Origin of the sequence: Candidatus Pristimantibacillus lignocellulolyticus, assembly GCA_023639215.1 — a bacterium.
Taxonomy (GTDB): domain Bacteria; phylum Bacillota; class Bacilli; order Paenibacillales; family Paenibacillaceae; genus Pristimantibacillus; species Pristimantibacillus lignocellulolyticus.
Genome location: CP097899.1, coordinates 1,583,872 through 1,641,542 on the forward strand (window position 1 = coordinate 1,583,872; position 57,671 = coordinate 1,641,542).

Below are 57,671 nucleotides of genomic sequence, written 5' to 3' on the forward strand. Positions count from 1 at the left end.
GAATTCCTGTAAGTTCAGCAACACGATTAACATAAGCTAACGTATTAGCTGGAAGATCTTCAAGACGTTTTACGTTAGTAATATCTTCAGACCAACCTGGTAACTCTTCATATACCGCTTCACATTCACTTACAGCTTTCAAGCTTGCAGGGTAGTGATGAATGATTTCTCCGCGATATTTGTAACCCGTACAGATCTTAACAGTATCAAGACCAGAGAGTACGTCTAAAGAGTTTAGAGAAAGACCTGTAATACCACTTACACGACGAGCATGACGAATAACAACCGTATCGAACCAACCTACACGACGAGGACGGCCAGTAACTGTTCCGTACTCATGACCTCTATCACGGATCAATTGACCAATTTCATTATCTTGCTCCGTAGGGAACGGACCGTCACCAACACGAGTTGTGTATGCTTTTGCAACACCGATAACTTGTTGAATGCGAGATGGACCTACGCCAGAACCGATACACACACCACCAGCAGATGGGTTTGAAGAAGTAACATACGGATAAGTTCCTTGATCGATGTCAAGCATAACGCCTTGCGCACCTTCAAATAGTACTTTTTTATCTGCATCAATAGCATCATTTAAGATAACAGACGTATCAGTCACGTAAGGACGAAGTACTTCTGCATATTCAAGATACTCTTTAATAATTTGTTCTGCATCAACTTTTGTTGAACCATATACTTGCTCAATCACTTGATTTTTCTCAATGACGATCGCACGTACACGAGCAGAGAATTCTTCTGCATCCATAAGGTCAGCAATACGAATACCGCTACGAGAAGCTTTATCCATATAACAAGGGCCGATTCCTTTACGAGTCGTACCGATTTTATTATCACCTTTACGATCTTCTTCAAGACCATCAAGAATAAGATGGTAAGGCATAATAACGTGTGCACGATCACTAATAACAAGATTCTCTGTAGAGAAGCCATTGTCGTGAATATAATTAATTTCAGTAATTAATGCTTCAGGATTAATTACCATACCATTTCCGATTACACATGTTTTATTGGCATTAAAGATACCAGAAGGTATCATTGTCAGCTTATATTTTTTATTATCAATAAGGATCGTGTGGCCAGCATTGTTACCACCTTGGTAACGCGCTACTACGTCCGCACCTTCCGCAAGAAAATCGGTAATTTTACCTTTCCCTTCATCTCCCCATTGCGTACCAACAACAACTACTGTTGACATAGCCATACCTCCACTCGATGTATCCACATCGATAATTTTTGTCACTTTAAAAGATACCGTCAAAGGACAGCATTAATATTTTACCAATCCAACTAGCAAAAGTCAAACAAAAAACGAACGATTATATGGTTGTACATATAATCGTTCGGATATTATGAAGCTTGTGATGGATCCTGATGATTTCTATCTAAGTTCACGAATTTATTGAAGTTTTTGAGGAATACGAGTTCAACTGTCCCAACGGGTCCGTTACGTTGTTTGGCGATGATAATCTCGATAATATTTTTCTTCTCAGACTCTTTATCGTAGTAATCATCACGATATAAGAAAGAGACGATATCCGCATCTTGCTCAATAGAACCCGATTCACGAAGATCCGACATCATTGGACGTTTGTCTTGACGTTGCTCAACACCACGACTAAGCTGCGATAGTGCAATAACAGGTACTTCAAGTTCACGTGCGATTTGTTTCAACGTACGAGAAATTTCAGATACTTCCTGTTGACGGTTTTCTCCAGCTTTTCCGCGACCTGATATTAGTTGCAAGTAGTCAATCAGAATCATACCAAGTCCCTTTTCCTTCTTCAAACGACGGCATTTTGCGCGTATATCTGCAACTGTAATACCAGGAGTATCATCGATAAAAATTTCTGCTTCGGATAATGCTCCAATAGCCATAGTAAGCTTCTCCCAATCATCGGGTTCCAAATTACCTGTACGCATACGAGTTGCATCGACATTAGCTTCCGCACAGATCATACGTTGGACAAGCTGTGCAGCTGACATCTCCAGACTGAATATAGCGACGGTCTCTTTGGCACGCACGCCAACATTTTGCGCAATATTTAAGGCAAATGCTGTTTTACCAACGGAAGGACGTGCTGCTACGATAATTAAGTCACTACGCTGGAATCCTGCTGTCATCCGATCAAGATCAACGAAACCAGATGGAATACCTGAAGTTCCCCCGCGGTTAGCGTAAAGGAATTCTACCTTCTCGAAAACTTCCATCAACACATCGCGTATAGAAATAAATCCGCTACTTGAGCGACGATTCGAAATCTCAAGAATCTTTTTCTCTGCATCACTAAGCATACTTGTTATATCTTCAGCATTGGCATAGCCATCAGAAACGATGTTCGTTGCAGTACGAATTAAGCGACGTAACATCGACTTTTCTTCAACGATTTGTGCATAATATTCTACGTTTGCCGCTGTAGGTACCGAATTGGCAAGTTTGGCAAGATAACTTACGCCGCCCACTTCTTCTAACATACCTTTGTCCTGCAATTGTGCTGTTAACGTCACGAGGTCAATCGGCTGATTGTTCTCGCCAAGCTCAATCATAGCTTCAAAGATCAGTTGATGGGCGCTACTATAGAAATCTTCACTCTTTACGCGTTCCAGCGCTGTAATTAAAGCTTCTGCTTGTAATAATGCCGCTCCAATAACAGCCTGTTCTGCCTCCATATTTTGCGGAGGTACGCGGTCAAATAATGGTTCTGAATTCATCTGCCCATTTCCTTTCTTCTTAGAGGTAGTTCAAAAAGCGGACTTTGATAACGTTGACTATGCTACGTAGTTTATTCGGCATCGAATATGGAGCGAACTTGGAAGGTCTAGCATAAGCTTACGAGGTATGTTTCTTGCAGAAACATTGCAGGTACGCGTGTACCAATTACGTACACTTGCGTTTCCTCCTTCCTCAAGTAGCGCCTCATCTTCTTGGTTCTGAAATCCCACTTTTTGAACCTTCATTTTAAGAGGTAGTTCAAAAAGCGGACTTTATGAGTATCCTATTTCAATATAAGCTCAAAATGTTCGCTTGTCTCCCGCCAAGAAAATGACATGAAGTTAGGAAACGAAGCGCGGAATGTACGGTATTGGTACATGAGCACTGTAGGCTTCCGATGAATGCCATTTTCGCCGCCGAATATGCTACGTTAGCTTATCCGCGTGATCACAATCGGACATTTTGAGCATCCTTATTATTCTTCTACGATTTGTACTTTCATCGTTGCTTTAACATCTGCATGTAACTTAACAGGTACTTGAGTTACGCCAAGAGAACGAATCGGCTCATCTAATTCCATTTTACGTTTATCCAATTTAATGCCAAGTGCTGCGATTGCATCAGCAATTTGTTTTGTTGTAATTGCGCCGAACAATTTGCCACCTTCACCAGCTTTAGCTTTTACTTGAATCGTTAATTCTTCAATTTTTTTACCTAAAGCGATCGCATCTTGTTTCTCTTGCTCTTTACGCTTTAGTTCAGATGCATGTTGCATATCTAATGTTTTCACATTACCTGCTGAAGCAATTTTAACTAAATTTTTAGGCAATAGAAAATTACGTACATATCCTTCAGAAACATCTTTAACTTCACCTTTTTTACCTTGACCTTTAACATCTTGTAGAAAAATTACTTTCATTCGAATAACCCCTCTTCATCCTCAATTTGTTTGAGTACTGTTTTTAACTTAGCTGCCACTTCATCAACAGTACCTTCTAGCTGTGCAGCGGCATTAGTTAGATGTCCACCGCCACCCATACGCTCCATAACAACCTGTACATTGATTTGTCCAAATGAACGGGCACTTACTGCTATTAAACCATCAGGTCGTTCAGAAACGACGAATGAAGCATAAATATTAGACATATTCAGCAAAGTATCTGCTGATTGAGCAATTAATAATTGCGATTTTACATGACCTTTTTCTACAACAGCTAGCGCAATATGTTCGTAAATGATCGTAGCATGCTTAATAATATCAGATTTATTAATATATCCATTCAAATCTTCTTGTAGCATTCGCTGGATCATCGATGAATCTGCGCCATTTCGACGTAGAAACGATGCCGCTTCAAATGTTCTGGCACCCGTTCTTAACGAAAAGCTTTTCGTATCAATCGTAATACCAGCTAATAACGAAGTTGCTTCGCGCACATCAAGCGAAATTCGATCGTGAATATATTGTAGCAGTTCAGTAACCAATTCACATGTTGACGATGCGTATGGCTCTAAGTACATCAATGTAGCATGACTGAGAAACTCCTCACTACGTCGATGATGATCGATAACTGCTAACCGCTCTGTCATCGTTAGAAGCTTCGGTTCAGCGACCATCGATGCTTTATGCGTATCTACGACAATAGCTAACGTTGCCGGTGTCATTAAAGCGATCGCCTGCTCAGGTGTAATGAAGCGCTTTGCGATTTTCTCATCCTCACGCAAAAGCTCCATCATACGATCGATAGATGGATTATTACCTTCTAATACAATGTATGATTCTTTGCCAAGCATACGGGCAGCTTTCAATATTCCAACCGCTGCACCGATCGCATCCATATCAGGTATACGATGTCCCATAATGACAACATTGTAACTTTCCTTAATAAGATCGCGCAATGTATGTGCCACAACACGTGCTCTTACTCTTGTACGTTTTTCTACTGCATTGGTTTTACCACCATAGAACGTTTGTCGTGTGCCAAACTTAACAGTTACTTGGTCGCCACCACGACCTAATGCAATATCCAGACTTCGATGTGCCCATTGACCTAGCTCGAGAATATGATCAGCACCCGCTGCAAACCCAATACTAAGGGTCATTGGTATTTTCTGATCACTTGTCATTTCACGTACATCATCAAGAATATCAAACCGTGTTTGTTCAAGTATGCGTAGTGTCTTTTGATCGGTAATAAGAAGAAATCGATCTGAAGTTAATCGTTTTAAATACACTTCAAATTTTTGTGCCCAATCCGTTATTACGCCAGTCACTTTAGAAAGTAATACTGAACGCTGATTATCATCAAGCCCTTGGGTTACCTCTTCCAAATTATCAATCATGACAACACCTAGAGATAATCGTTCCTCATCATACTTTTTATGTAGTGCCCATGTTTCCGTAATGTCTACGACGTAGACAATCCGATCCTTCTCACGGAAGGTGAGCCGGTACATATGTTGATGCAACATAATCTCAATTTTCCCTTCACGCTCTTTCAGTTGAGAAAGAGATTGTGAAAGAGAAGGGAATAACTTCGTTAACGATTCACCAACTAATGATTGTTCTTGCATAATTTGATTAATATAAGGATTATTCCACTCTACGATGTTGTCTTCATTATAAATAATAATACCAAAAGGTAACTCTTGAATAACATCCGTTCCGCCCTTCTTCAGGCGATAGGATAGCGTCTGAATATACGCTTTAAATTCGTGGCGAAATGCACGCTCAGCAATATACATATAGACAGCTACACCTATAGATAACAGTAGTCCAATTGCTCCTGCTATCCACGAAAAGAAAGTTAGCATGACTGATAATAACAGCATAATAACGATGGAAATAATACTATGAAGACCGTGCCAACGTCTCGTTAAAAAATTCGGCATATACATAATCGCTCCCGTGCCTATGTTTGCTTAGAAAAGTACTTTCTAAGTGGAAAAGCCGCGTCCAATATCCCGATAATACTGAAAAAAGGTAATACGAGGATAGGAATTGCTATTAAAATCGGAATGATTTTTGGCCAATTTCGATTATGTGCGAGATAGTAGAAAAAACCAACCGCTTGAATAGAGAATAAGAAACTTAACGCTGGCACAAGATTTGCAAGTGCTACCGCTAGAAACGAAGTATCCAACGGATCTACCATCATCTGAATAATATAGACAAGTAGGTAGATAAATAATATGGAACGTGGTAAGCGCCAATCTTTAGCTGCTGGGAATGGCTGTACAACAACACCTTCCATTGCTGCTAATTTACGCGCAACAAAATGGGAGCAGACTACAATACCCAGTGCGATAAGCAGAAGTATGAACGGAATCATGTCTAGAAACAATTTCACAAAATTCTCTGCGATTTCATTGTTCCAAGTAATCAGTAACGTTGCTCTTGAAGCCGCGTCATTCATCGATTCGATTAATGTTTTACGAAGATCACTTAACAAGGAAATTCCTAGTACATTTTCAATGATCAATAGTTCCAACATGAGAAGTACTAACATTATACCTGTCATTTTTGGGACAATCTTTGTTGAAGGTGTACCCTTCTTATATAAATGCCCCATATAAATACTTGGAATTAAAGCTAATAAACTTGTACTTAGAAATACAAATGGATCTATAATTACACATCCAACTACCATAATTACGATAACATGTACAGCAAAGGACTTTCTGTCCACTTGTGTATAAAGAAGTGTATATGGAACCAAGCTAAACAAAAGTGCTAGTACATTTAGACCCGGTACTACGATGAACAATGCCATTGCGAGAGCTAATAAGCTCCATAGTAACGGTTTTATACCTGTTTTCAAACTTTTCACCTCAAGACGTAGAATCAGTGTTTGTAAGTTGCTCTAAACATCATTATATCATAAATTATATGTAGTAGTATTGATCTACATCTCCGTCTTCATTCGGCAAATTACGCATCTCTTACAAAAATTGAACTTAAATAATTCTCATAATAATATTTATGCTAGAATTTTATTGCATTTTCTTCAGTAGATGGACTATGATTCATCTTAGTTCTAATAAATAGGAAGTGATATGTTTATGAAAAAACAATTTCTTATCGTAGGTCTAGGCCGTTTCGGTAGTAGTCTAACCCGTACGTTGGTTGCTAATGGACACGAGGTATTAGCCGTAGATAGAGACGCTGAGTTAGTACAAGATGTGGCTCCACATGCGACACATGCTATTCAAGCTGACTGTACAGATGAAGCGGTGTTGAAAGAATTAGGAGCGAGTAATTTTACTCATGCGGTAGTTGCTATCGGTGATGATCTACAATCAAGTATCCTTACTACTTTATTACTTAAAGAGATGAAAATACCTATTGTTATCGCAAAGGCTCGTGATGAGATGCATGGTAATGTATTGCGTAAAATTGGTGCCGACAAAATCATCTATCCAGAACGAGATATGGCAATGAGGCTCGCTAATCAACTTAGCTCGAGCAGCATCATTGATTATATTGAGCTTTCTGATGAATATAATATTGTCGAAATGTTAGCTCCATCTGCTATGTCTGGTTTATCATTACAAAAACTTAATATTCGTGCTCGTTTTGGCTGTACTATTCTTGCGATAAAAACAGATAAAAAAATGAATGTTGCTCCAAGTGCAGAAGATACCATTGAAACTGGTAATGCGTTGCTACTTATTGGTTCTTTGGAGCAAATTAGACAGTTGGAGACGCACTATGATCGAAAACGCTAATCCTAAATCTCAAAATAAACAGAGTAAACTTGCCAGTAAAATAAGAAAACTTCGGTATCAACTTAGTCCACCTCAATTTATCGTAGTTATTTTCTTAATATTGATAACTATCGGTACTTTATTATTGATGATGCCTGTTGCATCGCATAATGGACATTCTATTGGTTTCGTTAATGCCTTCTTTACCGCTGTTTCCGCCGTTTGCGTGAATGGTCTTAGCGTACTTGATGCTGGCAATGACTTTTCTATCGCTGGACAAAGCATCATTATGTTGTTGATTCAAATCGGGGGACTTGGATTCATGACGATCAGCGTTATTATTGCGATCATTATGGGTAAACGTATTGGTTTGAAAGAACGTCTCCTCATTCAACATACAACGCAAGCATCAACTTCACAAGGACTAGTTCGATTAAGTATTTACATATTTATTATCGTGTTTGCTTTTGAGTCGATTGCAACGCTTATCCTGACGTTTCATTGGGAATCTTCTATGGGTTGGAAAACTGCGTTTTTCTACGCTTTATTCCACTCAGTATCTGCTTTCAACAATGCAGGATTTGCGCTTTGGCCAGAAGGATTAGTAGCCTATGTTGGTGATCCCGTCGTCAACTTCGTCATTATTACGTTATTTGTAGCTGGAGGATTAGGTTATATCGTTATTGTTGAACTATTCCAAAAGCGTAAATGGCGTAAGTTCTCTTTGCATACTAAAATCGTTCTCTCGTCTTCGCTCATTATTACCGTCATTGGCTTTTCGATTCTTTTTCTACTTGAATCGATGAATGCCGATACATATGGTACGTTGAACTTGGGAGAACGAATTCAAGCGTCATTATTTCAAAGTCTAATTCCGCGAAGTGTAGGTTTTAATACGCTTGAAATCACTCATATGCTTACGGCATCACAATTTCTAATCATTATCTATATGTTCATTGGTGCTGCTTCAGGTGGTACAGGTGGTGGTGTGAAAATTAATACCGTTGTCGTACTCATACTAGCTACCATTACAACATTTAGAGGTGGCGGACAAGTTCATGCCTTTAAACGCAGAATCCCGCAAGAAACGGTGATGCGTGCGCTAGCGGTAGTAATGAGTTCACTAGCATGTGTACTATTTATCGCACTAGTGTTGACCATTACTGAAGACATGCTTTCAGATCATTTCTTAGAAGTATTATTCGAAGCCACATCTGCATTCAGTACGACTGGCTTATCAATGGGTCTAACGAAAGATCTTTCGACACCTGGTAAAATTATTATTTGCTTCACGATGTTCATTGGTCGACTTGGACCATTAACACTAGCATACGCACTTGCGAGACGTAAACAACAATCTCGTCTTGGCTATCCAGAGGATAATATTTTAATCGGTTAACAAATAAGGCTTATGTCATCATCATCTCTTTCCCCGAGATCATAATGGCATAAGCCTTTTATATTATGCGCCTAATGTTTCAGTCATGCCTGATTTTTTGACGAGCAGTGAACTATCTTTATCAAAAAGGATGAGCTCAACCTCATTTCCACTTTCTCGTAAACGATTGACCACTTTAGCTAGCGACAAAATAGCTGATTGATCCCATACTTTAGACTGACTTCCATCAATAACAACCCGATCATATCCCTCAACAGCTTCAATGGACTGATCAAACATCGTAGATGTTGCAAAGAACAACGGACCGTTTATATAATAAGTAATTATTTTACGATGATCATCTTTTTCTGTAATAATATGAAGCCTGCTCGATTGAATTGCAAAAATAACAGCACTGAGCAATACCCCTACTAAAACCCCTTGAGCAAGGTTATGAGTAATTAATATAACAACAACTGTTACAATCATCGTCATCGTATCAGCGATTGGTGCTTTCGGGATATTTTTTATTGATTGCCATTCAAATGTGCTAATCGCAACCATAATCATCACCCCTGCTAGCGCGGGCATAGGAATTTTCACTACCACATCGCGTAACACAACGATTAATAAAAGTAATACTCCACCTGCAACCATCGTAGATAGTCTACCTCTTCCACCTGAACGAACATTAATTAATGATTGTCCAATCATTGCACAACCAGCCATACCGCCAAACATACCTGTAATCGTATTCGCAATGCCTTGACCACGAACTTCCTTATTCTTATCACTTTTCGTCTTCGTCTGCTCATCGAGAACCGTTGCTGTTATCAGTGATTCAAGTAATCCGACAATAGCCATTGTTACAGCTACAGGAGCAATAATTTTTAACGTTTCCCATGAAATAGGGACATTAGGCCAGTGGAATAACGGCAAGCTACTATTAATAATTCCCATATCTCCAACCGTTTTCACATCAAGACCTATCACAATCGTCACGATCGTCATCACAACAATCGCCACTAAAGTAGACGGTATTGCTTTCGTAATATAAGGCAGTCCATATACAATTAACAATGTAACTGCTCCAATCGTATAGACAACCCATGTTGCATCTACAAAATGTTGTAGTTGGCTCATAAATACCATAATACCTAACGAATTAAGAAATCCAGATAATACAGACTGCGGAACGAACGAAATCCACTTGCCTAATTTTAACGCACCAATTGCGTATTGAATTAATCCTGTAAGAATTGTTGTAGCATATAAATATTCAATCCCATACTGCGCTACGAGTGTCACCATGAGGATAGACATCGCACCTGTTGCAGCAGAAATCATCCCCGGTCGTCCACCAAAAATTGAAATGAGTACCGCAATACAAAATGAAGCATGTATTCCAACCATAGGATCGACACCTGCAATGATTGAGAATGCGATAGCTTCAGGAATTAACGCCAATGCGACCGTTACCCCTGCAAGCACATCTCCTCTAACATTGAAAAACCATGTTGATCTTAACGTATTAAGCAATTTCATTCTCTCCCTTTGTTGCCTAGCTTAAACTTGTCCATATTCAATCGTCACGACAGCAACCTACTCACTATAAATCCGCAAGATTAAGCTGTCAATAAAAGTTTAAAGCTAGTAGTGCTACAAGCGATGTGTACATTTATGTACACCAGTGATGTATTTCATAAAGATAGCAACTCACCCAGCGGTGTGTACGATATAGTACACCAGCGATGTATAACAACTACGAAGCAAGACACCATAATAGTAAGACTTCTAGAAATATCTTAATCGCTTGTCAGCACCAAGAAGATGACATGAAGCTAGTGAAGCGATGCGCGGAGCGTACGTTTTGTGTACGTGAGCACAGGAGTAAGCGATGAATGGCATCTTCGCCGCCGAATACGCTGCGTCAGCATAATCATCGTGATCACAAGCGATTAAAACCTAAAAAGGACTTCCCTTGTCGGGAAGCCCTTTATCCGTAACCTACTATTCAGTAGTGTATGGTAGTAATGCGATTTGACGAGAACGCTTAATAGCGATTGTCAATAGACGTTGATACTTCGCGCTTGTACCAGTTACACGACGAGGAAGAATTTTTCCACGCTCGCTGATGAACTTTTTAAGCAAATCAGTATCTTTATAGTCGATGTGCGTAACTTTGTTTACAGTGAAGAAACAAACTTTACGACGTTTATTGCGGCCGCCTTTACGAGCGAATTTACGCTCGCCACGATCTTCTCCGCCTTCTTTTCTGAAGCTCATTCGAACCCTTCCCTTCTGTTACAAATTTTAATGGCAATTCAGATCACTGACATAGTCCGAACTGACTCGGTTTTAATTTTGAATTTTATCTCTATTTTTCGATAGGTACATCTGGGTACCCTGTTAAAGTCACTTACAATAGAATAACTCATAAAACTTTAAAAATCAAATATTTTTCAGCGTTGTTTTCACAAAAATAATGGTATTTATATTATAAATGATCCATTTATCGTGAATGATTGAGTTTCAATCTCTCTAGCGCTAGATGCTCGATATATTCCTTGTTAACTTCAAATCCAATTCCCGCTCCTGAAGGTAGTAATACTCCCCCGTGCTCAATCTTTACTTCTGGTAGTATGACATCTTTATGCCAGTAACGTGCCGATGCCGAAATATCTCCTGGTATTGTGAAATGACTCAACGAGGCGAGCGCCATATTATGAGCGCGCCCGATGCCTGACTCCAGCATTCCCCCACACCAAATCGCAATGTCATGCTCCTTGCACAGATCATGTATTCTTATTGCCTCTGTCATTCCGCCTACACGACCTAATTTCACATTAATAACTTGGCAGCTACCAAGCTCAATCGCTTTTCGAGCATCATCATATGTAATAATGCTTTCATCGAGACAAATAGGTGTGTTCATCTTTGCCTGTAACTTAGCATGGTCAACAATATCATCAGCAGCGAGCGGTTGCTCAATCATCATCAGATTATAGTCATCGAGTTGCTGTAAATGTGCAATATCATTCAGATCATAAGCAGAATTGGCGTCTACCATTAATGGCAGTTTCGGATAACGAGACCGCAAAGCTTCAACGAGCGTAATATCGTTTCCTGGCTTAATTTTAATCTTCATTCGTTCATAACCGTCAGCGCTATAGTGATCAATTAGACGGTAATACTCGTCCATAGAAGATTGTAACCCGATAGCTACACCAACTTTTAGCTCTTCTTTTACTCCACCTATCAGTTGATGTAACGGTTGACCGATCAACTGACTATACAAATCCCAGATCGCCATCTCTAGTCCTGCTTTTGCCATCTGATTGCGTTTTACGTTAGAGAAGATGTTTGGAATTTCATTCGGATGCTTTAATGTAACTCCAAGCAATGTGGGAATGAGGAAACTTTGTAATATATGCCACGATCCTTGTACCGTTTCCTCGGTATACCAAGGCGTAGCAAAAGCTACGCATTCTCCCCAGCCACAATTCCCTTCACGATCAGTTACTTCAATAAGTATTGTCTCTCGATCAACATAAGCACCGTTAGCTGTAACGAATGGAGCTTTCAATTCCATACTTATCCGGTACAACTCGATAGATTGAATCGTTATCATAAGCAACCTCATTTCACCCTTATATAACAAACACCTTTAGAGCAATACAAGTTCACAACTTGCGCTTTGCCTTAAAGGTGTTCGTGTTAATCATTGCGTTAAATTAATTACATCCATTGTTATATTCCTTATTAGGAAGGTAGCAATTGTAATAACTCACGACGAAGTAATTTATTTGAAGCATTACGCGGTAATTGTTTAACTACATGTATTTCCTTAGGTAACTTATACTTAGCCAATCGTTCTGAGCAATACTGAAGTAAAACTTCCTCGGTACAATTCGTACCGTGATGGAGTACGACAAATGCGATAGGCACTTGCCCCCATACCTCATGAGACATACTAGTTACACCAGATTCGATTACAGCTTGATGGCTAATAAGTGTTGCTTCGATCTCAGCTGGGTAGACATTCTCCCCACCTGATACAAACATATCCTTGCGACGATCGAGCACATAGAGAAAACCATCTTCATCCACGTAGCCAACATCTCCAGTAGAGAGCCAACCATCTACAAAGCTATCGCCACCAACACCATTCAAATAGCCTGATGTCACATTCGGACCACGAACAATGATTTCTCCAGCTTCCTTAGCTTGTGCCTCATGACCATCAATCATTATTTTTAACTCTGCTTGGAAAAGTGGCTTTCCTGCTGAACCGAGCTTAGTCAACATATACTCAGGCTGTAGCGTCACGATCTGTGAACATGTTTCTGTCATCCCGTACGTTTGAAAGACCGGAATTTCCTTTGTCACACATTGCTCTAAGAGTGAAAGCGGCGCTGGGCCCCCGCCCAGTAACATACATCTAAAATGTTCAGGATAACGAACAACACCTAATTGTTCAATCATCCGAGTCAGCATATTACTAACAACGGACATTAACGTTACACCTTGATCGATAATAGCTGCATTTGCAGCTTCGGGATCGAACTTTTCGTGAATGACCATGGGAATACCGTAGATTACGCTACGAATAACGATTGATAAACCACTAATATGAAATAAAGGAACACATACTAGCCATTTATCTTTTTCAGAAAGCCCCAGATTGAGCATCGAGCCTACAGCTGAGTTCCAATGATTACTGTAACTTTGCAGGACCCCTTTCGGAAACCCCGTTGTACCAGACGTGTACATTATCGTATGTATATCTTCTTGATCGATATAAGTGACCATAGTTGAATCTGTCACCATATCCATCTGTTGCAAGTCCGTTGTCGATATACAAAGTATACTGCTATACTCATTAATTATCACATCAATAAGATGCTGGAATTGCGGATCATAAATGAGTACGTTACATCTGGAATCTTGAAGTTGATAGAGTAGTTCATGAGCCGTAAGCCGAATGTTAAGCGGCATCAGAATACTACCAACATAATGAACCGCATGGATAAGCTCGACGGTATAGCTATCATTATAACAAAGCAAGGCTATAGGATAGCCTTGCTTTGTTGGTAATGAACTTATTCTACTGGCTGTATGAAGAGACTTTTCGCGCAATTGCGCAAACGTAATCTGCTCGTTGCCATATTCAATCGCTATCCGATCAGGCGTTAGAGAGGCTCGCTTATCAAGCCAATGAGGCATATGCATCGCTTTGCCCTCCTTTTATACGACTTATGGGAAACGTGGGAACTGTTTGAAGTCTGGCTCTCTTTTTTCTTTGAAAGAGTCACGGCCTTCTTTTGCTTCTTCTGTTGTATAGTAAAGTAGCGTTGCATCACCTGCAAGCTGTTGAATTCCTGCTAATCCATCTGTGTCTGCATTAAACGCAGCTTTTAAGAAACGTAAAGCCATTGGAGATTTAGATAAAATCTCTTGGCACCATTTTACCGTTTCCGCTTCAAGATCAGCAAGAGGTACAACGGTATTAACTAGACCCATATCCAATGCTTCTTGAGCATCGTATTGACGACATAGATACCAGATTTCTCTCGCTTTCTTCTGACCAACGATGCGAGCAAGATAACCTGCACCATAACCACCGTCGAAGCTACCAACGATTGGACCTGTTTGACCAAAGCGTGCGTTATCTGCAGCAATTGTTAAGTCACATACAATATGTAGAACATGTCCACCGCCAATAGCATATCCCGCTACCATCGCAATTACTGGCTTAGGAATAGTACGGATCAAACGTTGAAGATCAAGTACATTCAGACGAGGAATTTGATCATCGCCAACATAACCACCATGACCACGAACCTTTTGGTCACCGCCTGAGCAGAATGCTAAGTCGCCAGCGCCTGTTAGAACGATAACCCCAATGTTTGCATCATCACGTGCGATAGCAAATGCATTGATAAGTTCCATTACCGTCTTTGGACGGAATGCATTACGTACTTCTGGACGATTAATTGTAATTTTAGCTATACCGTCATATGTTTCATACAAAATATCTTCAAAATTACCGTGATTTTCCCAAGGTACTACTGACATCTGTTACACCATCCCTTTTCTCATAGATAAATATCTCTTTACTATTGTATCAAATTTATGAGGTTGTTCCATATGCACATTGTGACCAGCTTCAGAAACAATCTCTAATTGCTTATATGAGTGACTCATACGTAACATCATCAATTCGGCAATCTTTCTAAACTTCATATCTGATTCACCGACAATAAGTAATGTTGGCTTCGTAATATGCACCATATGATCCCACCATGAGGGCTGAGCTCCTGTACCAATGCCCCGTAAGCTATTTGCTAAACCTTGCGGCGTATTACTTCTTCGCTGCTGGTCAATAGCTACTTGCTCTTGTAGTGGTAACAATTTCAGACTAGCGAATAAAGGAATTTCTGACCAATACTGAGCAAACCAATTAATGCCATGTTGTTCGATATTGGAAGCCAATGCCTCATCACTAGTTATTCTAGTTCCTCTTTCTTCAAGTGTGGCAAGTCCAGGAGAAGTGCTTTCTAGAATTAAGCCACTTACTTTAGATGGAGCAATCTGCGCCATAGATAAGGCAATCCTGCCTCCCATAGAATATCCGAGCACGATTGCTGATTCAATATGTAATTGATCAAGCAACTCCACTAAGTCATTAACCGTATGCTCTGTATTGTAGCGATTATGATCTGCCGGAACATCACTCTTACCATGACCTAATAGATCAACGATAATGACCTGATATTCTGCGCTCCAACTTTCAATGAAAGGCGTCCATTGCTCGTGATTTCCTGAGAAACCATGTAGCAACAATAATGCTTGTCCTTCTCCATGAAGCTCTACATAGTATGTTGCCCCATTAATCACATATTTCATCCCATTAAGCGCTCCATCTTCTCGATTCTTAAAGCCCACTTTTTGAACACGCACTTACGATAACAGCTTCGCTAACTTGGCTGACATTCTCGGCCAGATTTGACGATGAAGTTCAACATTAAGTTCTCGATTCGTTGGAACTTCTATTACTTGTAACCCACCATGTTGCTTAGCCTGCTGGAAAGCTTCACGGAATTGTTGCCAACTTTGGATCCGCTGGAATTGACCACCGTACATCTTAATCGCATGCTCATAATCTAGCCCAGTTGGTGTACCGAACAATACTTCAAAATGATTAGCAAGCTTCGCTTGTGGTAGGAAAGAGAAAATACCTCCACCATCATTATTCACGATGATAATCGTTATATTGAGTTGATGAAGCTTAGCAGCTAACAATCCATTCATATCGTGGTAGAAGGACAAATCTCCAATTAACAATACCGTCTGCTCATTTACTGCACTAATGCCGATCGCAGTAGATACCAGTCCATCGATTCCATTCGCTCCCCGATTAGCCATAATGCGAATCATTCCTTCTTTGTTACAGAAGAAACTATCTACATCACGAATTGGCATTGAATTGCCTACAAACAACGTGCCACCCTTACTCATTAATGCTTGTAGCTCCGTAACTACTGTACCTTCGAATAGTTGACCAGCATGATCTCGGATAGTTTCTTGTTGTAATAGCTCTCTTGTTACTTCATTTACATTAAGCCACTGCGCTGTCCACTTGCTATGCTGACGTTCTACAGACAGTTCCAACTGTATTGTAGCTTTGCTGAGTTGCTCGCAGAATAAGACAGGATGCACAGTGAAGCGATCTGATACTAACAGTGTTGGATCACGCCAACCCGCTTCATCGACCACAATCATTCTGCTACTTTGATGACGATTTATATATTGTAGTAACGGTTTTGAGACTGGCATTGCTCCAAGACGAATGATCACTGAAGGTTCAAGCGTTGTTGCCACCATTTCATCTCTCAAAAATGAATCATAACTATCTAATACGTAGCTTTGATCATGAGATCCACTTCTTAGCTGAGATAGCGGATCAGCCAGAATAGGGTAACCAAGCAGCGTAGCTAACGCCGTCACTGCTTCTAACAGCTCTGGCTCATCATGAGGACCACATACAATAATCCCTTTGTTTTCCTCGCTTAATTGCTTGGCTAGCATCTGCATTTGTTCTACAGAAGCTACCATCGTCCCTACTACATTTGCAGTATAAGGTCGATCATCATCTCTGCCTCCGCCAAATAACTGTGGATGCTCTAGATCAGGAAGCAATGGCTCACGCAATGGGAAGTTCAAGTGGACGGGGCCACTGGGCATACTACTTGCTGTCATCACCGCACGTGCAGCAGAAATACGAGCATGCTTTAACATGAGCTCACTTTGTTCAGGTATCGGCATCTCCGAGAACCATTTCACATGATCACCGTACAGCCCAATTTGATTAATCGTCTGCGGGGCTCCTACGTCACGTAGCTCATGCGGGCGATCTGCTGTAAGCACCACTAATGGCACGCGCGACAAATTAGCTTCCGTTATCGCAGGGAAGTAATTAGCCGCAGCCGTACCTGATGTGCATAATAGTGCTACAGCTTCTTGTTTCGCCTTTGCAATGCCTAGTGCGAAAAATGCCGCTGAACGTTCATCTATATTCATCCATAGTTGAAGCTCTGGATGTTCTGCTGCTAATACCGCTAAAGGTGTTGAGCGCGAGCCAGGACTGACAACGATATGCTTCAAGCCCGATCTTACCAATTCATCAATAAATGCGCTTAGATATAATGTTGCTCCGTCTGAACTCATCACTTTCCCTCCTACAACTTTTCATGGCCTCTTGAATATCTACAATGCGAATGAAAAGTCACTTCGAAAGCATTAACAAACTTTTCATAATTTCTTGAAAACTCATTTATATTACTAATTCAGCTTTCTACTGGGTAGAAAGCTGAATTAGTAATTTTTTTCACTACGTTGTCTAATTTTCAACCTCAATAGCTTGCAATGCTGCTAACATCGGTCTGAATTTCAATGCTGTTTCATTATATTCACTAAGCGGATCTGAATCACCGACAATACCACATCCAGCAAATAAATATGCTGTACTATCCTTCAGTAACGCTGAACGGATCGCTGCAGCAAATTCGCCTTCCAATCGAGTATTCAACCATCCGATTGGGGCAGCGTACCAACCTCGATCCATATGTTCTAAAGTACGAATGGACTCCAATGCAGCTTGTCTTGGCATACCACCAAGCGCTGGTGTAGGATGTAATGCTTCCACAGCTTGAAGTAATGTAACATTTGGCTTAGCTTGACCAGAAATAGGCGTAGCTAGATGCTGGATATCTTTCAGCTTGCGAATAATGGGTGCATCCGGTGCTGAAACATCTTCACAAAGCTCTAACATTGCATCCTTTATCATATGGACTGCTAACTCATGTTCATGTAGGTTTTTTACATCTTGGCTCAAGAAGCTACCGAGATGTTCGTCTTCGGAAACCGTTGCACCACGAGCAATAGATCCTGCTAACGATAACGTCTGGAATTGATCTCCTTGACGCTTAATTAATCGTTCAGGAGTTGCACCAACAAAACAGCTACACTGCTTATCAATAGCAAAAACGTAAGTATCAATTTGTTCAGTTAATAAACTTCTAACTACTTCTACCGCATGGAACGGTTCTTGCGCTTCTAACGTAATCGCTCTGGCTAGTACCACTTTCTCTAACTCTCCATTACGTATAGATGATGCAGCATTACCTACCGCACTCATCCAATCAGAAGGTGCTATTTCTTCCTTCATAATAGATTGTAACACTTCTCTATCTGCCGCTTCATATGCGTATTTCGCAAGATCAATACTTAATGTCTCTTGCTCAACTTCATCATCATCCGGTGAAATCCATGCGTTAATCGTAAGCCATGTCTTACCTTCATATTCCGTAACCATAAATTGAGGCACAGCAAAGCTAGTATGAGCGAAATCGCTCCACTTCTCTGTCCGTTCAATAATAGGATCAAATGAAAAACCGCCAAATAATATAGGTCCTACATAACCTGAAATATTATGATCAATAATTGCTTCCGTAGCAATTGCTGTCCAAGCGTCATTAATCTCTTCATAGCGTGTCGTAGCATTGCTCGCAGTTAATGTAAGAACACTACCTAAGCCAACGAATGATAACGTTCTGCCTGGTTCAGACCATAAAAATCGATTTCCCTTATATTTGTGTTCATCGTATGAAAAAAAGGCTGGTAAATCCATCTTGTTGATCTCGGATACGGAGCTTACCAACACATTATTTCCCGAAAGACGGGCTTGTCGTTTGCCTTCTTTCATTAATATGTACATTTTATTATTAGAAATCACGTTATTCACCCTTGTCATTACCTTACCGAATTATCTGTTTCAAGAATACACTCCTACTAGAATATCGTCAACTTTCTACCAAGTTTCTAGCGTTGACACTTTAACCTAGTTATCCTACACTTAGAATTGAACTTTATTATGTTACTTATATTATAATAGTAAGGATGCGGTATGATGCAAACAGAATTACACACAACCACCGAAAATGTTTGGTGGCGGCTTATGCGTCCTCATACATTGACAGCGTCATTTGTCCCTGTATTCACTGGTACTGCAATGGCACTTTTTGATAATCAGATGAATTTGTTATTGTTTATGTTGATGCTTGTTGCTTCGCTTCTTATTCAAGCTGCAACGAATATGTTCAATGAATATTACGATTTTGTTCGCGGACTAGACACAAAAGACTCTGTTGGTATTGGTGGAACCATTGTACGTGATGGTGTAGCACCGAAATTCGTACGAAATCTTGCCTTTTTATTCTACTTTATCTCCATCCTTCTCGGAATATATATTTGTATGGCTAGCTCATGGTGGATAGCAGTAATTGGCTTAGTATGTATGCTTGTTGGGTATTTCTATACAGCTGGTCCGCTACCTATTTCTTCTACTCCATTTGGTGAACTATTTGCAGGCTTATTAATGGGTCCAGTTATTATTATGATTACGTATTACATTCAAACGGGCATTTTTTCATGGTCTCATTTCTATGTATCTATAAGTGTTGGTTTCTTGATTGGTGCGATCAATTTATCGAACAATATTCGCGATCTTGATGGTGACAAAGAATTTGGACGTAAAACTATTGCTATTTTGTTAGGACGTCCCAATGCGATTAAGTTACTTGCTGCTTCTTTCATTATTGCTTTCGCTTGGATTGTCGTCCTTGTCTTTACAGGACATGTTACACCTTGGGCTATACTTGTATTCGCTAGTGCACCTAAAGCGATTCAAGCGATTAAACAATTCCAAGGTAAAACGGTTGCTTTTGAAATGATGCCTGCTATGAAATCAACTGCTCAGTTCAATACATTTTTCGGCTTATTATTAACGTTCAGTATATTGCTTGGCTATGTTGTGAAACAATTCTAATGAATGATCATCTACATGTCTTGTACGGAGGAATACCCATATGATGGATATTAAAGGAACAATTATTGAAACGTTAGGAATTGAAACGTTAGAATTATCCGCTCAAAAAGTAGTATGTACAATGCCTGTAAATGAAAAAACTAAACAACCATTTGGCTTATTGCATGGTGGGGCATCTGTCGTTCTTGCGGAAACTGTTGCAAGTATCGGTGCATGGGCTAGCATAGATCAAGAAAATGAAATTGCAATGGGCATGGAAATTAACGCTAACCATTTACGCAGTGTCGGACAAGGGATAGTTACAGCAGTAGGAACTCCACTGCATAAAGGTCGTAGCTCCGCAGTATGGGATATTAAGATTACCGATGAACAAAATCGACTAATCTGTGTCTCTCGTTGTACAGTAGCGATAGCTAAGAAACGTAAAGATTAACAGGAGTAGTATTGAAGAGGCACTGCTAGTATAAAATATAAATACCCTATCATCGATGTAGCTGACAAAGATTAATCATCTTTTACTTACATTGTGATAGGGTATTTTCTTCTTATTATGATGATTAATGAGTACATAACATGCTACACCGAAAGGAGAACAATCTATGTTGCACATTCAAAGATATCAAGCTTCACAAATAGAAGAAATAATTAACCTCTTCTACAATACTGTTCATCATATAAATGCGGCACATTATTCAGCTAAACAACTACAAGCTTGGGCCCCGCCAGAGGAGCGTTCCAATAAAGTTGAGAGTTGGCAGCAAAGTTTACAACAACATATTACCTACGTTGCGATAAAAGATGGCATAATCGTAGGTTTTTCTGATATGAGCGATGATGGACATCTTGATCGCCTATATGTACATAAAGATTATCAACGCCAAAGAATTGCTAGCACACTGCTAACTCATTTAGAGTACGATGCCCAGCAATTAAAGCTGGACTCCATCTATACAGAAGCAAGTATTACAGCTAAACCATTTTTTGAGCATCACGACTTTCAAGTGGAACATATGCAACAAGTTGAGCGGCAGCAGGTTTCATTAACAAATTACGTCATGAGTAAATCATTAGGTTAACAAATTTCATCGCTTTTCGTTTATCCACAGTGGATATCCTGTTTGCACATACATTATTCACAAGTGGATAACTCTCTTCTACGATCCTTCAGGTTTCTTCCACATGTTATTAACACACCATAATTTTAATCACGCTACCAATTATAATAGACAAAAAAAGGACCCTTGCATCAGCAAGGGTCAAAGTGACTTTTAACATAAATTCAAAACATGTCAGTGCATTAGAATGGTAAGTCGTCTTCCGATATATCAATAGGGCGTCCGTCATCCTTGAATGGATCAACATTGGTACTGCGTGGGGCTTGAGCAGGACGATTACTTTGGCTTCCGCCATCTGCGTTATATCCGCCACCATTATTATTGCTATAGCTCTCTTCACGAGGGCTACCTTCACGATTGGATTCCAAGAAGCGAACATTGTCTGCAATTACTTCTGTAACATACACACGCTTGCCCTCATTGTTCTCGTAATTCCGCACTTGAATACGTCCTTCAACTGCAGTTAAGCGACCTTTACGCAAATAGTTTGCGCAAGTTTCAGCTAATTGGCGCCACGTTACAACTGGAATGAAATCCGCTTCACGCTCTCCGCCACTAGAAGAAAATGGTCTATCAACAGCAATCGTAAATTGAGTAACAGCAACACCAGCTGGGGTATAGCGTAGTTCTGGATCCTTCGTTAATCTTCCGATCAATATCACACGGTTCAACATTATTACTTTCCTCCCAATCGAAACCTTGAGACTTCTTAAGCTACATCTCTTACGATCAACGAACGGATAACTTCATCCGCAATCTTCATTACACGATCAAGCTCGTTTACAATCTCAGCAGTAGCTGTAAATTGTACTAGTACGAAATGACCTTCACGAAGTTTGTTGATTTCATACGCAAGGCGACGCTTTCCGATAACATCGGATTTTGTAACCTCACCACCGTTGGAGATAACTCCATTAAACTTTTCAACAAGAGCTTGAACAGCTTCTTGCTCAACATCCGGACGAATGATGTACATCACTTCATATTTGCGCATTTTATTTCACCTCCCTTTGGACTAACGGCCCTATAAATAGAGCAAGGAGCGAGTGTGTACTCGCATCTGCTTAGTATAACAAATGTTATAGGCAAATACAAGGTAAGCATGACAATGTTAATATACACCACCTATTATAGAAGTAGTTCAAAAAGCAGACTTTGATAACGATGATTAGCTTTGTAGCATATTCGACATCGAAGATGAAGTGAACTTGGGTAGTCTGGTACGCGTGTACTAATAATGTACACTTGCGTTCCTGCTCCCTCAAGTAGTACTTCATCTTCTTGATTCTGAAAGCCCGCATTTTGAACCCTCATTGGAACTGGTAGTTTAAAAACTGGACTTTAATCGATGCAATACAGGAAGATTTACTTTCGCAACGAAGTTTTTTTCTTGAGCATGTATATTAATGAATCAATGTGCACATATTATAATCGACGGTGAAGAGAGGTGTGGTTCCGTTGGACTTAATAAGTGCAAGGAATAAAAGCTTTTCAACTCGCTAAATGTAGCAAGGGAAGGATTCCATTATTGCCCACGCAATAATGGTCATTACGATTAGTGGAATATTTGCTTAGCCTACGCTGAGTTTGTTCTTACTTGTGTAATTTTCTTTTCTTACAGAAGATGAAGTGTTACATCAATATCATTAGCCGTCACAAAAAGAAAGACCCTATCGCTAAGATTATCTTAGTAGTAGGGTCTTTCTCTTTATATAGATACATTATTTCAGCATTTGAAAAACTTGCTCTACATCTTTATCACCACGACCAGAAAGGTTCACGATAATAATCTGATCTTGACTCATCGTTGGCGCAAGTTTTTTTGCATAAGCTATAGCATGTGCACTTTCTAATGCAGGAATGATTCCTTCTGTACGGGACAACTCTTGGAAGGCTGCTAACACTTCTTCATTAGAAATGGTTACATACTCAGCTCGACCACTTACTTTCAGATGGCTATGCTCTGGTCCAATTCCAGGATAATCAAGACCCGCTGCAATAGAATATGTTGGTTTTGGATTGCCTTCTTCATCAAGTAACACTAGACATTTAAATCCATGTAGTATACTTGGTACACCTTCAGTAAGTGATGGTGCTTGATCTGGTTCCACGCCAATAAGACGTACAGACGGCTCGTCTATGTAATGAGCAAAAGCTCCAATTGCATTAGAACCTCCACCTACACATGCGATAACAGCATCAGGAAGGCGACCTTCTTTTTCAACAATTTGACGCTTAGATTCCTCACTAATAATAGATTGGAAATGTTTCACCATTGTAGGGAATGGATGTGGTCCTACTGCAGAACCAAGTAGGTAAAATGTATGTTTATAATTCTCAACAAGATCACCTAACGCAGCATCAACGGCGTCCTTCAAACGTCCTTGACCCGCTTCTACTGGTACTACTGTCGCTCCTAATAATTCCATACGGAATACATTTAGTGCTTGTCTACGCGTATCCTCTGCGCCCATATAGATAATACATTCCATATCGAACATCGCACACGCTGTTGCTGTAGCAACACCATGTTGCCCTGCACCAGTTTCAGCAATAACACGCTTTGCTCCCATACGTTTTGCAAGTAGAATTTGTCCAACGACATTATTTATTTTATGTGCTCCAGTGTGGTTCAAATCTTCGCGCTTCAAATAAATTTTTGCGCCACCCCACTCTTTCGTTAATCGATCTACATACGTAAGAGGATTTTCACGACCTACATATTCTTTCAAATAGTATTGAAGTTCTTCATTAAAGTCTGGGTCATCTTTAAAATGATAAAATTGCTCTGATAAATAATCCATTACTTCTTGTAATTCAGGAGGAACAAAACTACCGCCAAATTCACCAAAATAACCATCAACTCGCGTATTTTCACTCACGATGTTGACACCTCCAATTCACATTATAAAAGAGTTAATACTAATTAAGATATTATCATATGTAACGCCATTCTATCACTTAATATTTGATTTATATTTCATCATGTTTACCGTTTGATTATGTAATACTAATAGTTTTTTATACCATTGATTCGTCTTTTCTGGATCTTTATCATTATAAAAAATATAGCCGCTTTTCGTCTGAATTTGTATATAAGGAGGATTTCTTTTAGTTATGTACATTCTAATTTCCCCGAGCTTACTGGAACGAAAATATCCTCGTAAAGAATTTAATGTTACTACGCCACTAATTTTTTTGACTTTAGGATAGTTGTCTACTATTGATACACCTATAATATCCTCTACAAGAAAATTATCAGAATACATCGGATATTTAATAACTATCGTTTGACCTTGGGTAATTTGTAATTTGGGAGAATTAAATTCAGTTCGAATCATCATTAATGAAATAAGAATACAACAAAGCAATGTAATAAAAATTGTACTCCTCTTTATTATTTTTCCTGTTCGAGTTGCAGTATTAATGGTTATTCCAATACCCGCTCTTCTGGGAATGAGAACACGACGATCATTAGCATTGTCATAAGTAAATCCGTTCCTCCAATACTCATCACCATCATCATTGACTAATAGACCGCTAACTTCTTGTTTATCATTAACGTACCAATCATGCTCTTGCTTTAGTACAATAGTTGCAATTAACGCTTGGCGGAAAGGTTTCGTTAACCAGAAAATCATTAATATTAACCAACCTATAAAATAGAGAACTTGAAATGTTGTTAATGAATGCAATGCAATAAGGGGGATATATGATACGATCATCCATCGATTATTAATCTTTATTTTTCTGCTGTATTGCTGCTGAATAATTTGAATCTCAGGATTAGACAAAGCACCCTCAGGTAACAATATTGCAAATAGCATGCCTTTCCGATACTTGGCTTGATTTAGGTATGTATAATAGATAATCAAATGACAAATAATTCCTATTAATACCAATATAATTGTCAATGTATGTGACCCCCCCTTTACTATTGGATATTCATTACATATCGTTCATTATAAGGCTGTCATAATTTACATTCAACGATATAATAATTAATATTTAGTTATATTTACTCATTATGGTATTTAAATAAAGAGAGTAACGAATTGACTGCATGAAGTCATTCATTACTCTCTTTATTCACCCATGAAGATGATAGACTTTTATCGCTAATTGTAATAATAATTTAATTTCTGGATTATCTAGTTTAAAGCCAAGCTCATGACTAATTCGTTCTAACCTGTAGTTAACGGTATTGTAATGGACATACAATCGTTCAGCCGTTTCTTTTGCATTGCAGTTACATTCAAAATATGTTGATAACGTTGTTAGCAGCGTACCTTGTTGCTTACGTTCAAGAACAAGCAAAGGATATAAGTAAAGCTGTTTGAATTCTTCCATTTCCTCTGTATCTTGCATGCGATAGAGAAGCAAATATACCCCTAGTTGGCTATAATGGTATATTTCACTTTGTGTTAAATGTACCTTTCGAATTTCCATTACCCGCTTCGCTTCACGGTATGCTCCAGCAACTTCAGTAGCTTGCTCTACGACTCGACTTAAACATAGTGTAGCTTTCTTCTCATGGAGCACTGATTTTACGACATTATTAATTCCTTGCAAAAATGTATTACGCTGCTCCTTTGACCATCTTGCACCACTTTGAGAAAGTAGAAAAGTTAATTCACCTTCTAATATAATCCACATAAGGCGTACACCTTGCTGCAATTCTGCATCCCAACGCAGTGACCTAACCATTTCCTGTAATTCTTTCACATTAGGATGCTCTTCCCAGAAAGATACAACACCAACCATATAAGTACTTGTATGATCTAATTCCCAGCCACATGCTTCTGCTCTTAGATGAATGTCAACATTGGATACCATTCTTCCAGATAGCCAATCTTGAACAAATTGATCGGAATATTTAGCTTCAATCTTCTTCCTTGCTTGCATATTACTTATTTCAAAACCTAATAGTCGAGATGCCCAATTGACAGTTAAGGCATCCACCGTACTATACGGGCTATATTGTTCAATAATAACTAAACGATAAGATTGTTGAAACTCTCCTGGGACAATCATGCTATGTGCATGAAATGCTTCTTCTCCAATATGCAGCACGTTTGTTTCCATACGTTCTGATGAATACCATTTTTCCAATTCTTGTTCATTAACTTTTCCATACCATGCCTCAAGCTCCTGTGGCACAATGACCGTCTGATCTTGATCTATCAATATGACAGGATTATTAATCATAATATATAGATGCTTCAAAAATGAAATTAGACCATCTCCATGCAACAATAGATGGGATAGCCTTTGCACTCTTGATTGTAGAATCATTAAGTCCTTTGCTTCGGAAACAAGAACTCGTTCCATAATTTCACGTACTAAGTCAGAGAAGGTTGTACTTGGTGGCAATTCAATTAATGGAAGTCCACAGCGATTAGCAGCATCAATAACTTCTTGCGGCACGCTATCAAAGAAACGCTTTGTTTTAATCCCAAGTGCAGCAACACCTTTTGTTGCTAATTGCTCAACTAATAATGCTAGTCGTTCAGGCCTATCTTTAAAGGGATAGCCTGTGGTCATGAGCAATTCACCAGCTCTTACCCAATCTACGACATCTGGTACTTCCATAACGTTTACACGAGTGATCACATTATCTAGTCCTGTATGTCCGCCTAATAGGATAGCTTCTTTGAGATCGGGAACTTCAAATAGTGAATGGACCGTAAATAATTCTTGTTGAATAGTCTCCATATTTTACTTCCCCTCTCATCATGCTGTACGTCTATTTCATATGAATATAGTCACTACAGATTACTGTAGTGACTGAATTAATTCCTCTGACGATGCTACATAGCCAAATATTCCACCTTGCTGATGAATCATTCGAAGTGCAGCGACTTGATCATTGTAATCAAATGCAGCGGTACCATCTGATAGTACAAGACATTGATAATCTCGATCATTTGCTTCCCTAACCGTACTATGCACGCACACATGAGTTGTAACACCACAGACGAGTAGATGTGTAATACTGTGTTGCTGCAGCACATCATCAAGTTCTGTCTTATAGAAAGCCCCTTTTCCTGGCTTATCAATAATAATTTCGTTATCCATTGGTGTAAGCTCGGGGACAATACTATGCCCTAGTTCACCTCTAATGAGAATACGGCCCATTGGTCCAACATCTCCAATACCCGCACCTTGCTGACGACTTCGGGCTAATTTGGAAGGAGGGCAATCTGATAGATCAGGGAGATGTCCCTCTCTCGTATGAATGACTAATATTCCTTGCTGACGTGCTATCTCTAGTACATGCTGCAACGTTGGAATAATAGATTTGGTTAACGTAATATCATTGCCTAACATTTCACCAAATCCACCGGCTGCACAAAAATCGTTTTGCATATCTATGATGAGTAATGCTGTGGACTCTTTTGAATAATGAAATGAATACGGTAATGCTTGTTCAACGATATTCATGATCGATTCCCCCTTCGTAGAGTTGTGTGCAATTAGATAATTTACTACGTTAATCTTCTAGCACAATATGTGTTTTAAAAGTCGATTACATTCCTTTTAATGGACGATCAACAGCTACATCAACTAGTGTTGTATCAAAAAATACATTGTGCGGAACATTTTCTTCTACGGGTAAAAAGATACTAATCTGCTCAGAATCTATACTACCTTCATTTACTACGGAATGGACAACCTCAGCTGGAACATGGAATGTATCTCCCGCCTTGTAAGATTTCCACTCACCATTACATAACAAGCGAACTTGGCCAACTGTAATATGAATAATTTCAGCTACATTATGATAGTGAGGAAGAACGGCGCCACCGACGCCGATCTTTTCCCACAGTACTGAATTTGCACGGAATCCCATTGCATTAGCAGATGCCGCAGTTACGATTTCTCGATGATACAGCTCCACATGATTAGGCATTAACTCCCACTGCTGATCTGCCATTTCTATTACTGTCGTTACTTCTTGCTTACTCATCTGCTCAACCCTCTTTCTAGATTGTATTCATCTCTATTATTGTGGAATTGTACCGATGACACCTTCTACTAGGTAATTTGTAGATTCAAGATCTTCAACTGAAAGTACTTGATCTACTTCAATACGTACGGATCCACTTTGATCGTTAATTGGTCCTGCGAATGGATTCAATGTTCCATCTAGAAGTCCTGCTTTTTGTTCTTCTACATATTGTTGTACTTCTGCAGGAACATTTGCTCCGAATGTGCTAAGTTTTACTACCTCATCGGCCAATGTACCACGATATTTACCATCATATTTACTGCCTTTGAATTGACCTTCTGTCCCTACTTTAACCATATCTACGAATAGATCTCCCCAGTTCCATTCAGAACCAGTTACCCATCCATTCGGAGCAAGTTCATTAGCATCCGCATGATAACCAACTGTCATAATACCACTGCGTTCTGCTGTTTCTACTACAGTTTTCATACAATCTTGGTGAAGTGTTAATAGATCTGCACCTGCGTCAATTAGTGAGTTAGCTGCATTAGCCTGTTGACCAGGATCACACCAGCTACCAGTAAATACAACGTTTGTTGTAATTTCAGGGTTAACCGATTGTGCACCAAGTGTAAATGCGTTAATGTTCAATAGTACTTGGGGAATAGGTACGGATACGATAAAACCTAATTTTCCAGTTTCGGACATTTTACCTGCAGCAACACCTGCTAGATATACAGGTTCCCAAATCGTACCGAAGTAAGTACCTAGATTTTCCGCAGTTTTCAATCCGCCTTGGTGGTAGAACAACACATCGGGATGACGCTTTGCAACATTAAGTGCTGGTTCTAAGTGTCCATATGATGTTGGAAAAATTATTTTTGCACCTTCTTGAATCATTTGTTCCATAACACGTTCAGCTTCTGCACTTTCAGGTACATTCTCTGCACGAATAACTTTAAGGTCAGGATAAGCTTCTTCTACAGCTACACTCCCTAGATAAGCTGCTTGGTTATAACCATAGTCATCTTTTGTTCCGACAAAAATAAATCCTACTGCTGAACTATCTAAACCTGCCACAACATTACTTACCGATTGGTCTGAATTATTAGTATTACCGCCATTTGATGTACTTGCATTGCTACCTGGTTGACTACAGCCTGTTACGACTAGCATAAGAGCTAGTACTAGTACTATCATTGATTTCAATCCGTTGTTACGTATTTTCATGTTGTTTCCCTCCACTTTTCTAATCTATTTGTATACTGCTTCAAAACTATATTGAGCGAGTTAAACTACTTAAAGCTTAACCCGAACCTGCGAGTACTTTTCCAAGTGCCTCGGGGGTTTGACTTTGTTTACGCCGCTCTACAATAAGAAGTGCTACTAAAGTCAGTACATATGGAACCATGAATAAGAAGTAAGGAGAGATTGCTAATCCTTGCTGTTGTACCGTCAATTGTAATGCTTGAGCGGCGCCAAATAGATATGCGCCAATCATTGCTTTCAACGGCTTCCATGATGCGAATATAACGAGTGCTACTGCTACAACACCTCGACCCGCGACCATGTTCTCTACCCAGCTATGGGTATAGGCCACAGATAATTGTGCTCCACCAATACCTGCAAGGAAACCACCAGCTAATACAGCTAAGTAACGAACAAGCTTAGGATTAATTCCACTTGCGAACAACACCTCTTCACGTTCTCCTGCAGCTCTCAAAATAACACCGAGACGAGTACGGAAAATGACATACCACAATAATGGAACAAGTAATAATGATAAATAGGTTAAGGGGTCATGATTGAATAAAATTTTCCCGATAAACGGAATGTCTGATAAGTAAGGAATAGGTACCGGATTAAACCCAACGATTTGTTGACTTACAAAGTTTTTACCGAAGAAGGCTGTTATTCCCATTCCAAAAAACATAATCGTTAAACCTGTAGCTAGTTGATTTGCACCACAACTAAGTACGAGAAAAGCATGAATTAATGAAATAAGTAGACCACATACTCCTCCTGCTAATGTCCCTATCCAAGGGTTTCCTGTCCATACGGTTACAGCAAATCCGCCTAGTGCACCGCATAACATCGAGCCTTCTGTACCTAGATTTATTACGCCTGCTCGTTCAGAAATTAATTCGCCTTGGCTGGCAATCATAACCGAAGTACCCGATCGTATTGCCCCTGTTAAAATATCTGCAATCATTTTTTCACCAGCTTTCCGCTTCCAAGAATAAAGAATAAAACAAGTGCCATTAAAATATTTACGGAAGAAGACGGTAAGCCTGAGAAAATCTCAAGTTTATTTCCTGCAACACTAATCATACCTAGTAAGAAGGCTGAGGCCATTAAGCGAATGGGATGATTCCAAGCCATCATTGCTGCCAAGAAACCTAAATAACCAAAATTTGTTCCAACTGAAGCACGTAAACGTCCTTCAATACCAGCTATTTCAATCATTCCTGCAATACCAGCAAGTGCACCAGCGGCAATTAATACCCAGAAATACATTTTATTAATTTGAAATCCAGCGCGTTCTGCTGCCAATCGATTGCTACCTAATACTCTAATCTTGAAGCCTAATCTCGTTTTCGTAAGCACAAACCATACGATAATAGCTAATACAATGGCGACGATAAACCCTACATGTAGACGAGTACCATTAATAATTGGAAGTCTTAGTGTGTTTGCAATTTCGGGAGAGAATGGCCAGTTAAAAGAATTAGGATCTTTCAACATACCGTGAACGAAAAATCCTACAATGAATACTGCCACGTAGTTCAGTAGTACACTTGTAATAGTCTCGTTTAACTTGCCTTTTACTTTCAATACAGCGACTAGTCCAGCCCATACTGCACCACCACATGCACCTGCAAGTAACATAATTGGGATACCAATCATCGCAGGCATCGTATCAAGGTAGAAAACTGCAAACCAGGTAGCGAATAATGCACCAATGGCTAACTGTCCTTCACCACCAACATTGACTAATCCTGCTTTCGCAGGTAATGCTGCTGCTAACCCCGTAAGAATGAACGGTGTAGCCTTAAGTAATACTTCACCCAATCCATATAGATTACCAAATGTCGTCTGTACCATTGACCAGTAGAGCTCAATCGGATTTACTTTATAAAACGTTAGAAATATTCCAAACACGATAAAAGGTGCAATAATGGCAGCACTTTGTATCATCCATGATTGATTCCGTGCTAGAAAGGATTTATTATCTTTTGTAATCGTTGCGGCTATACTCATGTTGACTCTCCTTTCAGCATTAACTGTCCTATTTGGGATGCATCCGTTGTTGCTGTTTCATATGGTTGTGAAATTCGTTTTCCCGATAAAACAACTAGCTCATCGGAAAGTTTGAACAATTCGTCTAAATCTTCTGAAAATAACACAATTGCTGTTCCTTGTTCTGCAAGTTCAACAAGATGTTGTTGTATTGTTCTTGTTGTTCCAATATCTAAACCACGACTTGGATAACTAATAACAAGTACTTCCGGTGTGCGTATTAAAGCTCTTGTTAGTACCATTCGTTGTACATTGCCACCCGATAGTGTATCTGCATGACGTTGTCCATCAGCAAGTGCTAATGAGTTAGCTTCTTTGCTGAGTTGAAGCTCTTGCGCAAGCATCTTCCAATCTATACCCATCGATTTCTTTTTCATAGGCATACCGTCTAGTATCATATGTTCTAGAATTGAGAAGCCCGGTATAACAGATTCTTTAATAGGGTCTTCTGATACAAAGCTAACTCCCGCTTCTAGAAATGTTCTAACGTCTGGTTTGCACGCTTGACCTTTTAACTCAATGGAACCTTTCACCAGCTTTCTTAATCCAAACAGAACCTCCGCTAGTTCTCGTTGTCCACTTCCTGAAATCCCTGCTATGCCAACGATTTGACCTTTTTTCACTGTAAAATCTATATCTTGAATGACAATCTCACCGTAATCGCCTTTAATAGTTCCGCTTTTTATTTGTAATGATGTTTCTGAGAATATATTGTTTGTATCTTTCATCACTGTTTTTAACTCTTTGTTCCCCATCATCGCTGCAATTAATTCGTCAGCAGTAAGACCATCTTCCTTACTCGCAGAATAGGTAAGTACACCGCTTCTTAAAACACTTACTTGATCGGCAACAGCTAGCACTTCATTAATCTTGTGAGTAATTAACAAAATTCCATATCCATCTTCACGAAGCATTTTCAACATATTAAGAAAGGCTTCTACTTCTTGCGGTACAAGAACACTTGTCGGTTCGTCGAAAATAATTATTTTTGTACCTTCTGCTAGTAATACTTTTACAATTTCAAGTCGCTGACGTTGTCCAAGATCCAATTGCCATACATATGCTTCGGGATCAACAGCTAAGCCGTATTTTGTAGATATTTCAATAATTCTTTTCTTTAATTTTTTTCTATTGAAAGAGAAGCCTTTTTCTACAGCTAAAGCGATATTATCTAAAATTGTTAAAGCAGGTACAACACGAAAATCCTGAAATACCATGCCTATTCCTTTCGCCCGCGCCTTGGTAGGTGGATGTAGTTCTACCTCTTGATCATCCATCATAATCGTTCCACCATCTGGGGCATATACGCCGTACAACATTTTCATCAACGTGCTTTTTCCTGCTCCGTTCTCACCTAGAATGGCATGTATGGAACTTTGCTTAACCACCATATCAATATCACTATTTGCTACTAGAGAACCAAATACTTTCGTTAGTCCTTTTGTTTTCAGGAGATAGTTATTTGCATTTCTTCCTGTTGCCATATGTCCATCTCCTTTTATATGTTAGTTAATGTTACATTTTTTCTCGTTTTTTTCTTATATCCAAATTATATAACATGAAAATGTAATAATCTTTATATTAGATTCACAAATATATGCACTATTATTTGTATTTCAACGATAAAAGTAACATGTATATAACATATAACGCGTGTTATGTATGTGTCCTCATATCAAAAAAGCGTCCAATGATCATGAGTTATTCCCCCATCATCATTGGACGCTTTCTATAACGTAATTACAATAATGCGCGCCAGCTGCCTATATCCGTAATATCTACCGCATCCTCAGTGGCATACTCTTCACATAAAAAGCCTGATACTTCTGTACCGTCTTCTAGTTCTACCTTACCAATACCTAATGGAGCAGGAATCATCGCGGCAAATGAACCAAAACTATGCAATGGCATATTCCATATTTCTACTGAAATTGTGCCACCTTGATCATTAACCTTAATTAATCCAGGCTTACTAGGTGTTGTATTCAATTTATAAAATTTATATTTGTTTGCTGTTTTCGTTTCCTTCAAAAATGTTGCCCCACATTGCTGCATCTGCACCTCAAGTGGCAAACCACGCATATGAAGTCCACATACCGCTACTGGAATTGATGCTACTTCTCGCAATGGTTCTGTTGTAGGTTGTGATACTACATTAGTGAAACGTTTAGCGAGCTCAAATAATGCACCCTCCAACTGAGGTAGTGAAAACATGGTAATACCAAATGGTAATTTATCACCTGCATCAACAGAAGGAATTGCAATTGCGGCTAAATCAAGTAAATTACAATGATTTGTATATAAGCCAAGCTTACTATTATAAGCAATTGGCTCCTCACGTAATTGAGCACGAGAGAATGTTCCCCCAATTGTCGGTAAAATCATTACTCGATCAACTAGCTTTTTACGTGCTTCGAGTTTCATTGCTTGTATCTGATGTTGCGCTTGGAATACGGAAGAGCCTCTATATTGTGCCGCCTTACCTGACTGCAGAATTTCACTTGTAACAGGAAGTGTACTATTCGGATGAGCTTCTATAAAGCTACCTAGCGCTGCCCAGCGCTCTTCAACAAAAGGACCATCATATAGTAATCTAGCAGCTTCTTGAAATAATTGAAGATCAATATACTCTACCGGTAATTGTAGTTGATCAATATATTGTAATGAAGCTTTCCATGCTTGACAATATTGCTCAGCGTAATCACCAAAGAACTCAAGTTCCGATGAAGGTAATAAAACCTTGGTTGGCAGCATAGCAACAGGTACTCCGCGGTCTCTTGACCAAGGATCCTGTTCATCTATCCCCCTTACGCACTGATCAATAATATGAATATCCTCAACATTCCAAGCAAATACTGATACGCAATCAATACTATTACAAGCTGGTACGACGCCTTTCAGCGGCCATGAACCTACACTTGGCTTGAAACCAATAAGTCCATTCAATGATGCTGGCACACGACCTGAACCTGCAGTATCAGTGCCTAATGAAAATGCAGCATGTCCACGTGCAACTGCTACAGCAGATCCAGAGCTCGAACCACCACTAATAAGTTCTGGTTGTAGGGCATTGTGAACTTCTCCATATGGACTACGTACGCCAACTAATCCTGTAGCAAATTGATCTAAATTGCTTTTTCCAATTGGAATAGCACCCGCTTTAATAAGTCTTTCTACTACTGTCGCATGTTTTGTAGGCATATATTCATAATCTGGACAAGCAGCGGTTGTCGGAACATTCGCCCAATCTATATTATCTTTAATTGCAAATGGTATACCCCACAATGGATAATCATCAGGTGACATAGTAGATAATCGTTCAAGATAAGGACGGATGCGTTCCATACGAGGTGGCGTTATCCAAATATTCATATCTTGATCGGCTTCTGATCGCTCTATAATATGCTCAATGACTTGCCTAGGCGTCAGTGCACCTTTCAAATAGTTATCTCTCAATGTTGGTATTGTTAATCTGTCTAATAGATACTCTTGTGACATATGCACCCTCCACCTTTCATTTCTTTTTTTATTTTTGTATCATTGTTTTTAAGGTTTCAATAATATGTTCAGAACTAGATACACTTCCGAATACTCCACCTTGCATCGTAACCATCTTTAATGCAGCTAAGTGATTATCAAAGTCAGTTGCTCCTGTACAATCTTCAACAATTAGACATTCATAACCACGATCATTCGCTTCACGCATCGTTGTATGGACACATACATCGGTTGTAATTCCAGTTAGAATAATATTTTCAATTCGTCTATTACGCAAAATGAGATCGAGATCAGTACCGTAGAAGCTACCTTTGCCTGGCTTATCAATAATTAATTCACCCTCAACTGGGTAGAGCTCTTTAATAATATCCCAACCTTGTTCTCCTCGAACTAGAATTCGACCAGCAGGACCAGCTGAACCAATTTCCGCTCCAATTTGAGCACTTCTCCAACGCTTATTATTAGGAAGATCAGACAAATCTGGCTTATGTCCTTCTCTTGTATGAATCACAGTAAATTGAGGGATCTGACGAACAATATCAAGTAATTGTTTGATAGGTTCAATGGCACGTCTAGTTAATGATAGATCATATCCCATACGATCTACATAACCGCCAACTCCACAAAAATCGGTTTGCATATCAATAATAATTAATGCAGTATTATCAGCTCTTAAGTTTCCGTTATATGGATAATTATATGGATTTGCTTGAATATACATAAAAACACCTCAACTTTTCGCTTTTATATTGCTTTGTTACATTATATAACATGAAATATAAATATACATTGTGAATGAATCACAATATTTTTAGATAATCTTCATGATTCACTAACAATCTTCACTCACTTAGCGACATTAACCTCACTTGTAATGTCATATTTATTGCAACTTTCACTTTCTCATGCATAGTAAAAACGTCTTATCATGTGGCCAAGACCAGTTAATAAGACGTATCATAGGTATATATTCTATTCACTTTAATTTACTGTAATATCTGCTAACTCTAACTTAATAACTTGGGCTAGATCAGTAATCGAAAGTTCAACTTGATACCCAATTTTACCTGCACTGCATATAACCGTATCAAAATGATTAGCAGAAACATCAATAACAGTCATTAATCCCTTCTTCATCCCAATCGGGGAGCAACCTCCATGTACATAACCAGTTAGAGTCAGCAAATCTTTTGACTTCAGCATCTCTATTGATTTCTCTCCTACACTTACTGCAGCCTTCTTTAGATCAAGCTCTTTTGCAACAGGAATCATAAATACATAATTCCGTTTAGATTTTCCAGTCGTCACTAATGTTTTAAATACCTGATCCGGATTTTCTCCTAATATTACAGCTACCTCTATCCCGCTAATAGCATCCGTATCTGCATAAGTGTAATGGTTATAATGTATTTTTCGTTGATCAAGTATTCGCATTACATTTGTTTTATACTCCATGACTTAACCTCGCTTACTATATTTTTACCAACAATGATAGCATAGTTGTAGGAGACACTGCATACTAGCGTTTATATCCCATCCATTTGCAACTATACAATGATTGATTACGTTATTTAGATATCAAGGAATATCTAACCACCATGTTTATTTGATTGATAAATAATACTTAAAAGAAATGGGGAACACTTCAATGAAGAAACTAGTGAATTCTTTAAGCCTAATTCTATTACTACTACTTATATTAGTCGCATGTGGTCATCCATCGACTGAACCTTCAGAAGACCAAATATTACAAGATACTAAAGCGCTTGCAGTAAACATTTTTATCGGTGAAAAAAGTGGTTTGACTGAGAAGTTTCAGTTAACACCTCTGTCTATAGAAAATGCGGACATAAAACTAACTAAGAAAAAAAATCAATTAGATGCTGAGATCTCTGCTTTTGTAGGTGATGTAAATTGGATATCTGAAGCTAAACATACGATGACAGTTCATTACGAAATCAATGCATCCAATCAATGGGATGCTACCGGCGTTATCGTAAACAATCCAGTTATTCTTGTTTTACCACGAGCACAGTAGTATTAATTCTGCCATAAGGAAATAAAAATTTAGTCGCATCGTATAACGAAAGAAGCCACTTCAATGATGGAGTGGCTTCTTTCGTTATTATGATTGCACCTTCATTATGCTTTAACCCATTATTACTATATTTCATTCAACAGGCATATGATACGTTATAACTACAGATATTAGTCTGTACTACCTTGTCTTACAACTTTACGCATATTTTTCTCGAATTTTGCACGAGGGATTAGAATGCTATGTCCACAACCTACACATTTCATACGGATATCCATCCCCATGCGGATAACTTCCATTTCACTTGATCCACAGGGATGTACTTTCTTCATAAGAACGATATCCCCAAGCTCAAATTGTTTTCGTTCCATTGCAATCCCTCCTCTTTTTATGTTTCGCTTTGCTTCATCTGAAGCTGATGTTCTTCTAACATTAACTTAAATTGTTCATTCATATATCGTAGCAATTCATCTTCATAGGTAGCTTCACACTGTACTTCAATTCGCATGACGATTTCATCTTTACTGAATTGTTGCAACCCGAGCACATTAGGCGTTCCAATCATCCGCTTATGTACTAGATTGTCTGCACATTGTTTCACAACTTGCATAATATGATGCAAGTTCCCATTATACTCTATAGGAATATCAAGCTTCACTTTACCTGCATGTATAGAGAAATTGGTAATTTCATTAATTAAGTTATTCGGTACAATATGCACTTCTCCATTCTCATTAATTAATCTTGTAGTACGCATACCAATCACTTCTACTTTACCTTTGAATTTACCATTAGAGATCGTATCTCCTACCGCAAATTGATCCTCTAATACAATGAAGTAACCCGTAATTACATCTTTGACCAAACTCTGTGCACCAAAACCTACAGCTATACCAACAATTCCTGCACCACCTAATAACGGTGCTATTGGGATACCTAGTTCTGATAACACAAGCAATCCTACTATGAAATACGTAACATATGACACTGTGTTTTTGAGCAATTTTGCTACCGTTAGTATTCTGCGACGTTGATTTGGATGATTCACACTCATTTTATCTATAACTACACGATTTATAGATTTATGCAATAACCATACGAGCGTTCTACCCACGACAATAATTAGTATGATTCTAACTAGCCCTATCACTATCATGCTCCAAAATGGATCTGTTAATAGCTTTCCCAATGTATCATCATATAATTTTTTCGTGTCCATTTCACACCACCATCTTAATCAATCTATGAAGAAATCAACTTATAGTCTTGATCGTTTTTTTCAAATATCCCTCTAACTTCTACGCTCTCTTGAACAATAATTTGCTGAACTGTATTTAAATCCTCTTGCGGAAAATGAATAGAAAGTGCGCAGCCTGCAGTAATAGCCTTAGGTGTAGGACAAATATCAATTTCGATATCGGCGTATTCTAGTAACATTTCCGCACGTAATGCTTGTTGTGTAGAATCAAAAGCGATTAATAATAGGTTATTTTCTACCATGATGCCGATGATCCCCTTTCGTAATCCTCTACTACAAGTATAAATCCGTTATTTTGACTACATACTAGTATTATATAATTTGTTTCAAGAAAGGAAACTTACAAGAAACAATGTCTAATAACTCATTAGTTAAAATATCGTATAACTCCCCTATGATACGAAGCGTCTTACAACAAGAATTGCTTAATCTATTACAATATGCTTCCTCTGGGCAAGATATTGTAATCGTATGTATCGGGACGGATCGTTCAACAGGAGATTGTCTGGGTCCACTAGTTGGAACTCATCTATCAAAATATCGTTCGACTCTTATGCATGTTTATGGCTCTATTGCCGAACCCGTGCATGCTCTTAACCTACAACAAACGATGGATACAATCCATAACAGTTATCGGAATCCTTTCATCATCGGAATCGATGCATGTCTAGGTCAAGCATCAAGTGTTGGCTTTATTCAGGCCAACCTAGGTCCTGTTCGTCCTGGAGCTGGAGTTAATAAAGAACTGCCTCCTGTAGGTAATATGCACATTACAGGCGTAGTAAACGTCGGTGGATTTATGGAGTATTTCGTATTGCAAAACACTCGGCTTCATCTTGTGATGTCGATGGCTGATATTATTGCACAATGTTTGTATCATGCTGTTGCCAAACGTTATCGTAATCATTCAGAAGGTGAACAAGACTTGAAATTAACTGAGTTCAAATTATAGACTATTTTGCTGCATTAATGACTTCTTCTTCTTCAGGTGTTAATGAGTATTGTGAAGTTCCTTTTTCAACAGGTTTGCCATATATATAGGCACCTTCGCGACTATGAATACTCGTTAACACTATGCCATCTTTATTGTCATTCGTAATGGCAACAGAGAAGCTCATATCACTACCTGTATTAGAAAAAGCATTATATCTTTTAATGGCTATATTACTTTTAAGTTGTGGCACTCTTGCCTCAACATTTGCCATACGTAGAGCGGCTTGCTCAATTTCAGCATTTTGTAGTTGTTGCTCTGCTTGCAGCGACTGGATAACTCCTTCTAAATTTTCTACGCCAGTCCCCTCCATCATATGTAAATATGATTTCCTTAACTTTTTCAGCTTTCCGCCTAAATTCATCATCATAATCCATTGAATTAATACCATAGCGATAAGAACAATTACAATAATTTCAATATTCTCTGTTAACCAATCCACTACATTTCGCTCCCTTAATGTTCATATCTGCACTATTAATTGTTCTCTATTATTTAATTGTTTAACTTGTATGTTTTTTGAACTACCTCTTCCAATGAAAGTTCAAAAAGTGGGGTTTCGAAAGTCAAGAAGATGGAGCGCTACTTGCGGAAGGAGGAAACGCAAGTGTACATTATTGGTACATGCGTACCGGACTTCCCAAGTTCGCTTCATATTCGATGCCGAATATACTATGAAGTCAATCATCGTTATCAAAGTCCACTTTTTGAACTACCTCTACTCGTATTGTGCTATTATCTCTTTAATAACCCCGATAAATACATCCACTTGTTCCTGTGTTGTACTATATCCTATACTTGCTCGTACTGCTCCGCGTTCACTTGTACCTGCAACTTGATGAGCAGTTGGCGTACAATGAAAACCTGCACGAACAGCAATGTTATAATGTTGATCTAGAATAAACGACAGCTCAGATGGATCAATATGAGGAATATTAAAAGCTACAATTCCTGTTCGAGGTGCGCCAATTTGCGGACCTAAACAATGTACGCCTTCAATCTCTTGCAACCCTCTTAATAATCGCTGTGTAAGTTCCCATTCCTGCATATATATTTGTTCTACCCCTACAGAAAGAACGTGCTTTACACCTTCCGTTAGCCCAGCTATTCCAGCTGTGTTCTGAGTTCCAGCTTCATAACGATCAGGACGCACTGACGGCTGATATGGCACTTCAGATTGGCTCCCTGTTCCTCCATGTAGAAGTGGTTCCAAATCTATATCAGGCGCGATATAAAGCCCTCCTGTCCCTTGTGGACCTAACAATCCCTTGTGGCCTGGAAATGCTAACATATCTATACCCATAGTAACTACATTAATTGGAATTATCCCTACACTTTGTGCACCATCAACTAACATTTTTGCTCCATGGTTATGTGCAATTTCACTAATTTTCTCAAGTGGCATTATAGTTCCAAGCAAGTTCGAACTATGGTTTACAACAATTAATGTTGTGTTATCTTTGAAACTTTTTTCTAACTGGTCCATATTAATGTGACCCTCTTCATCGGCATCAATATAAGTAACTTCCACATTATCGTTTTGTTCTAACTCATAAAGTGGTCTTCTTACTGAATTATGTTCAACTGACGTCGTAATAACATGATCTCCACTTTTCAAAAATCCTTTTATAGCCATATTCAGTGCCATCGTCGTATTATAAGTAAATGCAATGTCATTCGGATTTTTAACTCCCAATAACTTTGCAAGTTGCTTTCTACCGTTAAATAATATTCTACTGGCACGTACTGCCATAGCATGACTTCCACGTCCAGGGTTAGCACTGTCGTTAATCATAGCATGATTGACAGCTTGGATCACGGCTTCAGGCTTCGGCCATGATGTTGCTGCATGATCAAAATACATATATTGTTGCTGCTCTGACAATCCGTTTCCCTCCAACACATAAAATAATGGCATACCTAAGTTTAATCCTTTATACAAAAGATTACAACTTTGATATGCCATATTATTTAACCATTTTAAGTTCTAATTATTGGAGTTGCAACAATTCTAAAATACGTTCCAAATCTTGCTTGCTATAGTATTCAAGCTCAATTTTCCCTCTATTTTTAGACTGCTTAATTTTAACACCTGTTTGATACTTTTCGCGCAATTGTGATTCTATACTAACGATAAACGGATCCTTCTTTTTAATCTTTTCTTTCTTAGTTGGAACCGTCTTTTTCTCATTCATTCTAGTAATAGCATCTTCTAATTCACGAACACTCCAATTACTCTCCACCACTTGTTCAGCTAAGTCCAATTGGATTTTTTGATCTTTCACACCAACAATTGCTCTTGCATGTCCCATTGACAATGTTCCACGTGAAACATATTCCTTAATACTTTCTGGAAGAGCTAACAATCTCACAAAATTCGCAATATGCGAACGAGATTTACCTACCTTTAACGATAACTCTTCTTGGGTCAAACTGAACTTATCCATTAACGCTTCATATGCTAGAGCAGTTTCAATAGCATTCAAATCTTCGCGCTGTAAATTTTCAATTAAAGCAATTTCCATTACTTTAGCATCGTCCATATCACGAACTACTGCGGGGATTTTATCATTTCCGCATAACTGTGAAGCACGAAAACGTCTTTCGCCTGCGACAATTTCAAATCCACGTAATACACGGCGAACAATAATCGGTTGTATAACCCCTTGCTCTCTAATTGACTCAGCAAGTTCTTTAATCGTATCATCATCGAATGTTTTTCGAGGTTGGTATGGATTCGGCCTTATATCAGTAAGATTAAGACGTAGTACTTCTTCACTTTCAACTGGTTGAAATAATGCATCCAACCCTTTACCTAGTGACTTTTTCATAAGATATCACTTCCTTAGCCAGTTCAAGATACACTTCAGCACCTTTAGACTTGGGATCATATGATATAATCGCTTGTCCATGTGATGGAGCTTCACTTAAACGTACATTTCTTGGAATAATAGTCTGATAGACCTTTTGTTGGAAATACTTTTTCACTTCTTCAATAACTTGCAATCCAAGATTTGTTCTAGCATCTAGCATCGTTAATAATACACCTTCAATTTGCAATGATGTATTCAAATGTTTTTGGACGAGACGAACCGTATTTAATAATTGACTCAACCCTTCAAGCGCATAATACTCACACTGAATAGGGATAAGTACAGAATCAGCAGCAGTTAGAGAATTAATAGTTAGAATACCTAATGAAGGCGGACAATCGATCATTACATAATCATATTGATCTTTAACTACAGTAATCGCCTTCTTCAATCGTTGCTCTCTTGATATCGTAGGGACAAGTTCAATCTCCGCACCAGCAAGTTGAATCGTAGCAGGCATAATATCAAGACCAGGAACTGCCGTGGCGATGATCACTTCTTTTGGGTTCACTTCGTTAATTAGCACATCATATATACAATTAGCAACGTCGCCTTTATTAATACCTAGACCACTTGTTGTATTCCCTTGTGGATCGATATCAATAAGCAATACTTTCTTGCCTAGCGACGCAAGACAAGCTGATAAATTAACCGAAGTCGTCGTTTTACCAACTCCACCTTTTTGATTCGCTATCGCAATAACTTTAGACATTATCCTCACCTCATGTGTGAAACTATTGAAGAAATGGCATTGCCACCTACAGTTAAAGGTGGTGGCATTCCTTTTGTATTTTTCAATCTATTTGGAATTCTTCGGAATTTTAATGACGATTTCATAATGATCTTCATGGTCTTGTTCTTTAGTTTTAATTTCAAGCCCCGACCCTGATACCATCTCTATTGATTGGCGGATCGTGTTCAAAGCAAGTCTTACATCTTTCGTAAACGAAATCCGTTTTGCCTTCTTCGGCTTCGTCAATTCTTTAAGAAATGCAATGCGCATCTCTGTCTGTTTAACATTTAAGTCATTTTTAATAATATCTTGAAGAACTTTCAATTGCATTTCTTCACTATCAAGGGATAGCAATGCTCTAGCATGTCGCTCAGTAATTTGGCGCTCCATTAGCGATTGTTTCACTACTTCAGGTAAGCCTAACAATCTAAGCTTATTAGCAATTGTGGACTGACTTTTACCTAATCTTTGTGCCAAACTTTCCTGTGTTAAAGTGTGCAATTCAATTAATCGTTGATATGCTACAGCTTCTTCAATTGCAGTTAAGTTTTCTCGTTGTAAATTTTCAATTAGAGCAATAGAAGCAGTTTGAGAATCATTAAATTCTCGGACAATTGCAGGAATCGTATCATGCCCTAGCTTAGTTACCGCTCTCCATCTACGTTCTCCAGCGATAATTTCGTATTTATCATTTCTGACACGTACAACAATCGGTTGAATGACACCATGAGTCCGAATGGTTTGACATAACTCATCAATCCGCTCATCATCAAAAATAGTCCTAGGTTGAAAAGGACTACTTACAATGTCGGTAATAGGAATTAATTTTACTTCTTCATGGTTAGACTTCTGCTCGTTGAACCCAAACAATTTCGAAATTTGATCTTTCATATTGACTATAACCACCCAATCATGTGATGAAAACCACTATAGTGATCTTACGCTTCTATAGATGGTACTAATAGGTCAATAACCTGCACATATCAAGATTTATACACAACGATGTAGTGCATCTTAATGTAAGAGTTTGCCCGAAAAACCTTGATCACAAAGTTTCACAAGTAATATATTCCACATTGAACAATGTATCTAGCTGGAACAATCGGAACTTACAGAGAGTGCGAATCTATGAGCGGTTCCTTTATCTTATCCCCACACAATTGCATCATTGTTGAAAACCTATTTTTCGAACATGTACCAAATATAATCATTATTGAATAATTCGACTGTCTTTCACTAGAATCCTGCTATTTCTACAAATTCTCTATTAAATAAAAAAATAGCAACTAACTATTGAGCTGTTAGTTGCTATTATACACTGTAACGGATAACGGTGAATAGGTTATAAATGTTTCACGTGAAACATTTATTAAAGTAATGGCTCTTTCAATGGTGTACCCGCTTTACGTGGATACTTCTTTGGAGTTGGTTGAGTCTTCTCTATACACACGATATGACGCTCTGAGCGTTCATTAGGGAGTTGCAAAGCATATTCTTGAACAAACTTACCTTTAAGCTCTTTTAGACTGAATTTCGCCTCTTGAAGTTCCTCCGAAAGGCTTGCACCCTTCATACTAGCAAACACACCACCTGGTGCGACGAATGGTAAGCAGAATTCATTTAGTACAGCTAACCTGGCAACCGCTCTCGCTGTAACTAACTCATAGGTATCACGATACTGCGGCAAGCGAGCTACATCCTCAGCTCGACCATGTACACACTCAACATCTTGAAGTCCTAATTGGTCTACTAGATGTTTCAAGAAACCTATTCTTTTATTCAAAGAATCTACGATTAGTACTTGCAAATGCGGAAATACAATTTTCAAGGGAATACTTGGAAACCCTGCCCCTGAACCGATATCGGCAATATTCTTTTTACTCTTCATGTCTACATAAAAAGCTAGAGAGATAGAATCATAGAAATGTTTCTCATATACAGCATCACGTTCAGTAATGCCTGTTAAATTCATTTTCTCGTTCCACTCTACTAACAATTCATAATATCGTTCTAATTGAATAAGTTGTTGCTCATTCAATTCAATCTGATGTGATTTCAACTGCTCTGTAAACCATTGTATCGTCTGATCCATTATGATCCTTTCGCTGCTGTCACTCGGTTATAATGTTCCAAGTAGATCAGCATCACTGAAATATCAGCTGGTGTTACGCCGCCAATTCGTGTAGCCTGCCCGATCGACAGTGGACGAATTAGTTCCAGCTTTTGTTTCGATTCATTAGAAAGACCTTTAATATCACTATAATCTATCGTATCTGGAATAAGTTTTCGCTCCATCTTCGTCATACGCTCAACTTGGTGAAGTTGCTTATCAATATAACCAGCATATTTAATTTGAATTTCAACTTGTTCTTTCATTTCATCAGTCAACTCATAAGGTGAAGGTGATACTTTTTCAAGGTGTCTATACGTCACTTCCGGACGACGAAGTAGTAGAATAATACTACCACCTTGAATTAACTCCGCAGAACCCGCTTCTTCCAATATATCCTTCACATCACTTGGTTTAATTCGAGTTTCTGTTAAGCGAGCAATTTCAAGCTCAACTAGCTCTTTTTTACGCAAGAAGCTTTCGTAACGTTCTTCTGTTATTAGACCAATTTCATAGCCAAGTGGAGTTAATCTTAGATCCGCATTGTCATGTCTTAACAATAGACGATACTCTGCACGAGATGTAAGAAGACGGTAAGGGTCATTCGTCCCTTTCGTTACAAGATCATCGATCATAACACCGATATATCCTTGTGAGCGATCTATAATAACTGGTTCTTTGCCTTGTACTTTACGTGCAGCGTTAATACCAGCAATAACACCTTGCCCCGCAGCTTCCTCATAACCAGAAGTACCGTTAATTTGACCCGCAGTAAACAAACCATCAATTTGCTTCGTTTCTAATGAAGGCCATAATTGTGTTGGCACAACTGAATCATACTCAATCGCATAACCATTACGCATCATTTGCGCATTTTCAAGTCCAGGAACAGAATGAAGCATTTCTAATTGTACATCTTCAGGCATACTTGTAGAGAATCCTTGAACATAATACTCAAGTGTATTACGTCCTTCTGGTTCAAGGAATATTTGATGTTTCGGCTTATCAGCAAAACGTACAATTTTATCCTCAATCGATGGACAATAACGCGGACCAGTACCTTCAATTGCACCAGAAAACATTGGTGCACGATGCAAATTATCGTTAATAATTTGATGTGTTTCTGGTGCAGTATAAGTTAACCAACAAGGAATTTGCTCAATATTCGATTCCTTTGTTTCATATGAGAAGAATTTCGGATTATCATCCCCAGGCTGAATCTCCGTTTTGGAGAAGTCGATTGTCTCACCATTTACACGCGGAGGTGTCCCTGTTTTGAAACGAACAAGATCAAGACCATTCTCCTTCAAAGCTGTCGCTAACTTTAATGAAGGCTGTTGATTATTAGGTCCACTTTCATACATCAACTCACCCATAATAATTTTCCCACGTAAATACGTACCCGTTGTAATAACAACAGCCTTTGCACGATAATGTGCACCTGTTTGTGATACAACACCAACACATTTGCCATCTTCAATAATTAAGTCATCTACCATACCTTGACGCAATGTCAGATTTGGCGTTGTCTCAATCGTTTTCTTCATCTCATGTTGATACTCAAATTTATCAGCTTGTGCACGCAATGCATGCACCGCCGGACCTTTACCTGTGTTTAACATACGCATTTGTATAAACGTCTTATCGATGTTGCGACCCATTTCGCCACCAAGAGCATCGATTTCACGAACGACATGCCCTTTAGCTGGTCCTCCTATTGAAGGATTGCATGGCATAAATGCTACCATATCTAAATTAATCGTTAAAAGTAATGTATCGCAACCCATACGCGCTGAAGCTAATGCAGATTCACAACCTGCGTGACCAGCACCAACAACGATAACATCATATTCTTTCGCTTGATAACCCACTATTCCAACCTCCTTACTTACCTAAACAGAATTGAGAGAAAATTTGATCGATTAAGGAATCTCCAGCTTCATCACCTAAAATTTCACCTAAAGCTTCCCAAGCCAATCTTGCATCTATTTGAATAACGTCAATCGGTATACCTATATATGTTGCTTCAATCGCATCTAACATCGATTGTTTTGATTTCTTCAACAAGGAAATATGTCGCACATTGCTTACATAAGTAAGATCATTGGCTTCGAGCTTGCCTTCAAAGAACATCCCACTTATTGCAGCCTCAAGCTGATCTAATCCCTCTTGCTTTATCATAGACATTTTAACAAGAGAACCGCTATTAAGGAAAGGCATAACTTCATCCAATTGTAATTGTTGTTCCAAATCGGTCTTATTAACAATAACGATAACGGAGCGACCCTCTAATGAAGACAGTAATTCTTTGTCCTCCTCCTGTAAGGGTTCATTACCATTTAACATAAATAATATAAGGTCCGCTTCAATGATGGCATCACGCGAACGCTCTACCCCAATCTTCTCGACAACATCATTCGTTTCACGAATACCTGCTGTATCTAATAAGCGTAACGGAATTCCATTAAGTGTAACATATTGTTCAATAACATCGCGCGTCGTACCCGGAATATCCGTTACAATTGCTCGATTTTCTTGGGTCAATGTATTCATCAGTGAAGATTTTCCAACATTGGGTCTACCGACAATTGCTGTTAAAATACCTTCACGCAATATTTTACCTTCACTAGCCGTCTTTAACAATTTATCTATATCAGTGATTGTCTTTTCACATTGTTCCCGTATATAGCTACTTGTCATCGCTTCTACGTCATGCTCTGGATAATCAATGTTAACTTCAATATGCGCTAACAACTCTATAACATTTTGACGCAAATCTTTAATTTTGTTCGAAAGCACGCCATCAGCTTGCTTACGTGCTACGGCAAATGCACGATCTGACTTCGAACGAATAAGATCAATAACAGCTTCGGCCTGCATCAAATCGATACGACCATTAAGAAAAGCTCGCTTAGTAAATTCACCTGGCTCAGCAATTCGAATATCATCTTGTTGTAGTAATAAATCCATCACTCGAGCTACCGCAATAACACCACCATGAGCATTAATCTCGACAACATCTTCAGCTGTGAAAGATCGAGGTCCTCTCATTAAAGAGATTAATACTTCCTCTTCCCTCTCACCTGTTAAGGGATCTACAATATGCCCATAATGAATCGTATGTGATTGTGCATCAGTTAATGGTAACTTTGATGAAAATATATGATTTACGCCTGTAATTGCTTTCGGTCCACTGACACGGATAATAGCGATTCCACCTTCTCCGACTGCCGTAGCAATTGCTGCGATTGTATCTTGTTCAATCATTAGTTGCACCTCTCATAAACGGAAAACAGCAATGACCTCTTGGAGTCATTGCTGCACCTCTATTCTATCTTACCTTTATAGCTACTATCCGATCATTTCAAAGTAATGACAATTCGACGATTTGGCTCGTCGCCTTTGCTGAAAGTTCTCACTTTCGCATGACTTTGAAGATGTGAATGAATAATTTTTCGTTCATGAGGTACCATCGGTTCGAGTACAATTTCTTTTCTCGTACGAATAACTGTACCTGCAAGACGATCAGAAAGACTTTCTAGCCTCTTGCGACGACCTTCTCGAAAATTCTGTGCATCCAAAACGATTCTAATGTGATTATCTGAATAACGATTCGCTACAATAGTGACTAGATATTGCAATGCGTCCAACGTTTGTCCACGTTTTCCGATTATCATACCTATGTCTCCATCACAAGCAATAGAAAGTTGTACTCCATCTTTCGATTGTTGCCAAGTCAATTGAACATCAAGTCCCATTGCTTTTGCAACATCACGAATAAAGACTTCCGCTTCTTCTTTAGAATCTGGAATTAATTCAAGCTCGACTTTAGCTTCCTTTGAACCAATCAATCCTAAAAAGCCTCTTGAAGGTTGTTCAACTATAACAACCTTCACACGATCTTCTGTAACTTGCAATTGCGCTAAACCGTTTTTCACCGCATCATCTATCGTCTTACCAGATGCAAGAATTTTTTTCATTTCGCAAGAACCCCCTTCTTATCTTTTCCCTTACGGGCTGGAAGTACATATAGGAAGTAATTTTGAACAATTGTATAACAGTTACTGAATACCCAATATAGTGGTAGTGCCATTGGGAATGATAATGACATCACAAAAATCATTACTGGGAATACAGCTAGCAAAATAGACATACCTGGCATTTGCTGTTGCTGTGTTTTTTGCATCATCTTCGTTTGAACAAATGTTGTAATTGCAGCTAGTAGCGGCAAGAAGTACCATACACTTGGTTCATTTAAAGACATACCAAATAATTCAGTCGTACGAAGATTTGCATTCCAATAAATTGAATTATACAACGCAATAAAGATTGGCATCTGTACGATTAGCGGCAAACATCCCGCTAATGGGTTAACACCATTAACTTGGTACAATTTCATCATTTCCTCTTGTTGCTTTTGAGGATTATCTTTGTACTTCGTTTTTAATTCCGCTAATTGTGGCTGTAAGGCCTGCATTGCTTTTGAGCTACGATATTGCTTTAATGTTAATGGTAAAATTATTGTACGTACAATAATAGTAAGTAACAAAATTGCAAGCACATAACTACCGCCAAACCATTTTGCGAAAGCATCCAAGGTTAAAGCGAAGTAATAAACTACATTCTTCTCCCAAAAATTACCCTCCAACAAATGCTCGGTAGTCTTCGTATTATCAACCTCAGGCATACAACCTGATAGTAAGCTTATTGAAAGCAATAAACCTACAACTAAAATCCATTTACGATTGTTACGAAACAAGATGAAATCTCCTCTCTGAGAGCTAGTACACTTACCTCAAATTAGACTATACCATAATTTATTCCACAAATAAATACGAGTTAACTACAATAGAAATGCAATATTGGCAAGTTTATGTCCAAATGAAGAAAGCTTTAACTTTTCTTTGAAATCGTAGTGCGTTTTGGGGAATGAGGCTTGCTATTTTTAAGCAAACCACCTTTGCGTAGCACATGGTGGATAGACCGATCAAGTTCAGCATATGACATGCTCACCGCCGGCTTTCTTACTATTAAAATAAAATCAACATTTTGAGCAATTTCTTGCTCCATGTGACGAACAATTTCCTTAATAACCCGTCTCATACGATTGCGCACTACAGCATTACCTATTTTCTTACTTGCAGATATTCCTAGACGGAAAGGTTCTGCGATTGGTTGCCGTGACCAATATACAACAAATTGACCATTAGCAAATGACTTTCCTCCACGATATACGCGACCGAAATCCTCACGATTACGTAGACGCAACTTTCTGCGCACCATCCATCGCCACCGTTTCTATATATTCCATAACATCATTTCCAATTTTTCCATCATTCAGTATACAAAAGCATAAAAAAAAGACCACCCAGTGTGGTCTTTTGAATTATGCGCTTAGCACTTTTCTTCCTCTTTGACGACGAGCTGCCAAAACTTTACGACCATTTTTACTGCTCATACGTTTACGGAAACCATGTACTTTAGCACGTTTGCTTACATTCGGTTTAAATGTAGGACCCATTATGCTGCACCTCCTATGAGATTCTTATTCAAACGCACTGATCTCCTAGAAGATGTACGTTCAATAGTTCATCAAAAAATACGCTTTTACTATTAAACCATGCCACGACATAAAAGTCAATCCAATGACAATAGGTAAACACTGCATATCCTCAATCTTTTCTGAATAGGTTTCAGCACTATTGTGGATAACTAAATAAAGCAGTCTCTAACCTCTTTTTAACAAGTTGTGGATATTAATTTTTTGATTTTGCGATTTGTGTCGAACTTTACACATGATATAAACAATATCTTGTGTTGTAGATAACTTCTATGCACAACCTATTGACATTGTGGATAAATTCCTTAAATTCGTTGAAATACTAGGCATCTTTTGCTATGATAGATATGTTTTCGTTGTGGATTGTTTAAAAGATAATCAATGTTATTAACAGTCTGTGGATAAAATTGTGTACAACATATTCTGAGTCTAATAACCCCTATTGTAGAAAATCTGCATATTGTGGACAACTTTCTCTTTTATATTGTCAATTTCGACATAAACCCAATCTATTCCTAAATTCGTATTTTTATTGATAAGGAGTGACAAGCTGTGGATAGCCATACTCAAGATTTATGGCAACAAGTATTGTCTATCATCCAAACGAAGCTTAGTAAACCGAGTTATGATACTTGGTTTAAAGCAACTAAAGCTAAATTTATTGATGATTCATTACTAGAAATTATTGCGCCAACTACATTTGCTGCAGAATGGTTAGAAAACAAATATACAAATTTAATAAAAAGTACGCTTTATGACTATTTAGGACAAAATATTAATATAAAATATTCGATTGGTGAGCCTAAATCAGCAGAACAATCTGTTGTATTTCCTTCTAAACAGCCTTCAAGAGTCGTATTGGCTGAAGAAACACCTTCTAATATGTTAAATCCGAAATATACGTTCGATACATTCGTTATCGGTACGAATAATCGTTTTGCTCATGCTGCCTCACTAGCTGTTGCAGAAGCTCCAGCAAAAGCCTATAACCCATTATTTTTATATGGTGGTGTAGGACTAGGCAAGACACATTTAATGCATGCGATCGGCCATTATATTATGGAACATAACCCAAATACGCGTGTACTCTATATTTCCTCTGAAAAATTCACCAATGAATTCATTAATGCCATTCGTGACAGTCAAGGTGAAAGTTTCCGTACAAAATATCGGAATATCGACGTTTTATTAATCGATGATATTCAATTTATTGCTGGTAAAGAACAAACTCAAGAAGAGTTTTTCCATACTTTCAATGCATTGCACGAAGAACGTAAACAAATTATTATTTCCAGCGACCGTCCGCCAAAAGAAATTCCAACATTGGAAGAGCGCCTCAGATCGCGCTTTGAATGGGGACTTATTACCGATATTCAACCACCGGATCTGGAAACAAGAATCGCGATTCTTCGTAAAAAAGCACGCGCTGAAAATCTAGATATCCCGAATGAAGCAATGAACTACATTGCGAATCAGATTGATACGAACATTCGTGAGCTAGAAGGTGCACTTATTCGCGTTGTTGCTTATTCATCGTTAATTAATGCTGATATTACATCTCATCTTGCAGCCGAGGCATTGAAAGATATAATTCCTTCCTCTCGTCCACGCATGATTACTATGAATGATATACAAGCAAAAGTTGGCGAATTTTACGGCCTGCGGATGGAAGATTTCAAAGCACGTAAAAGAACAAAGGCCGTTGCCTTTCCTAGACAAATTGCGATGTACTTATCTCGTGAGCTAACAGATTATTCTTTGCCGAAGATTGGAGAGGCTTTCGGAGGTAGAGATCATACGACAGTTATTCATGCACATGAGAAAATTTCACAGCTCATTCAAGTTGATCAAGAGTTATATAAAATCATTCAAAATCTTACTGACAAAATCAAAAATTAACTGTGAACAACTGAACAAGCCTATGCACAAGCTATGCACATGTGGATAGGCTTGTTTTATCAGCGTTATTTGGGGTTATCCACATATTCAGTGCCCCTACTGCTACTACTACTAATATTTTAAATAAATATCATCTATAAAAGATGTCGAAACGAGGGATTCACAAATGAAATTAACAATTGCCAAAAATGAATTAAACCAAGCCATTCAAAACGTAGCAAAAGCAGTTGCAGCAAGACCAACAATACCTATTTTAGGTGGTATAAAAATAGACGTAACACACCAAGCTGTGACACTAACTGCAAGTGATACAGATATTTCTATTCAAAGTTACATCCCAGTAGAACAAAATGGACAAATTATTGCTGAAATTGAAAAACCGGGTAGTGTTGTATTACCTGCTAAGTTCGTTGTAGAAATTGTAAAGAAATTACCTTCTGAGCAAGTATCAATTGAAGTGTCACAACAGTATCAAACTTTAATCAGATCAGGTTCAACGGAAATTCAAATGGTTGGTCTTGATCCAGAAGACTTCCCTGTTCTACCTAGTATTGAACAAAACTACACATTGCAAGTTCCTGGAGATCTAATCAAATCAATGATTCGACAAACGGTACTAGCTGCTTCAACAAGTGAACAAACGCCTATTCTTACGGGTGTTTTATGGAGTTTATTCCAAGGAGAATTGAAGTTTATAGCTACGGATCGTCACCGCCTTGCTAGTCGTAAAACAACGGTTAATGCTGGTGATGAATATAAATTTAATAATATCGTTATTGCTGCTAAAACATTAAATGAGCTTTCTAGACTTATTCCTGATAACAATACTAATATTGATGTTGTTGTTGCTGATAACCAAGTATTATTCAAATTAGACCATATTATGTTCTATACTCGTATTTTGGATGGAATATATCCAGATACATCAAAAATAATTCCATCTGTGTTTGAAACAGAAATTGTACTTAATACTAAAAATCTAATGGATGCAATGGATCGTGCATATCTAATGTCACGTGAAGAAAAAACTAACATTGTACGCCTAACAACGATTGATAATGGTATGATAGAGGTTTCTTCAAGTTCCACTGAATTAGGACGCGTTATCGAGCAGATCGAAGCAATTGATTATAAAGGTGAAGCATTGCGTATCGCATTTAACTCAAAATATATGCTAGATGTATTAAAAGTTATTGATAGTGAGAAAATTGTAATTGGATTTACAGGTGCAATGCGCCCTATTATTATTCGTCCAGTAGATCACGACTATAGCATTTACGTTATTTTGCCTTACCGCACAACAGGCTAAAAAATATTGATCTAGAAAACTCAGAAAAGCTGGCTAATGCTTATGATGTAAGTTTTCGTTGCATAGGAGAGTAATAGTTAGCATGAAAAATTCGTATATGCTTGCGATGTACTTTTCTGTTTACAGAAGTTAATCTAAGAAGCTCAGAAAAGTTTTAGGATTATGCTTTCGAAGTATTTTTCTGTACAACGAAGTTAATCTAGAAAGAACAGAAAAATTGTAGGAGGAACCATAATGACAGAAATACAGATATCCACAGAATATATTGCCTTAGGACCTTTTTTGAAGTTATCTGACTGCATATCCACAGGTGGACAAGCTAAATTTTTCTTGCTAGAGACAAAAGTGTTGATAAATGGTGAAGTTGATCAACGTAGAGGACGTAAAATTTACGTTGGGGATAAAGTTGAGGTTGAAGGTCACGGTAAATTTGTTATAGTTGGTTCATAATGATAAGGTAGACCAGGAGGTTGTAAGGTGCTACTAAATAGTATTAAATTACAAAATTATCGTAATTATGAATCTTTAGATTTGGATACACCGCATATGGTAAATGTGTTTCTCGGACCAAACGCACAAGGAAAGACTAATTTGCTAGAAGCAATTTTCGTACTAGCATTGTCTAAGTCACATCGTACAACGAAGGACAAAGAACTTATCGGCTGGAATGAAGAGTCTGCTTACATTGCAGGACAAGTTGATAAGAAATATGGATCAGTTAAACTTGAATTGAGTTACAGTCAAAAAGGCAAAAAAGCTAAGTTGAATGGACTTGAACAACGGAAACTGAGCGATTACGTTGGCGCTTTAAATGTTGTGATGTTTGCACCCGAGGATCTTGAAATAGTTAAAGGGACGCCAGGGGTACGGAGACGATTTCTTGATATGGAGATCGGTCAGGTACAACCTGGCTATCTGCATTGGTTGCAGCAATATCATAAAGTATTACAACAACGTAATAATGTACTAAAGAATGGTGATGCACGCTCTGATCTAGCCATGTTAGAAGTATGGAACATGCAACTAGCACAATTAGGTGTTAAAATTATGATTAAGAGGCAACACTTTATTAATAAGCTACAAATTTATGCTAAACAAATTCATGCAGAAATTACGAATCATAAAGAGCAACTTCAGTTAGAATATCGTCCTTCATTCGATTGTGATGCTTCCGGAGATGAAGCTATGTTATTTGATCAATTTATGGTAAAGTTAACACAGGTCAAAGAACAGGAATTTCGGAGAGGTGTTACACTAGTAGGACCTCATCGCGATGATATCGGATTTTTTATTAACGACAAGGAAGCTCAAATATTCGGTTCTCAAGGACAGCAGCGGACAACTGCATTATCTATAAAGCTTGCAGAGTTAGAACTCATTCATGAGGAGATCGGTGAATATCCGATCTTACTTTTGGATGACGTGTTGTCTGAACTCGATCGTAACAGGCAGACACAACTAATAGAAACCTTTCAAAGCAAAGTACAAACCTTTATAACAACTACTGGTTTAGAGAGTGTTGATATGGAGAAGTTGCACGATGCGGGTATTTATTATGTCAAAGAAGGCAAAGTGAGTTTATCTCCGTGAATGAGGTGAATACCATCCATGTATATTCATGTAGGTGGAGAAAAAATTGTGAGAACATCTGAAATCGTAGCTATTTTTGATATTACGATTGAAAGTTCATCTAAGCTATCCAAGCAATTTGTGGTAGGAGCTCGCAATCGTAAAGAAGTCGAAGATATTGGTGAGGAAGAAGCGAAAAGCATCGTTGTCACATCGAATAAAGTTATTTATTCTCCTATTTCATCTTCTACTTTGAAGAAAAGAGCTCATCATTTTGCAGCGTTATAGTATTTAAAATAATAGAATTAAGATGCATTAGCAGTTGAGAGGAGTAGTGAACGTACATGTCTTTGGAACAAAATTCGTATGACGAAAGCCAGATACAAGTATTAGAGGGGCTAGAAGCAGTTCGTAAGCGTCCTGGTATGTATATTGGTTCTACAAGCGGAAAGGGTTTACATCATCTTGTGTGGGAGGTTGTTGATAACAGTATCGACGAAGCGCTAGCAGGTTTCTGTTCGCAAATTGAAGTTATCATCCACACAGATAATAGTATTACCGTAATTGATAATGGTCGTGGTATTCCAGTTGGTTTGAATACTAAACTTCAAAAATCTACGCTTGAAGTCGTTATGACGGTACTTCATGCGGGTGGTAAATTTGGCGGAGAAGGCTACAAAGTTTCTGGTGGTCTGCATGGTGTTGGTATTTCCGTTGTAAATGCGCTATCTGAGCATGTGAAAGTTCAAATAAAGCGTGACGGCCATATCCATCAACAAGAATATAAACGTGGTGCCCCGCAATACGATATTAAAATTGTTGGTGACTCTGATGAGACAGGTACAATGACTACATTTAGACCTGACCCTGAAATATTTACAGAAACTACTGTGTTTGAATATGAAATATTGCAAACTCGTATTCGTGAGTTAGCATTTTTGAATAAAGGAATTCGTTTAATACTTACAGATGAACGTGATGGTCAATCTGAAGAGTTCTACTATGAGGGCGGTATTATTGAGTTTGTTAAATACTTAAGTCGTCATCGCGAAGTTATTCATGAAGAACCAATCTATGTCGAAGGTAACCGTGATAATATTCAAGTGGAAGTTTCATTGCAATATAATGCAAGCTACTCTGAATATATCTATTCTTTCGCTAATAATATTCATACGCATGAAGGTGGTACTCATGAATCTGGCTTTAAGTCAGCTTTAACGAGAATCATTAACGATTACGCACGTAAATCCAATATGTTGAAAGAGAATGATAGTAACTTCTCTGGAGATGATGTTCGTGAAGGGTTAACAGCGATTATATCTGTGAAGATTCCTGAACCTCAATTTGAAGGCCAAACAAAAACTAAACTAGGTAATAGTGAAGTTCGTGGTATTGTTGAATCACTATTCTCTGAGAAGCTTCAAGAGTTTTTGAATGAGAATCCAAGCGTATCGAAAAAAATTATTGAAAAAGGTTTACAAGCAGCACGAGCTAGAGAAGCAGCTCGTAAAGCGAGAGAATTAACTAGACGTAAGAGCGTGTTAGAAGTTGGTTCTTTACCTGGTAAACTAGCCGACTGTTCCTCCAAAGATGCATCAATTAGTGAATTGTACATCGTAGAGGGTGACTCTGCGGGCGGTTCTGCCAAACAAGGACGCGATCGTCATTTCCAAGCAATTTTGCCATTGCGTGGTAAAATTTTGAACGTTGAAAAAGCGCGTCTTGATCGTATTCTTGGTAATGCTGAGATCAGAGCGATGATTACAGCACTTGGTACTGGTATTGGTGATGACTTCGATATTGAGAAAGCTAGATATCATAAAGTAATCATTATGACCGATGCTGATGTCGATGGTGCACATATTCGTACATTGCTGCTTACATTCTTCTATCGTTATTTGCGACAAGTTGTAGAAGCAGGATTCATCTATATTGCACAACCGCCTTTGTTCAAGATTGAACGTGGTAAAGTTGTTCGTTATGCATTAACCGAGCAAGAAAGAGAAACGATCTTAGCAGAATTCGGTGAAGGTGCAAAAATTAACATTCAACGTTACAAAGGTCTTGGAGAAATGGATGCTACGCAATTATGGGAAACAACAATGGATCCAGATAGTCGATCAATGCTTCAAGTTACCATTGAGGACGCGATGGAAGCAGACGCGATTTTCGATACACTTATGGGCGATAATGTTGAGCCTCGTAGAGACTTTATCGAACAAAATGCTAAATATGTAAACAATCTAGATTTCTAACATTAA

Annotated in this window: 55 protein-coding genes (1 of these 55 running past the window's edge); 13 read left to right on the forward strand and 42 right to left on the reverse strand. The window is 38.5% G+C overall.

All coding sequences use genetic code 11. The features are described from left to right. The 5 genes from NAG76_06565 to NAG76_06585 form a co-directional block, all read right to left on the reverse strand. Window positions 1-1,219, reverse strand: the 5' portion of a protein-coding gene (locus NAG76_06565; GenBank protein ID URN95904.1) for an adenylosuccinate synthase. The gene continues 65 nt to the left of window position 1, outside the view; the window shows 1,219 of its 1,284 coding nt (coding positions 1-1,219); the start codon lies at window positions 1,217-1,219; the stop codon falls past the left edge of the window. A gap of 152 nt (window positions 1,220-1,371) precedes the next feature. Continuing rightward, window positions 1,372-2,733: a replicative DNA helicase gene (gene dnaB, locus NAG76_06570; protein ID URN95905.1), complete on the reverse strand. Its 1,362-nt coding sequence runs from the start codon at window positions 2,731-2,733 to the stop codon at window positions 1,372-1,374. 476 nt (window positions 2,734-3,209) lie between these two features. Further along, window positions 3,210-3,653 (reverse strand): 50S ribosomal protein L9, encoded by a 444-nt coding sequence (rplI, locus tag NAG76_06575; GenBank protein ID URN95906.1) that lies wholly within the window; start codon window positions 3,651-3,653, stop codon window positions 3,210-3,212. Further along, the gene (locus NAG76_06580) at window positions 3,650-5,623 is read right to left on the reverse strand and encodes a DHH family phosphoesterase (GenBank protein URN95907.1); all 1,974 of its coding nucleotides are present in this window, start codon (window positions 5,621-5,623) and stop codon (window positions 3,650-3,652) included. The genes rplI and NAG76_06580 overlap by 4 nt, the downstream gene beginning before the upstream one ends. Before the next feature lie 20 nt (window positions 5,624-5,643). Continuing rightward, entirely contained in the window at window positions 5,644-6,552 is a 909-nt protein-coding gene (locus NAG76_06585) for a YybS family protein (GenBank protein ID URN95908.1), read from the reverse strand. Window positions 6,553-6,793: 241 nt separating this feature from the next. On the opposite strand from NAG76_06585, the gene NAG76_06590 reads away from it, so the two are divergent. Both NAG76_06590 and NAG76_06595 read left to right on the forward strand, forming a co-directional pair. Beyond that, entirely contained in the window at window positions 6,794-7,459 is a 666-nt protein-coding gene (locus tag NAG76_06590; protein URN95909.1) for a TrkA family potassium uptake protein, read from the forward strand. Further along, window positions 7,443-8,837, forward strand: coding sequence for a TrkH family potassium uptake protein (locus tag NAG76_06595; GenBank protein ID URN95910.1), 1,395 nt, complete (start codon window positions 7,443-7,445; stop codon window positions 8,835-8,837). Before NAG76_06590 ends, NAG76_06595 begins: the two co-directional genes overlap by 17 nt. A 63-nt stretch (window positions 8,838-8,900) precedes the next feature. On the opposite strand, the gene NAG76_06600 is transcribed toward NAG76_06595, so the two are convergent. From NAG76_06600 to NAG76_06635, 8 genes are all read right to left on the reverse strand, one after another. Beyond that, the gene (locus NAG76_06600) at window positions 8,901-10,355 is read right to left on the reverse strand and encodes a SulP family inorganic anion transporter (GenBank protein URN95911.1); all 1,455 of its coding nucleotides are present in this window, start codon (window positions 10,353-10,355) and stop codon (window positions 8,901-8,903) included. 471 nt (window positions 10,356-10,826) lie between these two features. After that, the gene (gene rpsR / locus NAG76_06605; GenBank protein URN95912.1) at window positions 10,827-11,102 is read right to left on the reverse strand and encodes a 30S ribosomal protein S18; all 276 of its coding nucleotides are present in this window, start codon (window positions 11,100-11,102) and stop codon (window positions 10,827-10,829) included. A 226-nt stretch (window positions 11,103-11,328) separates the two neighbouring features. Next, the gene (gene menC / locus NAG76_06610; protein URN95913.1) at window positions 11,329-12,447 is read right to left on the reverse strand and encodes an o-succinylbenzoate synthase; all 1,119 of its coding nucleotides are present in this window, start codon (window positions 12,445-12,447) and stop codon (window positions 11,329-11,331) included. A gap of 131 nt (window positions 12,448-12,578) precedes the next feature. Continuing rightward, window positions 12,579-14,048 carry an o-succinylbenzoate--CoA ligase gene (locus tag NAG76_06615; GenBank protein URN95914.1) on the reverse strand — a complete coding sequence of 490 codons (1,470 nt, stop codon included), beginning with the start codon at window positions 14,046-14,048 and terminating at the stop codon, window positions 12,579-12,581. Between the two features lie 24 nt (window positions 14,049-14,072). Next, a complete protein-coding gene (gene menB / locus NAG76_06620) occupies window positions 14,073-14,894 on the reverse strand; it encodes a 1,4-dihydroxy-2-naphthoyl-CoA synthase (GenBank protein ID URN95915.1) in 822 nt (273 codons plus the stop codon). 3 nt (window positions 14,895-14,897) lie between these two features. Beyond that, a complete protein-coding gene (gene menH / locus NAG76_06625) occupies window positions 14,898-15,725 on the reverse strand; it encodes a 2-succinyl-6-hydroxy-2,4-cyclohexadiene-1-carboxylate synthase (GenBank protein URN95916.1) in 828 nt (275 codons plus the stop codon). Window positions 15,726-15,779: 54 nt separating this feature from the next. Continuing rightward, on the reverse strand, window positions 15,780-17,546 hold the full coding sequence (menD, locus tag NAG76_06630) for a 2-succinyl-5-enolpyruvyl-6-hydroxy-3-cyclohexene-1-carboxylic-acid synthase (protein ID URN95917.1): 1,767 nt from the start codon (window positions 17,544-17,546) through the stop codon (window positions 15,780-15,782). A 172-nt stretch (window positions 17,547-17,718) separates the two neighbouring features. Next, the gene (locus tag NAG76_06635) at window positions 17,719-19,113 is read right to left on the reverse strand and encodes an isochorismate synthase (protein URN95918.1); all 1,395 of its coding nucleotides are present in this window, start codon (window positions 19,111-19,113) and stop codon (window positions 17,719-17,721) included. A 174-nt stretch (window positions 19,114-19,287) separates the two neighbouring features. Between NAG76_06635 and NAG76_06640 the strand changes: the two genes are divergently transcribed. The 3 genes from NAG76_06640 (at window position 19,288) to NAG76_06650 (ending at window position 21,281) form a co-directional block, all read left to right on the forward strand. After that, on the forward strand, window positions 19,288-20,205 hold the full coding sequence (locus NAG76_06640; GenBank protein URN95919.1) for a 1,4-dihydroxy-2-naphthoate polyprenyltransferase: 918 nt from the start codon (window positions 19,288-19,290) through the stop codon (window positions 20,203-20,205). 43 nt (window positions 20,206-20,248) lie between these two features. Then, entirely contained in the window at window positions 20,249-20,638 is a 390-nt protein-coding gene (locus NAG76_06645) for a hotdog fold thioesterase (GenBank protein URN96778.1), read from the forward strand. Window positions 20,639-20,807: 169 nt separating this feature from the next. Beyond that, window positions 20,808-21,281, forward strand: coding sequence for a GNAT family N-acetyltransferase (locus tag NAG76_06650; protein URN96779.1), 474 nt, complete (start codon window positions 20,808-20,810; stop codon window positions 21,279-21,281). A gap of 221 nt (window positions 21,282-21,502) precedes the next feature. Here the strand turns inward: NAG76_06650 and ssb are convergent, their stop codons facing one another. The 14 genes from ssb to ybaK all read right to left on the reverse strand — a co-directional run bounded on the left by ssb (window position 21,503) and on the right by ybaK (window position 36,525). Then, on the reverse strand, window positions 21,503-21,994 hold the full coding sequence (gene ssb, locus NAG76_06655) for a single-stranded DNA-binding protein (protein URN95920.1): 492 nt from the start codon (window positions 21,992-21,994) through the stop codon (window positions 21,503-21,505). A gap of 35 nt (window positions 21,995-22,029) precedes the next feature. Next, on the reverse strand, window positions 22,030-22,314 hold the full coding sequence (gene rpsF, locus NAG76_06660; protein URN95921.1) for a 30S ribosomal protein S6: 285 nt from the start codon (window positions 22,312-22,314) through the stop codon (window positions 22,030-22,032). 727 nt (window positions 22,315-23,041) lie between these two features. Beyond that, window positions 23,042-24,205, reverse strand: a complete 1,164-nt coding sequence (gene trpB, locus NAG76_06665; protein ID URN96780.1) for a tryptophan synthase subunit beta — start codon at window positions 24,203-24,205, stop codon at window positions 23,042-23,044. Window positions 24,206-24,277: 72 nt separating this feature from the next. Beyond that, a complete protein-coding gene (locus NAG76_06670; protein URN95922.1) occupies window positions 24,278-25,234 on the reverse strand; it encodes a hypothetical protein in 957 nt (318 codons plus the stop codon). A gap of 175 nt (window positions 25,235-25,409) precedes the next feature. Then, entirely contained in the window at window positions 25,410-27,035 is a 1,626-nt protein-coding gene (locus NAG76_06675) for a PucR family transcriptional regulator ligand-binding domain-containing protein (protein ID URN95923.1), read from the reverse strand. A gap of 60 nt (window positions 27,036-27,095) precedes the next feature. Then, window positions 27,096-27,764: a cysteine hydrolase gene (locus NAG76_06680; protein URN95924.1), complete on the reverse strand. Its 669-nt coding sequence runs from the start codon at window positions 27,762-27,764 to the stop codon at window positions 27,096-27,098. 85 nt (window positions 27,765-27,849) lie between these two features. Then, window positions 27,850-28,290 (reverse strand): cupin domain-containing protein, encoded by a 441-nt coding sequence (locus tag NAG76_06685; GenBank protein URN95925.1) that lies wholly within the window; start codon window positions 28,288-28,290, stop codon window positions 27,850-27,852. A gap of 36 nt (window positions 28,291-28,326) precedes the next feature. Next, on the reverse strand, window positions 28,327-29,502 hold the full coding sequence (locus NAG76_06690) for a BMP family ABC transporter substrate-binding protein (GenBank protein URN95926.1): 1,176 nt from the start codon (window positions 29,500-29,502) through the stop codon (window positions 28,327-28,329). Between the two features lie 76 nt (window positions 29,503-29,578). Continuing rightward, window positions 29,579-30,484, reverse strand: coding sequence for an ABC transporter permease (locus NAG76_06695; protein URN95927.1), 906 nt, complete (start codon window positions 30,482-30,484; stop codon window positions 29,579-29,581). Next, window positions 30,481-31,533, reverse strand: coding sequence for an ABC transporter permease (locus tag NAG76_06700; GenBank protein URN95928.1), 1,053 nt, complete (start codon window positions 31,531-31,533; stop codon window positions 30,481-30,483). Before NAG76_06700 ends, NAG76_06695 begins: the two co-directional genes overlap by 4 nt. Continuing rightward, window positions 31,530-33,056, reverse strand: a complete 1,527-nt coding sequence (locus NAG76_06705) for an ATP-binding cassette domain-containing protein (protein ID URN95929.1) — start codon at window positions 33,054-33,056, stop codon at window positions 31,530-31,532. Before NAG76_06705 ends, NAG76_06700 begins: the two co-directional genes overlap by 4 nt. 256 nt (window positions 33,057-33,312) lie before the next feature. Further along, entirely contained in the window at window positions 33,313-35,070 is a 1,758-nt protein-coding gene (gene atzF, locus NAG76_06710) for an allophanate hydrolase (GenBank protein URN95930.1), read from the reverse strand. 28 nt (window positions 35,071-35,098) lie between these two features. Next, window positions 35,099-35,791, reverse strand: coding sequence for a cysteine hydrolase (locus NAG76_06715; protein ID URN95931.1), 693 nt, complete (start codon window positions 35,789-35,791; stop codon window positions 35,099-35,101). Window positions 35,792-36,051: 260 nt separating this feature from the next. Next, window positions 36,052-36,525: a Cys-tRNA(Pro) deacylase gene (ybaK, locus tag NAG76_06720; protein ID URN95932.1), complete on the reverse strand. Its 474-nt coding sequence runs from the start codon at window positions 36,523-36,525 to the stop codon at window positions 36,052-36,054. Between the two features lie 193 nt (window positions 36,526-36,718). On the opposite strand from ybaK, the gene NAG76_06725 reads away from it, so the two are divergent. Next, the gene (locus NAG76_06725) at window positions 36,719-37,108 is read left to right on the forward strand and encodes a hypothetical protein (GenBank protein URN95933.1); all 390 of its coding nucleotides are present in this window, start codon (window positions 36,719-36,721) and stop codon (window positions 37,106-37,108) included. Between the two features lie 170 nt (window positions 37,109-37,278). Here NAG76_06725 and NAG76_06730 read toward each other — a convergent pair whose 3' ends face one another. From NAG76_06730 to NAG76_06740, 3 genes are read right to left on the reverse strand one after another with little or no spacing between them, the layout of a single operon-like run. Then, window positions 37,279-37,479: a DUF951 domain-containing protein gene (locus NAG76_06730; protein URN95934.1), complete on the reverse strand. Its 201-nt coding sequence runs from the start codon at window positions 37,477-37,479 to the stop codon at window positions 37,279-37,281. A 17-nt stretch (window positions 37,480-37,496) separates the two neighbouring features. Beyond that, entirely contained in the window at window positions 37,497-38,327 is an 831-nt protein-coding gene (locus NAG76_06735) for a mechanosensitive ion channel family protein (protein ID URN95935.1), read from the reverse strand. A gap of 23 nt (window positions 38,328-38,350) precedes the next feature. After that, on the reverse strand, window positions 38,351-38,608 hold the full coding sequence (locus NAG76_06740; GenBank protein URN95936.1) for a DUF3343 domain-containing protein: 258 nt from the start codon (window positions 38,606-38,608) through the stop codon (window positions 38,351-38,353). A gap of 152 nt (window positions 38,609-38,760) precedes the next feature. On the opposite strand from NAG76_06740, the gene yyaC reads away from it, so the two are divergent. Continuing rightward, a complete protein-coding gene (gene yyaC / locus NAG76_06745) occupies window positions 38,761-39,318 on the forward strand; it encodes a spore protease YyaC (GenBank protein ID URN96781.1) in 558 nt (185 codons plus the stop codon). 1 nt (window position 39,319) lies between these two features. Here yyaC and NAG76_06750 read toward each other — a convergent pair whose 3' ends face one another. The 12 genes from NAG76_06750 to rpmH all read right to left on the reverse strand — a co-directional run bounded on the left by NAG76_06750 (window position 39,320) and on the right by rpmH (window position 50,594). Beyond that, window positions 39,320-39,799, reverse strand: coding sequence for a DUF4446 family protein (locus tag NAG76_06750; GenBank protein URN95937.1), 480 nt, complete (start codon window positions 39,797-39,799; stop codon window positions 39,320-39,322). Window positions 39,800-40,075: 276 nt separating this feature from the next. Next, window positions 40,076-41,221 (reverse strand): aminotransferase class V-fold PLP-dependent enzyme, encoded by a 1,146-nt coding sequence (locus NAG76_06755; GenBank protein ID URN96782.1) that lies wholly within the window; start codon window positions 41,219-41,221, stop codon window positions 40,076-40,078. Between the two features lie 127 nt (window positions 41,222-41,348). Continuing rightward, window positions 41,349-42,188, reverse strand: coding sequence for a ParB/RepB/Spo0J family partition protein (locus NAG76_06760; GenBank protein URN95938.1), 840 nt, complete (start codon window positions 42,186-42,188; stop codon window positions 41,349-41,351). Beyond that, on the reverse strand, window positions 42,169-42,942 hold the full coding sequence (locus tag NAG76_06765; protein ID URN95939.1) for an AAA family ATPase: 774 nt from the start codon (window positions 42,940-42,942) through the stop codon (window positions 42,169-42,171). Before NAG76_06765 ends, NAG76_06760 begins: the two co-directional genes overlap by 20 nt. A gap of 87 nt (window positions 42,943-43,029) precedes the next feature. Beyond that, window positions 43,030-43,854 (reverse strand): nucleoid occlusion protein, encoded by an 825-nt coding sequence (noc, locus tag NAG76_06770; protein ID URN95940.1) that lies wholly within the window; start codon window positions 43,852-43,854, stop codon window positions 43,030-43,032. A 478-nt stretch (window positions 43,855-44,332) separates the two neighbouring features. Then, window positions 44,333-45,055: a 16S rRNA (guanine(527)-N(7))-methyltransferase RsmG gene (gene rsmG / locus NAG76_06775; GenBank protein ID URN95941.1), complete on the reverse strand. Its 723-nt coding sequence runs from the start codon at window positions 45,053-45,055 to the stop codon at window positions 44,333-44,335. Next, window positions 45,055-46,944 carry a tRNA uridine-5-carboxymethylaminomethyl(34) synthesis enzyme MnmG gene (gene mnmG / locus NAG76_06780; protein ID URN95942.1) on the reverse strand — a complete coding sequence of 630 codons (1,890 nt, stop codon included), beginning with the start codon at window positions 46,942-46,944 and terminating at the stop codon, window positions 45,055-45,057. Before mnmG ends, rsmG begins: the two co-directional genes overlap by 1 nt. 13 nt (window positions 46,945-46,957) lie before the next feature. Further along, on the reverse strand, window positions 46,958-48,337 hold the full coding sequence (mnmE, locus tag NAG76_06785) for a tRNA uridine-5-carboxymethylaminomethyl(34) synthesis GTPase MnmE (protein ID URN96783.1): 1,380 nt from the start codon (window positions 48,335-48,337) through the stop codon (window positions 46,958-46,960). A 95-nt stretch (window positions 48,338-48,432) separates the two neighbouring features. Further along, the gene (locus NAG76_06790) at window positions 48,433-49,053 is read right to left on the reverse strand and encodes a protein jag (GenBank protein URN95943.1); all 621 of its coding nucleotides are present in this window, start codon (window positions 49,051-49,053) and stop codon (window positions 48,433-48,435) included. Further along, window positions 49,050-49,832 carry a YidC/Oxa1 family membrane protein insertase gene (locus tag NAG76_06795; GenBank protein ID URN95944.1) on the reverse strand — a complete coding sequence of 261 codons (783 nt, stop codon included), beginning with the start codon at window positions 49,830-49,832 and terminating at the stop codon, window positions 49,050-49,052. Before NAG76_06795 ends, NAG76_06790 begins: the two co-directional genes overlap by 4 nt. A 134-nt stretch (window positions 49,833-49,966) precedes the next feature. After that, a complete protein-coding gene (gene rnpA / locus NAG76_06800; protein ID URN96784.1) occupies window positions 49,967-50,353 on the reverse strand; it encodes a ribonuclease P protein component in 387 nt (128 codons plus the stop codon). A 106-nt stretch (window positions 50,354-50,459) separates the two neighbouring features. After that, window positions 50,460-50,594: a 50S ribosomal protein L34 gene (rpmH, locus tag NAG76_06805; GenBank protein URN95945.1), complete on the reverse strand. Its 135-nt coding sequence runs from the start codon at window positions 50,592-50,594 to the stop codon at window positions 50,460-50,462. 591 nt (window positions 50,595-51,185) lie between these two features. Here rpmH and dnaA point away from each other — a divergent pair. From dnaA to gyrB, 6 genes are all read left to right on the forward strand, one after another. Next, window positions 51,186-52,532 (forward strand): chromosomal replication initiator protein DnaA, encoded by a 1,347-nt coding sequence (gene dnaA / locus NAG76_06810; protein ID URN95946.1) that lies wholly within the window; start codon window positions 51,186-51,188, stop codon window positions 52,530-52,532. Window positions 52,533-52,698: 166 nt separating this feature from the next. After that, the gene (dnaN, locus tag NAG76_06815) at window positions 52,699-53,841 is read left to right on the forward strand and encodes a DNA polymerase III subunit beta (protein ID URN95947.1); all 1,143 of its coding nucleotides are present in this window, start codon (window positions 52,699-52,701) and stop codon (window positions 53,839-53,841) included. 231 nt (window positions 53,842-54,072) lie between these two features. Beyond that, window positions 54,073-54,291 carry a S4 domain-containing protein YaaA gene (yaaA, locus tag NAG76_06820; protein URN96785.1) on the forward strand — a complete coding sequence of 73 codons (219 nt, stop codon included), beginning with the start codon at window positions 54,073-54,075 and terminating at the stop codon, window positions 54,289-54,291. A gap of 27 nt (window positions 54,292-54,318) precedes the next feature. Then, the gene (recF, locus tag NAG76_06825) at window positions 54,319-55,431 is read left to right on the forward strand and encodes a DNA replication/repair protein RecF (protein URN95948.1); all 1,113 of its coding nucleotides are present in this window, start codon (window positions 54,319-54,321) and stop codon (window positions 55,429-55,431) included. An 18-nt stretch (window positions 55,432-55,449) separates the two neighbouring features. Then, window positions 55,450-55,698, forward strand: a complete 249-nt coding sequence (locus tag NAG76_06830) for a DUF370 domain-containing protein (GenBank protein URN95949.1) — start codon at window positions 55,450-55,452, stop codon at window positions 55,696-55,698. Between the two features lie 56 nt (window positions 55,699-55,754). Continuing rightward, on the forward strand, window positions 55,755-57,665 hold the full coding sequence (gene gyrB, locus NAG76_06835; protein URN95950.1) for a DNA topoisomerase (ATP-hydrolyzing) subunit B: 1,911 nt from the start codon (window positions 55,755-55,757) through the stop codon (window positions 57,663-57,665). The last annotated feature ends 6 nt before the right edge of the window (window positions 57,666-57,671 follow it).

Bases quoted from the DNA above. Each gene is read 5' to 3' on its own strand.
- dnaB (URN95905.1), bottom strand. From the start codon at position 2,733: ATGAATTCAGAACCATTATTTGACCGCGTACCTCCGCAAAATATGGAG.
- rplI (URN95906.1), bottom strand. From the start codon at position 3,653: ATGAAAGTAATTTTTCTACAAGATGTTAAAGGTCAAGGTAAAAAAGGT.
- NAG76_06580 (URN95907.1), bottom strand. From the start codon at position 5,623: ATGCCGAATTTTTTAACGAGACGTTGGCACGGTCTTCATAGTATTATT.
- NAG76_06590 (URN95909.1), top strand. From the start codon at position 6,794: ATGAAAAAACAATTTCTTATCGTAGGTCTAGGCCGTTTCGGTAGTAGT.
- NAG76_06595 (URN95910.1), top strand. From the start codon at position 7,443: ATGATCGAAAACGCTAATCCTAAATCTCAAAATAAACAGAGTAAACTT.
- rpsR (URN95912.1), bottom strand. From the start codon at position 11,102: ATGAGCTTCAGAAAAGAAGGCGGAGAAGATCGTGGCGAGCGTAAATTC.
- menC (URN95913.1), bottom strand. From the start codon at position 12,447: ATGATAACGATTCAATCTATCGAGTTGTACCGGATAAGTATGGAATTG.
- NAG76_06615 (URN95914.1), bottom strand. From the start codon at position 14,048: ATGCATATGCCTCATTGGCTTGATAAGCGAGCCTCTCTAACGCCTGAT.
- menB (URN95915.1), bottom strand. From the start codon at position 14,894: ATGTCAGTAGTACCTTGGGAAAATCACGGTAATTTTGAAGATATTTTG.
- menH (URN95916.1), bottom strand. From the start codon at position 15,725: ATGAAATATGTGATTAATGGGGCAACATACTATGTAGAGCTTCATGGA.
- menD (URN95917.1), bottom strand. From the start codon at position 17,546: ATGAGTTCAGACGGAGCAACATTATATCTAAGCGCATTTATTGATGAA.
- NAG76_06640 (URN95919.1), top strand. From the start codon at position 19,288: ATGCAAACAGAATTACACACAACCACCGAAAATGTTTGGTGGCGGCTT.
- NAG76_06645 (URN96778.1), top strand. From the start codon at position 20,249: ATGGATATTAAAGGAACAATTATTGAAACGTTAGGAATTGAAACGTTA.
- ssb (URN95920.1), bottom strand. From the start codon at position 21,994: ATGTTGAACCGTGTGATATTGATCGGAAGATTAACGAAGGATCCAGAA.
- rpsF (URN95921.1), bottom strand. From the start codon at position 22,314: ATGCGCAAATATGAAGTGATGTACATCATTCGTCCGGATGTTGAGCAA.
- NAG76_06675 (URN95923.1), bottom strand. From the start codon at position 27,035: ATGGAGACTATTCAACAAGAATTATTTACGGTCCATTCACTATTTGAA.
- NAG76_06680 (URN95924.1), bottom strand. From the start codon at position 27,764: ATGAATATCGTTGAACAAGCATTACCGTATTCATTTCATTATTCAAAA.
- NAG76_06685 (URN95925.1), bottom strand. From the start codon at position 28,290: ATGAGTAAGCAAGAAGTAACGACAGTAATAGAAATGGCAGATCAGCAG.
- NAG76_06690 (URN95926.1), bottom strand. From the start codon at position 29,502: ATGAAAATACGTAACAACGGATTGAAATCAATGATAGTACTAGTACTA.
- NAG76_06695 (URN95927.1), bottom strand. From the start codon at position 30,484: ATGATTGCAGATATTTTAACAGGGGCAATACGATCGGGTACTTCGGTT.
- NAG76_06700 (URN95928.1), bottom strand. From the start codon at position 31,533: ATGAGTATAGCCGCAACGATTACAAAAGATAATAAATCCTTTCTAGCA.
- NAG76_06705 (URN95929.1), bottom strand. From the start codon at position 33,056: ATGGCAACAGGAAGAAATGCAAATAACTATCTCCTGAAAACAAAAGGA.
- atzF (URN95930.1), bottom strand. From the start codon at position 35,070: ATGTCACAAGAGTATCTATTAGACAGATTAACAATACCAACATTGAGA.
- NAG76_06715 (URN95931.1), bottom strand. From the start codon at position 35,791: ATGTATATTCAAGCAAATCCATATAATTATCCATATAACGGAAACTTA.
- ybaK (URN95932.1), bottom strand. From the start codon at position 36,525: ATGGAGTATAAAACAAATGTAATGCGAATACTTGATCAACGAAAAATA.
- NAG76_06725 (URN95933.1), top strand. From the start codon at position 36,719: ATGAAGAAACTAGTGAATTCTTTAAGCCTAATTCTATTACTACTACTT.
- NAG76_06730 (URN95934.1), bottom strand. From the start codon at position 37,479: ATGGAACGAAAACAATTTGAGCTTGGGGATATCGTTCTTATGAAGAAA.
- NAG76_06735 (URN95935.1), bottom strand. From the start codon at position 38,327: ATGGACACGAAAAAATTATATGATGATACATTGGGAAAGCTATTAACA.
- NAG76_06740 (URN95936.1), bottom strand. From the start codon at position 38,608: ATGGTAGAAAATAACCTATTATTAATCGCTTTTGATTCTACACAACAA.
- yyaC (URN96781.1), top strand. From the start codon at position 38,761: ATGATACGAAGCGTCTTACAACAAGAATTGCTTAATCTATTACAATAT.
- NAG76_06755 (URN96782.1), bottom strand. From the start codon at position 41,221: ATGTATTTTGATCATGCAGCAACATCATGGCCGAAGCCTGAAGCCGTG.
- NAG76_06760 (URN95938.1), bottom strand. From the start codon at position 42,188: ATGAAAAAGTCACTAGGTAAAGGGTTGGATGCATTATTTCAACCAGTT.
- NAG76_06765 (URN95939.1), bottom strand. From the start codon at position 42,942: ATGTCTAAAGTTATTGCGATAGCGAATCAAAAAGGTGGAGTTGGTAAA.
- noc (URN95940.1), bottom strand. From the start codon at position 43,854: ATGAAAGATCAAATTTCGAAATTGTTTGGGTTCAACGAGCAGAAGTCT.
- rsmG (URN95941.1), bottom strand. From the start codon at position 45,055: ATGGATCAGACGATACAATGGTTTACAGAGCAGTTGAAATCACATCAG.
- NAG76_06790 (URN95943.1), bottom strand. From the start codon at position 49,053: ATGAAAAAAATTCTTGCATCTGGTAAGACGATAGATGATGCGGTGAAA.
- rpmH (URN95945.1), bottom strand. From the start codon at position 50,594: ATGGGTCCTACATTTAAACCGAATGTAAGCAAACGTGCTAAAGTACAT.
- dnaN (URN95947.1), top strand. From the start codon at position 52,699: ATGAAATTAACAATTGCCAAAAATGAATTAAACCAAGCCATTCAAAAC.
- NAG76_06830 (URN95949.1), top strand. From the start codon at position 55,450: ATGTATATTCATGTAGGTGGAGAAAAAATTGTGAGAACATCTGAAATC.
- gyrB (URN95950.1), top strand. From the start codon at position 55,755: ATGTCTTTGGAACAAAATTCGTATGACGAAAGCCAGATACAAGTATTA.